The organism is Paenibacillus sp. 2TAB23, assembly GCF_052115165.1.
Taxonomy (GTDB): domain Bacteria; phylum Bacillota; class Bacilli; order Paenibacillales; family Paenibacillaceae; genus Pristimantibacillus.
In genome coordinates, this window is record NZ_JBFRGD010000010.1 from 173,014 (window position 1) to 230,684 (window position 57,671).

Sequence of the window (57,671 nt, forward strand, 5' to 3'; positions counted from 1 at the left end):
GCTTCTCCATCGTGAAGGAGCCTGCCTCTTTGGAGATGTGCATAAATCAGGCAGAAGAGCTGATGGAGCTGGCGGTTCGCCAATTGTTTCGTCTGCTGCGAGGGTCGGAGCGCTAACCAAACGATTATATTTTACGCGCCAACTTTCTTAATAAATGTGGATGAAATCGGAAAACGGCAGCATGTAACGGTTATGACAATGCAATCGCTCGTTTCTAACATATACGGCATCTATAATGTCAACGCGTATAAGACCAACATGAGGTCGATCATGAAACCAGAGGTGCTCGTATCGACGCTGATCAGCATATTTACCGTTACGGCGGTTATGTTCTTTACAATTAAAGCAGAAAATAACCAATAGAAGGGATTAGAATACGAATACATGCAGGCAGTCGATCAAGTGGATCGACTGCCTGCAAATGTAAAGAACGGGACCAGTGAGTTGACGATAACAGACGAGTGGTTTTGAATTGTTTTTTGACCGTTTCGATCAAGATTGTTACACTAGGATATACGATAGGCAATATTTCAATTAGAATAGGTGGATCCAGCATTGGATAATAAAAATGATACCTTAGATGCATGGTTATTTTTGACTGATCTTTATTCTAGTGTCAATGATAAATTAGAAAGAATTTTACAAGAGAAAAACAATTTGTCCTTGAAAGAGTTCTATGTATTATATTTCATATCTAAGTCGGAATATAAAAAACTTAGGTTACAGCAACTGCAGGAAATGGTAGGTTTAAGCCAGAGCGCGATCTCCAGACTTGTGGTGAGAATGGAAGCCAAAAACTTTGGTGCGTTAGAAAGACTGGTTTGTGAAGATGACCGCAGAGGAATTTATACAAGAATTACGGAGCTAGGCGAAAATAAATTCCAGCAGGCACTTAACACTTTTAACGAAGTGTTGCAATTGGATATCCAATATGATGAATTGAAGAAGATGCAGAACAGGATACCCAAATAATCTTGAAAATTACTCGTTTTTTGTTTGTTATATACTCAGAATTATGAGCCGGGAACGAGTAAAGGAAGAGAATAGAAAAGAAGAGAAGAGGCTGTTGAGCATAGCTCATAAGCTATTTCTGAAATTATAGTGTGTAGAAGTTGACAGCTAAAATAATCATGTTAAAATAAATGCTTGCGCATGCATTTTAATGACGCTTATAAAATTTAGAGACGACAAGGAGATTATTCTATGAAAGATATATTAAGTCCCTATACAGTTAAAGGATTGGAATTAAAGAATCGTATTGTTATGCCGCCTATGTGTCAGTATTCGGTGGAGAAAAAGGATGGAATTGCAACAGAGTGGCATTATATGCATTATGTTAGCCGAGCTATTGGCGGTACGGGCCTCATCATCATTGAAATGACAGATGTAGAGCCGGATGGCCGTATTTCGGATCAAGATTTAGGCTTATGGTCTGATGAGCAGATCGCTCCACTGAAGCGAATCGTGGATGCCTGCCACTCTTATGGTGCTAAAGTAGGTATACAAATTGCTCATGCTGGACGGAAAGCGGAAGATGCGGAGGTGCCCGTAGCGCCATCTGCTATTGCATTTGATACGCATTCGAAAGTACCCCGTGCTCTCACAACCGAAGAGGTGAAGGGCTTGCTGGAGAAATTCGGGAACGCAGCAGCTCGCGCGGTTAAGGCGGGGTTTGATACGATTGAAATTCATGGTGCTCATGGTTATCTGATTCATCAATTTCATTCCCCGCTAACGAATAAACGTGAGGATGAATATGGAAACGACCTAACGCTATTTGGGCGTGAAGTTATTAAAGCGGTTAAAGCAGAAATGCCTGCTGACATGCCGCTTCTAATGCGGATTTCGGCGAAGGAATATGTCGAGGGAGGATATGGTATTCAAGAAAGCATTGCTTTTGCTAAACAATATCAAGAAGCAGGAGTCGATGTGTTTCATATTTCCTCAGGTGGAGAAGGACCGATTGCTGCTTTCGGCAGACCAGGCACCCATGCGGCATATCAAGTTCCGTTGGCAAAAGAGATCAAAGAAGCGCTTCGCGTACCAGTAATCGCTGTAGGAAGACTGGATGATCCTGCTTTAGCGAATGCGGTTATTGGTAATGAAGAAGCTGATTTGGTGGCTGTGGGTAGAGGACTCCTCAGAAATCCGTACTGGGCACTAGAAGCTGCATCACAGCTGAAAAAAGAAACGCAGATCCCGAAACAATATTCCGCAGGATTCTAATCCATATCATATAGGAGGTTAACAACATGTCAAATACTGAATCTGTACAAGCTTTATTCCAGCCAATTACTTTAGGGAACCTTTCGCTTACCACCCGTGTAGTGATGGCGCCGATGACTCGCAGCCTGTCTCCTAATGGCGTTCCAGGGAAAGACGTGGCTGCTTATTACCGCCGGAGAGCTGAAAATAACGTTGGGCTAATCGTGACGGAAGGGACCGTTATACAACATGCGGATTCTTCAAATCAAAAGGATGTACCCTTAATTTATGGTGAAGAAGCTTTAAAGGGTTGGGCAAATGTAGTGACTGAGGTTCATGAGGCAGGCGGGAAAATCATCCCACAAATCTGGCACATGGGTGCACGGGGAAATGTGAATGATTACTCCGAAGAAGAGGTTATTGCAATCGTAAATGCTTTCGCACAGGCAGCATTTGAAGCCAAGCGTATCGGATTCGATGGAATCGAAATCCATGGCGCGCACGGGTACCTGATTGACCAGTTTTTCTGGGAGAAGACAAATGAACGCACGGATCGCTACGGCGGCAGTTTGATTGCACGTACTCGTTTTGCTGAAGAAGTAATCAAAGCTTGTCGAGAGGCAGTGGGCCCGGATTTTACAATTGTACTTCGTATATCGCAGTGGAAGGGAACAGATTACTCAGCCAAATTAGCCCGCACACAAGACGAGCTGCAACAATTTTTGAAACCATTAGTTGACGCAGGAGTGGATATTTTCCACTGTTCAACTCGCCGTTTCTGGGAACCTGAATTTGAAGGTTCTGAATTGAATTTAGCAGGTTGGGTAAAAAAAATGACAGGTAAACCAACGATTACAGTCGGCTCTATAGGCCTGGATGATGATTTTATGACACTTTTTACAGCTGGTAAAGGCGCTGGCAACACAGGGATTGAAGGCTTAGTTCAAAAGCTCGAACATAATGAATTCGATTTAGTTGCAATCGGCAGAGCATTGTTAGTGGATCCTGCTTGGGCTAGTAAAATTCGAGAAGGAAAGTCGAACGATTTGGTACCATTCACCCCTGAGGCACTCAAGACACTTAATTGATAAATATATACTGAAAAAGCAAAAGTCTGGTTATTTCCAGTCTTTTGCTTTCTTAATCATGGAATAGGAGATTTATTTGATTATGACTAAAAGCAACAATCTGAAAGTGGTTAAACTAGCTTTGCTGCTTGGCTTGTTCTCGACACTCGGCCCTTTTACGATCGATATGTATTTGCCAGCTTTCCCGGAGATTGTAAAGCAATATGAAACGACGGCTTCGCTCGTACAGCTCAGTCTGACCGCTTGTTTACTCGGACTCGGTATCGGACAGCTGGTCATGGGCTCGATGAGCGACGTCTACGGACGACGTGGTCCGCTGCTTATCTCTATGGCTGTTTATGCAATTGCCTCTTTGGCTTGCGCATTCTCGCCGAATATAGGTCTGTTAATTGTGTTCAGGTTCGTACAGGGTTTTGCGGCTTCTGCAGGTATTGTTATTTCTCGCGCCATTGCACGCGACCTGTACAGTGGCCACGAGCTTACTAAATTTTTCTCGCTGCTCTTGCTAGTTGGTAATTTGGGTCCACTCGTAGCGCCGGTTACCGGCAGCGGGATACTTACCTTCACGAATTGGAAAGGCGTTTTTGTCATGCTGGCTTTGCTCGGCATTTATTTGCTGACAATGACTAAATGGGGGCTGCAAGAGACATTGCCGTCCGATCAGCGGAGACCCAGCAATTTCAAGCAGCAGTTGCAGAACTACGGAATGCTTTTGCGTGATCGCCAGTTTGTTGGATATATGCTGGCACAGGGCATTATGATCGCTGGGGTATTCGCTTATGTTTCTGGGACGCCATTCATTTATCAAAATATTTACGGGGCTTCACCGACTGTATTCGCGCTTTTGTTCGGATCGAATGGTATCAGTCTGATCATCGGCTCCCAGCTAGTGGGGCGTATGGCGCATCGTGTATCCGAACATACCTTTCTGTTGATCGGTCTGTTGCTCGCCTGCGTGGCAAGTATCGCCGTTTTAGTAGTAGCCATGTTTCATGGACCGCTATTCGCATTGGTGATACCGCTCTTTTGCTTCGTAGCGGCAATCGGCATTACTTCAACCGCAGCGTTCCCGCTCGCCATGGAGAGCCAGAGCCATATGGCGGGCAGCGCGGCAGCTTTGCTTGGCGTCATACCTTTCTTGCTGGGAGCGATTGTGTCCCCGCTAGTCGGCATCGCAGGTGAGGACACCGCTGTTCCGTTAGGCGTCATAATATTATTAACGAGTGTTTCAGCGATGCTGGCTTACTTCTTTTTGGGTAAGAAGGCACCTTCAACAAGCAGCTTAAAATAACAGCATACGGTATTAGAAAATCAGTCTGTCATTGAATCTTAATGATGGACTGGTTTTATTTTTGATGATTATGAACTTTTACCTATTCTTGCACAAGCCAGCCATGAAGGTGACTTCCACTGGACGAAGCTCCTCTACAACGTGATAAGCCGGGCACCTCACTTCTCGAGTAGTAGTCTCTGTTGTCCGAAAAAGCATATTTCAGCATGACAACGTTAGAATCAGAGATCAATCAGCAGCTGCTGATTGATCTCTTTTCCAGGTTATCCATGCGAGAATACAAATACACACAACCCCACCAAGCAAACCTAAAGCCATATCTTTATGCGTATCGAAGACATCACCTTGCATACCAACAAATTTGGCTTCTCCACTAGGCCCAGCAACGAAGGCGGCTACCATTTCAAGGATCTCGAATAGAGCGCTAAAACCGAGCACAACATCTACGGGCAGAACATATGTCCAAATCCCTTTTAGTTTGACTTTAGATTTTAATATCTCAAGCAATGGAAAAGTAACAAATAAGCCAAAGGCGAAATGTACGACTCGATCGTAATAGCTTCTTTTTGTATGAAAAGAAATTTTTAGCCAATGGTCAAACGGTGTACCTTCATAAGTATAATGTGATGCATAGAGATGAAGCAGAAAGAAAACAAGCATAAGAAGATACGACAAATTCGAAAAACGAAACCATTTGTATGTGAAGACAAGGGCAAGAATAACGGCGACAAGCGCTGAGCTATTCGCGAGCCATTGAGATCGATTCGTTGGTGATATTGCCATAAGGCCAAAAAATACAATGAATATGATTGCCATGAATTGGAGAGGTTTATTTCGGGAAAATGGAACGGTTGCGTTTGTCCATTTTAGTCGGTTATTAGTCAAAGTAAATTCACTCCTTGTATCGTCAACCATATAGTTCCCTTTTTTAGGGAAGCGAATTCAGAACGCCGATTTAGATCTTGTGAGGAGCATCCATTTCATATCACAAATAAGAGCCACTGGAATGTTCCCGTGGCTCCTCTATTTGTAATTTATCTACGTCCGTAGAGACTGGTCGCTTATCCTTTAAGTAGATTACCTTTTAATAGCATGCTAATTGTTCGAATAAAGAGAACGGTCAATACAATGCTTACCAAAGCTAGAACGATTGCTGAAATCGCGATAAGCAGCCAAGAATGTACAAACATCGCGTATTGTAATGCGGCATTGCTTAGAGCAGCCAGCGGAAATCCTACAGCCCACCAGGAAGCGCCAAACGGTATGGAGTTTTTGAATACTTTGAAGAACAAGACAATGAACAAGAAAAAACCAAAGTAAAACAGGATGGAGGCAAACGGATCTATTCGCTGCACGAATTTCGTATAGCCTAGAAAACCAACCTCAAACGGTGCAATCAAAATCAGTAAGGAAGGCGTTAATCCTGCTGGCAGCGGAGCTTGATGAATCAATCTCGAGAAGATCAAGGAAACGAAAATGAGAGCGACAATTCCTCCGATTGCAAGGGATAACAGATTAATTTCATGAGCCCATGCGAATGGCATTGTCCCACCGGTAACAGCAATATTAAGCGTTCCTACCACAGGAATCAGCATCGCTGGAACCACATGACCCGGCTCATGATTCCCATTCAATAAGCGTGTAACGATAACAAAACTAAGCGCTAAAGTGAGTAAAGTTCCGATTATCCATATGCTTTGCCCCCATATTTGACTATAGTCTCCTATAATGGACGAAAGCAATAGTATGGAAATCGTGATCGTGCCAAAAAAATGACCTAAAATGGGATGCGCAAATTCATTTTTCACGAACTGTGGATAAAGAACCCATTTTGAGATATAACTTATGCTTAACACGATAAACACCAACACAGCAACAATGCCAATCCATTTAGCGATGACAGGGGAAGTGCCGAAGAGCATGCTTGCTTGTTTCCAAGCCAATGACAAACCTGTTATTCCCATAACCGATGCAAAAAGATTAATGGGCAAAAATTGAACTGAACCGATGCTTTTTTGTTTTTGTACGGTTGCCATGGTCTGCATGGATAGTCACCACTTTCTATATCGTTTTTTGTTTATCAAATGCGGGATGCATTCGTTCTATGATGTCGCGGCAACGCCAAAAGAAAATCTTTAAATCATCTGGAAATCTATATTAGTATCCAATGTTCCAATTGATTTTATGCCAACTTTTGCGTCCATGATGAGCTAAAACACCTTTGTTTTCCTCCATATTTCTAACTTGTCTCTTACTACTCATTAACATATCTCTGTCCTGTTGCCTCATTATATGAGATTTAATATGATAGAACAATGTGGTTTTTTCTATGAAAATAATAGATTTCATCTATGATAACTCTTATTCGCAATGTATCTCCAACAAGATTCCCATAAGAAACGGAGCATACCCCGTAATCATATCGCGCTAGAGTGGCTGCACAAAATGAGTCCGTCGCCGCGTGTATATAAGCAGAATGCTTGGACACAATAATTTGAGTTTACTGCGATAATAACAGACAGTAAAAAACAATTATGTTCAAGGATAGAGGTGCTATATTCATGTCGAATAAAAAAAGTTATTACGCATTTGAGGATCCATTTGGCACCACAATTGAATTTAAAGCCACTAGCTTACAACAAGCCATGATGATTAAAAAGAAAAAGGCTCAAGAACTAGGGATTCATAAAGAAGCTTTTGAACTCACTAGCATTCGCAAGAAACCAATTAAGGGATCATAATCATCTGCAGTAATGCTAAATTGAACCACTCCATATAATGATTGAGGGTGACATGCATATAAACCAATTAAGGGAAAAGCTGTCTACCTAAACATTAGGCAGCTAATCGTCATATTGGAATATTGTTAGCTATAGACATTAAAAATGCTGCAAACGAATAATTTCGTTTGCAGCATTTTTTTTTGAAATCAGGGAGTGATTCATTATATGGTTTCCATACCCCCGCTCCCGCTAGCTGGCCTTGCAATCTACCTAGTTGCAACCAACGCGATTTCTAGTCCTTGGTGTCTGTTAATATGTTGAAGAAAAACAGGGTCTTGCCTATCGATTTTTTTATTAAAAGTGTATTCGAATAGATGCTGGTTATGACATATTTAGGCGTAATCCAAAATGCTTCAGCTGAAAAGCTATACGGTAAAAAAATTCTCAAATTAGCATTTGTAACGAGCTGTAATGTTGGTCAAGTACTCTTACATATAATAATCTGAAGAAGATAGTGAGGGGAGACATTATCGTGAATGATCAGGTACGCTTTTATAAGCCTTTTATTAGCCCGCTCGATCCTTGCCCACCGATTTTAGTGAAAAGCTACAGCACGCCTCCACAATTGTTTATTGCCTTTCAACCCCCCAATCTTCCACAATTCTCGCCATTCGAGGCTTTGAAATATGGGACACTTTGGCCTGCATTATACAGCCCATATGAACCGAAGAATGCGAACCGGGAAGAGGAGGATTAATCATGACCATTACATTAAACGAGGAATATTACCAACTCTTGCATGAATTACAGGCTGTAGATTTTGTTTTGGTGGAGTTGAACTTATACTTAGATACGCATCCGGCAGATGTGAATGCCATTCAGCAATACAACCAATATGCACGACTACGGCAGCAAATTGCTCATCGTTATGAATCAAATTATGGACCGTTAAAAAATTTTGGTCAAAGCTTATCCGGTACTCCTTGGTCTTGGAAAGAAGCACCCTGGCCGTGGCAGGTCTAATGAGCGGTACTGATTAATATTTTTTATGAGGAGGAAGCCATGCATGTGGGTGTATGAAAAAAAATTACAGTATCCCGTTCGTGTAAGCAAATGCGATCCTCTAATGGCCAAGTTCCTAATGGAGCAGTATGGCGGTGCCGATGGGGAGCTGGCAGCAGCGCTGCGTTATTTGAACCAGCGGTACACGATCCCGGATAAAGTAGTCGGACTGCTGACAGATATCGGAACGGAAGAGTTCGGGCACTTGGAAATGATTGCAACAATGATATATAAATTAACAAAAGACGCAACGCCTGAGCAATTGAAGAAAGCGGGTCTAGGCGCACATTACGTTGCCCATGACAGTGCGTTGTTCTATGAGAACGCAAACGGGGTTCCGTGGACGGCTTCCTATATTCAAGCAAAAGGCGATCCGATTGCGGATCTGTATGAGGATATTGCAGCAGAGGAGAAAGCGCGCGCTACTTATCAGTGGTTAATCGACCTGACGGATGACGTGGACTTGCAGGATAGCTTGAAGTTTCTGCGGGAACGCGAGATCGTACATTCGATGCGGTTTCGGGAAGCAGTGGAGATTCTTAAAGAAAAGCGGGATGAGAAGATCTTTTATTAGAAGACACCTCTCGTTTTTCTTCCCGAATCGAATCAGCTAGTCGTTGTAATGCTTCAACAGATTAACTTTTAATAGACGTCCAGCTCGTATGTGTTACGAGCTGGGCTTCTTTTTGTCTTAATCAACATTAAGCAAGAACCCGATTGTCCAAAAAACATCACCCATATCTCCATTGAATAGTAGGATTGTTGTCCATTATAATACGGATAGATTAGTTGATAATAATTATCAATATCAAATAGGGGGATGTTTTGAAAATGCACACCATGAGAACCCGAATTGTTTTGACCATCGTTATGTTATGTCTAAGCGCTCTTCTAGGAGCATGTGGCGCAGTAAACACCAATGCACCTTACAGCAAGTGAGATTCCTTCAAACACTAATACGCAGGCGACAGCAGAGAAAACGGAGCCAAAAACCAAAATGGTAAGCCATTTGCTCGGAGAAACTGAAATTCCGACTGAGCCAAAGCGAATTGTAGCAGACCAGTATATCGGCCATTTGCTTGCACTGGGCATTTCCCCTATTGGGGCAAGAGGAGATTTAATGAAAGGGCCTTTTCTAAAGGATTTGACTGCAAATATGGAGGACACGGGCAATCCAATGCTGCCGGAGAAGTTACTGGAACTACAGCCAGACCTCATTATTACGCAAAATGGGGACAACTATGAAGCTTTATCCAAAATCGCACCAACAATTGTGTATGAGTACGGTAAATTAAATACAATTGAGCAGTTAAGGCTATTTGGCGATATTTTCGGCAAACAGCAGGAAGCGGAGAAATGGATCACTGATTTTGAGAACAAAGCAGCTAATTTCCGCGAGCAGCTTGCTACGGTTATTGGTGAAGGTGAAACGATATCCATTATTGAAATTTGGGCTGAAGGTCCGTTCGTATTCGGTAACAATTGGGGCAGAGGCGGTTACAGTCTGTATAATGCATTGCAGTTGAAGGCGCCTGCGGTAATCGAGAAAGAGATTATGAACAAAGAGCAATTCCGGCAGATCTCTATGGAAGTGCTGCCTGAATATGCAGGCGATTATATTTTTCTGACCGTATATGATGCTAATGGCGGCGATAAAGTAGCAGAAGACATGAAGAATAGCCCGGTCTGGAAATCGCTTCCTGCCTTTAAAAATAACCGTATTTTAGAGGTGAATCTCGATGAAATGGCGGCAGGCGATCCGATCTCGCTGGATAAGCAAATGACGATTCAGTTTGAACAATTAATTGCTGCTCATAAATAGAGCTAATCCATATGCCTTCTTCAAAGCGGACCATTGCAGGTCCGCTTCTTTGCGATTACAATGAAATAAATTGTAATTGAAAACATTCTCATTAAAGAAGGTGTTTTGCTGCTCATGTCCCATAATCACCTGCTTACGCACAATTCCATAGGATTTATACTAACCAGTATCCAGAATGAAGATGTTGACGGTAGTCTGTTAGCCATGCAATCATCTGATTCGGATATACTGCTTATCGTTACAGATGGCTATGGCAGCATCAAGCTGCAAGCAGACACCTATTTACTGCGCAAAGGAAGCAGTTTCTTGATTAAACCTTATACCTCATTTGAGGTCCATGGCGATACAGATCATGCACTTTCTTTTTACTTGCTATCATTCATTTCTATCCAGGCAAGATTGCTCTTTGAAAATATACCAATCGTTGCACTGCCAGCGGGCGTGGTGGAAGGATTGCCTTTTTCCAGAGCAGTTATGCTTGTACAGGAGCTCTACGAGCATCGCGGCACAATGGAAGTGGCACGGCAAATGCTGAATCATATGCGCTTCCAGGAACTGATGCTGCTCGTCTGGAATCAACTGCAACTCGTGGAACAAAATTCACGTAAAATGGTCGAGCAGGTTGCCGCTTTTATACAAAATCATTTCTATAAGGCTATGGATATGGAACAGCTCATTCAAAGCAGCGGCCTTAGTAAACGGTATTTCAATCAGCTGTTTCGAGAAGTTACAGGCACCAGCGTAAATGCTTATCTCACTGATTTGAGGATGACCCGCGCCAAGCAGCTGCTGGAGCAATCAGATGACAGTATCCAAGACATTGCACGTACGGTCGGTTATGAGGATGAATTTTATTTTAACCGCCGTTTTAAGCAGTGGACCGGAATGGCACCCAGGCAATATGCACGCAGCAGAACCATAGGAAACAACTGCTTTGCGACGCAATATTTGGGTCATCTACTGGCGCTTGGCATCAAGCCTGTTGGGGCAACAAGCAATATGATGGGAAGCACCTTTCTACATGAGCTTACAGCTGGCATACCAAGCATCGCCCAGCCCGTCAAGGCAGGTGAAGTATCGGCACTGAATCCTGATTTAATTATCGGGTGGGAAGCTTCCGACCACGAGTTGCTCTCGGATATCGCTCCGGTAGTGCTTCTTCCATATGGAGAGCATCATGCCATGGAACAGCTGAATCAGCTTGCTGACCTGCTTAATCGCCGGGTAGAAGCCAAGCAATGGATGAACCGGTACGAAAAGAAAGCGATGCAGTTAAGAAGCAATTTAAGCAGCAGCATGAAGCATCAAGAAACGGTATCTATCTTTGAAGTATGGGAAGAGGGCATCGTCGTTTACGGCAACCGTTGGGGGCGTGGAGGCTACAATCTCTATAATGCGTTGGAGCTGAATGCACCCGCGAAGGTCAGGGAGCATTTAATCGACGGTGAGCCGTACCGCTTTATACCGATTGAGGAGCTGCCAAGCTATGCGGGGGATCACATTTTTCTTTCGGTTTATGATACACAGGGAGGGGGAAGGAGACGGGCTGCCGACCTTAAACATACAAGCATATGGAGCAGCCTTCCTGCTGTTGAACGCAATCGGGTGTACGATGTGGATATCCGACTGTTTGGTGCTGGCGATCCTATTTCCTTGAGCCGGCAGCTTGATATACAAGTCAACTTGCTGCTGTCTGGCAACGGCCGCTGAAAGTTAGATGATACATAGAGCTACTAAGCCTGCTCAGCAGCAGGCCTAGCAGCTCTATTCTATTATGTATTGAAAACTTGCTATTAGACCTGTAGACAATTATCGAAATCCATTGTTTTACATGAGAGGTATGGGCAGCAATTTTAAAAAAATTTACTGGTTGAAGATGACCTCTAGAACGTCGAACCAATGATATTATGTTACAACGGTTACTTACTTTCGATTTGGCTGATCTGCTTTGAAATCTCGTTACAGCAGGATTTAGGGAGTGGATCTCAGTTGAAGTCGCGGATATTATTGTAAGGAGTTGTCTTCACAATTTAAGTGTGCTAAAATACCGATTAACCAAACATCCTATGTTTGATAAATAGATGAAATGAGGACTGACATATGCTTCAGAAAACAAATCGACTGACGCTTGTCGAGCAAGTCGCATTGCAAATGGAAAGACAGATCGAATCTGGTAAGTGGGCAGTCGGGATGCGTGTACCGGCCGAGCCGGAGTTGATGGTCGAGTTAAACGTTAGCCGGAATACATTGAGGGAAGCCATTCGGGCGTTGATTCACGCGGGTCTCTTGAAGACGAAGCAAGGGGACGGAACGTACGTATGCTCTTCGAGTGTGCTTGGAGTCGTACTGCAAAAAAGAATCATGCGTTCCGATACACTGCAGACGTTGGAAGTCCGACATGCACTCGAACGCGAGGGAGCCCATCTGGCCGCGCAGCGCAGAACGGACGACGAGGCGAGCGAGCTTCTCCTACAACTGGAACGTTGGGAGGGGGCGGCTGCACGCGGTGACATGGATGGCATTGTAACGGAGGATCTCCGTCTTCACCAAGCCATCATCGTGGCGTCTCATAATGAAATTTTGATTGAATTATACAACCATATCGCGGATGCTTCACAAGATTTGATTACAAGCTTGACACGGTATGAATCCGATTCGGAATTTTTGGAGATGCACCGACAACTGGTACAAGCAATTGTCGATCAAGATGCAGATCGTGCCGTGGCAACGGTTCACCGTTACATTGCGGCATCGAAAGCTGTTCTTGAGGTCAAAGGAGGCGAGTGGACATGAGCGTACCAAGCGATATGAAGTTAACAATGGCGAAGAAATCGATTATGTTGGGGTGGCCGATCATCCTCGGTATCGTCCTGATCGCAATGACCATGCGGTCGCCGCTAACATCGGTAGGCCCATTGGTCGGTTCGATTCGCGAATCCCTCGGACTATCGAATGCTGCGGCTGGCCTGCTTACTACACTGCCGTTGCTTGCTTTTGCACTGCTCTCACCGTTCGCACCCTTTCTGGCACGCCGCTTCGGGGTTGAGCGGACCCTGCTTTATGCGCTGGTTTTACTCATTGCGGGAATCGCGATCCGTTCGTTTAACGCAACAGCTTCTTTGTTTGTAGGCACTGCTTTGATAGGGCTGTCGATTGCGGCGTGCAACGTGCTCATCCCAAGTCTGGTCAAACGGGATTTTGCTCATCAAGTTGGCCTTATGACCGGCGTATACTCTGTGTCAATGAATTTATGCGGGGCGATCGCATCTGGTGTCAGTATTCCGGTCGCTCGCGACCTCGGTTTCGGCTGGAACGGCGCGCTCGGCATTTGGATCGTGCTCGTTCTGTTGGCTGCGCTGTTCTGGTTGCCTCAAGTTCGGGCGAGTCGGAAGTCTGCCGGGGCAGCGCCGAGCGATGCATCGAAGCGCCGAAGTCTGTGGGGTTCACCACTGGCATGGATGATTACGATTTTTATGGGGATGCAGTCTCTCTTGTTCTATGTGTTGATTGCGTGGCTTCCTGAAATCATGACAAGCCGGGGCTTGAGTGAAGATAATGGCGGTTGGATGCTGTCGCTGTTTCAGATTGCCGCGCTGCCCGTAGCGTTTATTGTACCGATCGTGGCGGGACGCATGAAGAACCAACGTTTGCTGGTCATTTTTATGGCGGTTCTGTTGTTAGTTTCATTGGGAGGTTTATATTTCGGAGGTATTTCATTCATTTCGTTGTGGATCGTGTTGCTCGGAATTGGCGGGGGATGTGCGTTCAGCTTAGCCATGATCTTTTTAAGCTTGCGAACGAAAGATGCCTTCGATTCCGCTTCTCTTTCCGGTATGTCACAATCGGTTGGATATTTGCTGGCGGCTACAGGACCGATCTTGTTCGGTCTACTTCATGACATCACGGCAAGCTGGAACATCCCGCTGTTGCTGATGCTTGTCGTTAGCATTTTGCTGCTCCTGTCCGGAATAGGTGCCTCCAGAAATCGGACGGTTTAAGCTGATTCCCATGAGAGTGAGCTTAACTCTTGGTGTTTGATGCAAACCAAAGGTTTTTGAAAGCTTGCGATCCGAATGCGGATCTGTATGAGAATATTGCAGCGGTGGAAAAAGTGTGCTACTTATCAGTGGTTGATAGATCTGACTGATGATCTTTGCCATAATCCCTTTGTATGATGTCGTCTCGGAGCTTTTGATCGAATATTGAATCGAGATTCGGTTCGATGAGCTTGGAACATCCAACAACGGATTAGAAAAAGAATTAGCGAACAAGTTAAAACGCTACTGACATAATAGTGTCAGTAGCGTTTTTGTATATTTAGATAAAAAGAGAGCTAAAGGAGTTCACACATGATGATTACAACAAAAGAAGCACTACACCGTTTTGAGGAAACTGTGACACATTACATGCATGAGCTGGATCAGCTCAGTTTGAATCAGCTGAAGCAAAAGCCAAGTGGCAATGAGTGGTCAATCGGACAGATGGTGCAGCATCTCATTAACTCGGCGCTTAACATGCATCTGCGTAATATTGATCAGTGCCTGGTTCAAAGCCAAGAATCCCAGGTATCTTTTGCGGGAAAAACGGAGACGGGCACGGCTTTATTTGCTCGAGGAAGTTTCCCGCCCGTTCGTATCAAGGTTCCGCCTTCCGCCCAATATTCGCCGGAGCAGCCGGAAAGCAAAGAGGAGCTAATCCAAGGATTATATACTGTCATCCAGAGAATGAAAGAGATTGGTCCGACTCTTGAAAGGGCGTCCAAACAAATTACAGTGCCTCACCCGTCTTTCGGCGGGCTGTGTGCGGAGGAATGGTATCTCCTTATTGAAATGCATTACCGTCACCATCTTCTACAGTTGGATCGTTTGAAATCATGGATCGTCAATGAATGAAATAAGCGAAGAAAGCCGCTTCTGGATTAGTGACGTGTCCGAATCTCAAGTAAAGCGTAGAGTGCTGGGGGTTCGCCCAGCACATTCATGGCAAGTCAGCCCCTTTACATAAGATGCGGGCAGCAGCTAATTTACGGCTGGATTTATATTTACAGAAGCAGGGAATAAGAAGGTAACTGTTCCGTCTGGAGGAAAGGTGGCCGTAACAATGCCATAGTTATTTATGGTCGCAGCGACAGGCGAAGAAATGGAAGGCGTTATCCCGTTTATGAGAATCGTATTGATCAACCGCAATACACCAGGAGGCTCGGGAATAATCTCAATCACTGATGTATTCGGATCCTGGCATCGGTAGAGCCCTTTGAACGTATAGTCCGCTGAGTTTCCGGCGGATAGGGCAGTGATGGTAATAACCTCAACTCCTGACTCTACTTCATCCGCATACAATTGAATTCTGCCTGTGCTTGAGGTTCTAAGCGCATTGTTTGTTGTGCGTATAAAGTTAATATCTGCAATTAAACTTGCGTCATTGGCAACAAGAATCCCTGTTCCGGTGTTTAGCGCCGTGTCATTCCCGATAATACTGCCGTTTACTCTTAATGTACCGGCGTTCACCACGAGGGCAGCCGCATCGGGCAGAGTTGCTCCACTTACGACTAACAGCCGATCGAAGGACAAATCTGAGACCAAGATAGAGTTGTACAGCATGCAAATCCCGCCAACTCTGATTTCGTTGATGTCCGCCACTAGAATAGCCGTATCCTGTACAACGATTCCCGTATAATCTGCCCCTCCTTGAATAAGATCGCCCACGATTCGGGCATTCGTCGTTCCAGTTAGCAAAACGATTGTCCGTTCAGTACTAGGTTGGAAAATGGCTAGCTCAGTAAAAGTAAGGCTTACATTGCCTGCGCTCGCCTCTAATGCACGTGTGCCCAATTGCATTTTTGCAATATTGCCATTGAAATTTCCACCGGTGACTGCAATGCCTATCGAAGAATCTGCGATAGTGTTGAGTATAAATTCACCTTGAATGTCCAGATTACCATTGGTTAAGGAAATCATCTGCAGAGAAGTGCCAGCATCCATCCGATTAAATATAATATTCGAGTTGCCTGCTTCTTGAAGTATGAGGCTAGCGCCTGGAATTCCGAAAATCGTACTGGAAAAAGAGTCCACATAACAACGGAGATTGGGATTGATTCCTCCCGGTGTCAAATGAATACAGCTGCCAAATGCCGATATTACATTTACATTCGCTTCGACTTGCCCATCATTAACGAGCAGGGCTGTCTTGAACCCAGTACCGTTGTCGAAAGTGGAAATTCGATCTCCACGCATGTTCAGATTGCCTCCGCTTTCCACTGTAATGAGTCCGTTCACAGATCCTGTAATCTCCTGAAAATTCAAAAATAGTAAACCATTATTGGCCACGCGTACTGCTGGAACCGCCGCTCCGTTGGTTGACATCTGCATCACGATCGAATTAAGGGTGCCGCCAGTTACATGAATACAGCCTGCTGCACTAGAAATAAGATCTACCTGTAATCTCATTTGTCCATTTTGAAGATCGATGGCACTGTTTACCGTTTGAGAAGAATTAATTACTTTGGCATGAATAATTACCTCTGCATTCTGCATCAAAATACATTGATTTTGACTAAAAATCTTATCGAACTCACCCGTGAATATCGTATTGCCATTAATTATTAGCGCCGGAGCTGGCGAATTAATAACGATCAATAAATATGAAATCAAACTTACCATACTGCCGCCTTGAACCGATACCCCTTGGGAAATACCAGCTAAAATGACAGTAAAACTAATGAATGTTCCTGTAAAAAGAGGAGCGATATCAATAATTAACCCAGAAGTGGTTTGAATGGTCCGAGCATTTAAGGTGATGATCGTTGCTTGGTTCGGAGCGCTGTTGGTAACATAAACGGCTCTGCCTCCGCTAGTAATTATGGTTGCATCTAGACTCACATTTATTGGTTCTGTCCCTGTACATAGAAAAAGGTCTTCCGTACCATCTGTATCATTCGTCAACTCAAAAGCTTTCATATTAAGTGTTCCACTTGAAATCACAACGGCAGAGCCACCAATAAAACGGTTCGAAACACTTTCTCTAGCGTTAATGGTATAATTTCCACCACCGAGTAGATTAATTGTATTCCCTACCGTATCGCTCATAGATTCACAATCAAAGTGGATCGTACTCGCTCCCGTGCTTTGTAGAATAGAGCTGCCTGCAGCTGTTGCTCCATTGGTTAGGAACTGCCCCTCGCCAAGAACATCAAAAGCGATTGCAGCCCCCAGATCATCAAAAAGATTTTCTACAGCTGTGACTACAGCTCCCTTCTCAAACACCCAGCAAATTCCGTCTTTTGCTAAATTTGTTTCCGTATAAAATCCAGGACGTACAATAATTGAAGTGCCTGAAGGGGCGGCAGCCACGGCTGCAGCGGCAGTCTGCCATGGCTTTGTTTCATCATCAAGAATTGCTGTTGTGTTATTACCGTACATAGAATCAACAAATGCAGTATTATTCACTAATAATTGAGAAGGACCCGGAGGACCGACCACTCCTTGAGGACCGGCTGGACCTTGAATTCCCTGAAGCCCGTCTCGACCTGGAACGCCAGGCATTCCTTGTGGTCCTGCTGGGCCTTGAATTCCCTGAGGTCCATCTAGGCCAGAAGCGCCAGGAGCACCTGGCGGACCAGCTATACCTTTACATTTCTTTCTTCCTCTGGTTCCAGGAATACAACGAGCTTTCCTCAATAACCGTCCATTTTTTCTATTGATAAGGTGCTTTTTATTGGACTTACACTTATTATTCTCAGCCAACACTTGTTCCTCCTCAAAGGCGGATAGCTATTTTTACAAACATTAGCATTTCATCATATGGTGAAGAAGAGAATTATGGAAAGACTAATACCCATATCAATCCGTTTTAAGCATAAATGTTGCTCAAAATAAAAGTAGGGCTGTCCATCAAGGTCATTTGACCTTGACGGACAGCCCTACTTGTCATGCAAGAAGAACTCATTACATAATTTGACCTTTAATCATTGTCCATTGTACTTGGAATTGTTCATCTATCAAGACAAGATCAGCATCAAAACCCGTCGATATCCTGCCTAATGTATCAAGGCCGAGTATGCGTGCAGGAGTTGTTGCTGCCATTTGAACCGCGTCTGTCAATGAAATACCGGTTTCAACGGTTAGACGCAGTGCCTCATTCATCGTAACGGTACTGGAGGCTAAGGTCCCATCCTCTAGGCGTGCTACACCTTCGGTAACAGTGACATGATGTCCACCGAACACATAATTCCCATCACCTAGGCCCATAGCTTGCAAAGCATCTGTGATAAGTACCATGCCATTCGGTCCTTTCAGACGATGCATCATTCGAACAATCGCAGGATGCAAATGAATGCCATCTACAATAGCTTGGAGGCTGACATGTTCTTCTTCAAAGGCGGCTACCACCAGACCGGGGTCCCGATGATGAATCGGACGCATGCCATTGAAGCAATGTGTCACATGACTCGCACCTGCTGCAAAGGCTTGCTTGGCCTCCTCGTATGACGCATCCGAATGCGCGATCGCAATAACTACGCCCATTTCCTTCAGAAAGGAGATGAGTTCCATCCCACCAGGCAATTCAGGGGCTATGGTAATCATTTTAATCAGGCCATCTGCCTCGTTAAAAATGTCTTTCATTTCGGTCAAATTCGGATGTCTTAAAAACCGTTCATTTTGCATCCCTTTACGTTTAGGATTCAGGTAAGGCCCCTCTAGATGAAGTCCGACAATTTTGGCCCCGACTTCATGTCCGATAACACGTTTCACGCTACGAATCATGGCTACTAATTCTTCGATCGTAGAGCTGACAGAGGTGACCAAGAAAGAGGTGCACCCTGTTCTAGCACATGCCTTTGAAACCTCCTGAATGCTTGTCTCACTGCCATCCATCATATTGAAGCCGTTGGCACCGTGAATATGAACATCAATCATGCCGGGTATTAATAAATGTCCTTGACCATCTATGAATTCAAATTCACCCTCAGGAAGAGAAGAGAGGCCGCTTTCTATTTTTTCAATCTTTCCGTCTCGTATCCACAATGTGGCAGATAGATCAGAGGCATCTTGTTGAATCACGTTTATATTGTGTAAAATTTTAAGACTCATCGCTGTTTTCCTCCTCGTAGATGTCGTTCTCCTCACATTGTATAATCGTTATATTTTTATGATGAAGTACTTCTCTTATTTCGATAGGCACCTCTTGGTCGGTAATCAAAATATCTACAAAGTCAAAATCTAAACGATATACCGACTTGCTAGAGAACTTCGTGAAATCCGCCACAGCAATAAGCTGATCCGATCGGCGGGCCATTTCCTTTTTAACAGAAACATCATCTTCGTAAGGAAAATACAAGCCATCGGCTCGTACAGCTGTGGCCCCGATAAATGTTTTATCCGCTCTTAATTCTCTTAGTTTATCAATGACGGAGGGACCATATAATAATCGATTTTTGGCGTGTAAATAACCTCCGAGCACATAAATTTGCAGATCTTCCCGACCTGACAGAATTCCAACAATGTCAATGGAGTGTGTGATGGCCGTAATATATTTGGCGGAAATTTGCTCGGCTACAGACTGTACCGTAGTTGAAACGTCAAAAATGACTGTCTCGTGATCTTGAACCAGGTTAGCTGCTAACAGCCCGATTTTCCTTTTACTGTCTGTTTCGTCAATTAAACGTTCTTGATAGGAAGCTATTTCCTTCTGCAAATGAGGGAGAGCGACACCTCCATGTGTACGCATAACGACCCCTTTTTGTACTAATTTAACAATATCTCTTCGGGCTGTATCTCTAGATACATCTAAAAGAGAGCAGATATCCATCACACTCATCGTGTTGTGTTTATTAACATAGTCGAGTATTTTTAGTAATCGTTCTTCCTGATACATCAATTACACCTCCCGTAAGCAAGTTTATCATATTTTTTAAGTAGTTTAAAGTAATATCTAAGTATATATAAGCATTTTTAGGTTTCGTGCCTGCAGAATAGAATCATATGCTGGCATTCGCTTACACAGATTGATTGGAAAAATTAATGTGTTTTGTTGACATACGCAATAAGCATATTTATAATCAAAGCAAAGAATGACGATTCATTCTATACTTGAGAAGAGGGTGGTAATTGTGTATAAGACTTCAAAAGAGACTCAGGACCGTAAGGATGCCAAACGCCAATATATCTTGGATACAGCAGCAAAAGTCTTTGCTAATAGGGGTTATCATAACACTACAGTAAAAGACATTGTTGAAGAGGCAAGTATTTCTGTGGGAAGCTTCTACTTTTACTTTAAAGGAAAGGAGGAGCTGTTTGCCGAGCTATACCTCACTATTGTAAAGGCTTTTCAAGATACTTCTCAGAAGGTTCTAGATATAGAAAATAATAATCTTGTAAAAAATTTCACACGTGTGATTACAGCTAATCTTTGGATGTATCAAAGCAAACGCGAACTGGCAAGGATTATGTTGATTGAAGCTGTAGGCCTTAATCCTGAATTTGAGAAAAAGAGGTCTGAGAGCATAAAAGAGTCTTGCAAGACAATGGAAGAATGGTTTAAGAGATTTAAAGTTCATAACCCGGTAAACATTCCGGACGAAAGAATAGCAGCACTAGCTTTTGAAAGTTCTTTTTACTATCTGGTCCTTGATTGGTTAGAAGGTGAAGAAGTGGCTAAACTTACAGATTCATCCTATGGGTTAGCGGTATATAATCTGCAAGCATTGAAGGTTCCTTTTGAAGATGAAGAGATCAAATTGTATGTCAAGGAAGTAATGGATGAATTAAACCAGGTTCAACATCTATAGGATGCACAGAAACGAGGAATGGATTTGAATACTCAGTTTGGAAAGGATTTAACTACGGGCAGCATACCGAAACACCTGATTCAATTTGCATTGCCTATACTCATCGGCAATCTGGTATCTACCGGGTACAGCGTCATTAATACCATTTGGGTAGGGAAACTGCTTGGCAAAGACGCTGTAGCTGCAATTGCAGTGAGCTTCCCGATTTTTCTTGCGATGGTTGCACTATGCTCTGGTGCGACCCTTGCAACTTCCATATTGGTTTCCAACGCATATGGAGCGAAAGACAATGCTATGATTCAAAGAATCGCAAATAACTCATGGGCAGTTGCTATTGTAATGATTCTGATCGTTACATTAGGTGGACTGCTGTTATCCGATACCATACTCAGAATGATCGGGACACCAAAAGATATCATGCAGCTTGCAACAGGATACTTAAAAATCAGTTTTTTGAGCTTTGCAGGACTCTATATATCCTATTTAATTTCTTCAGTGTTAAGGGGAATCGGGGATACGGTTATCCCTTTAATATTTATCATCATTTCTACCGTTATAAATGCAGTGCTTGATCCACTTCTTATCATGGGCGTTGGATCCATACCAAAATTGGGGCTTAATGGCGCAGCTTATGCCTCACTCATTTCCTCTGGCGCGGCTACGATTATGGGATTCATCTATGTGAGGCATAAATATAAGAAGGAACCGATAAATCCGACAGGTCTTTTGTTTGAGAGAAAAACCATTATGGAAATACTGAAAATCGGATTGCCTTCATTCATACAGCAAATGCTGGTTTCAATGGGATATGCGTTTATGACTATTTTTGTAATCCGTTTTAGTGCAGATTCTATAGCGGCTTTTGGGATTGCCAGCAGGATAGATTCGATTGTTGCAATGCCTGCGATAGCAATGATGATGGCAGTCTCCACTTTAACTGCTCAAAATATGGGAGCAGGAAAGCCAGAACGAATTAAGGGCATATTTAAGTGGGGGATTGTAATTAATATACCGGTGATTGCTGCCATTTCCGTATTATGTGTCACGTTCCCCGGAACCATCATGCGTATTTTTGTAAATGATGTGGATGTCATTCAATCAGGGATAGATTATTTACGGATTGTAGGAGTAGGATATCTATTCATGATCATATTCTATGTATCCAACGGAATTATTACTGGAGCAGGTAAGGCCGTTTCTATTATGGTGATTACATTTATCTCGCTTTGTGTGGTAAGGATTCCGCTTGCAGGCTTGCTATCGCATACTAGTATGGGGATACACGGTATTTGGTTCGCCATCGTTATCAGTTTTGCAGTAACGACGATAAATAGTCTTTGGTATTACTTTTCAGGAAGATGGAATAAAAGTATTTCTATGAATGACGAATTGTCACGTTAACTGGCAGTTAAGCACAATGGTTTTAGCTGATTGCGGACATTTTATGTGAATTAATTATTGACAATCGATAGTTAAATTAGGAGGTACATGCATGAATATGCATCATCTACTCGACATTGAGTTTGAGTATAACGGACAAAAACAGATCATTACCCCGGTCCTTCTTCAAGATAAGCATGATATGATTCTCGTCGACTGCGGCTATCCCAATTTTATGCCTCTGCTTGAAGAAGCGGCGAACCGGCACAACTGCTCTCTCGAGTCGATTACAAAACTGATCGTGACGCATCACGATATGGACCATATCGGGTCGCTTGCTGCTTTGAAGCGGACGTACCCACACATCGAGATCATCGCACACGAGCTGGAAGCGCCCTACATTGAAGGGACGAAAAAGTTGTTGCGGCTTGAACAGGCTGAATCAACGTTTAACGCATTGTCAGATGATGCAAAGCCGTATGCAGAGCAATTCATTCGTTTCTTGCAGTCGATCGAGCCTGCTGCGGTTGATCGGACGGTATCCAGTGGGGAAAGGCTTCCTTGTTGCGATGGGATTGAGATCATCCACACGCCTGGCCATATGCCTGGGCATATCTCATTGTATTTGACCGCTAGTAAAACATTGATTGCTGGAGACGCCGTTGTCATCGAGGAAGGCAAGCTCGCCATCGCTAATCCCCAATATACACTTGATATGGGTGAGGCAATCCGTTCGGTTCAGCGATTGCTCGACTACGACATGGAGCAGATTATTTGCTATCATGGAGGTTTATTTGATGGTGATGTACAGCAAGCTCTTCATCAACTAATTCATACATACAATTGTTAATTCATCTGAAATCATCAAGCTAAAGTGTAACTTTAGTTTTGTGCATGTTGGAGCAGTGCGTAGTCCGCAGCTGCTCCATTTTTATTGCTCTAACGGGCAGCATGCCGATTATGAAGAAATACGAGGTTCGAGTTGAACGAATAAGTCATAACGCATAAAAGGCTCTAATAATGGAGAAATTAACCTAACCTCATGAGGAAAAAGGAGGGAATGATGTGAACATCTTTCGCCGATTCAAAAAAAACGAAATGCATAGTCAAGATAAGCGAAATGAAAAGGAACGTGGAACCAATAAGAACGATGAGACTCTACTGGGTTTCTCGCTCTCCCATACACTTTCTATTCTACATACAAGAACCGGCTCCAGCGCTGATCTCATCGTTCGAGAATTGAAAGATGCTGATTCAGTTAATAGCCAGCTAGCGATCGTCTATCTCGAAGGGCTGGTTGATCAGAAGCAGCTGAGCGAATTAATGGAAGCGTTAATTGCCGAAAACAGTCGCTTTTCTTCTTTTTCAGATAACCCCGCAAATCATTTAAATGGGATTATTCCTATGGGCGGTATAAACGAAGTGAACACTGTAGGTTCGCTCTTGACAGCTATTTTGTGTGGGGAAGCAGTCGTTATCATTGATGGTTTAACTGGAGCAATTACCGTCTCAATACAAGGCGGGGTAAGACGATCCGTCGAAGAACCCTCCACGCAGACCGTTATACGAGGACCGAAAGAGGCATTTACGGAAGAAATCTCGACTAACATTGCCTTGATAAGACGAAAACTGAGAACTCCGGAATTGCGAATCGAAAATCGTACGATTGGCCGTTATACACAAACAAAAGTAGCAGTCATATATATCGAAGGACTCGCGAACCCCGAAGTGCTTGAAGAATTGTTCACTCGTCTCGATTCGATAGACACCGATAGCGTACTGGAAAGCGGCTATATTGAGGAGTTCATTCAAGATAAAACATTTACACCGTTTCCTACAATGATAAATACGGAACGGCCGGATGCCATCGCAGGCAATCTATTAGAGGGTCAAGTGGCGGTGATGGTGGATGGGACGCCTTTCGTATTAGTTATGCCGGTTACGTTTTTTAAGTTTTTTCAATCTAGTGAGGACTATTACCAGCGTTATGATATTTCTTCCTTTCTCCGAATCATACGTCTATTTTCATTCTTCATTGCGCTGTTTCTACCTGCGATCTATATTGCAGTAACGACCTTTCAGCAGGAAATGCTGCCGACAACTCTATTGATCAGCCTAGCCGCCCAACGTGAAGGAGTTCCGCTTCCCGCCTTGCTTGAAGCATTGCTAATGGAAATAACTTTCGAGGTTATTCGCGAAGCAGGGGTTCGGATGCCGAGAGTAATCGGTCCCGCGATTTCTATCGTAGGTGCTCTTGTATTGGGACAAGCTGCTGTTCAAGCCGGACTCGTCTCAGGGGCAATGGTCATCGTTGTATCCTTTACAGCTATCGCGAGCTTCGTAATGCCCAATTTCAATATGGCTTCGGCAGTACGGCTGATCCGTTTCGCTTTAATGCTGCTTGCCGGCAATTTTGGTTTATTCGGAATTCTGGCTGGGGCAGTCCCGATACTCATTCATGTCGTCTCATTGAGCTCTTTTGGCGTCCCCTATTTCACACCTCTCGCTCCTTTAAGATTCTCGAACCTTAAAGATACGCTGATTAGAGTGCCATGGCGGTCAATGAAGACACGCCCCTCCAACATTAGCGTTCAGAATATAGTTAGGCAGTCTTCATTCAAACAGCAGGATTCGGTAAATAAGGACCGTAAGGAGGGAGACCGTTTAAAATAAAAACAAAAAAGGAGCATGGACTCATGGGACGGTTCCGTTTTTTTATGATAATTATTATGTGCATGGTCTTGACTGGATGTTGGAATCGAACGGAATTAAATGAAATTGGCATTACAAGCGCTACGGGGTATGACCGAGTGGACGGAAATTGGTTAATAACCTTCCAAGTCATCGTTCCTTCAGCAATGGCAGTCGGCACAACTGGAGGCCCAGGGGGCTCGGGTTCAGCAGTACATGTTTTCTCAACTAAAGAAAAAACGATCCAGCAAGCTCTCAATAAGAGCAATCTTGAAAACGCTCGTACTTTATATTTTTCGCATAATAATGTACTTGTTATTGGCAGGGAAGCGGCAGAGGAAGGCATAAGTCAAATTATTGATCTTTATCTCCGGACGGCCGAGGCTCGAGAATCGATATACGTATTGCTTGCCCCAGGAAGGGCTAGCGACGTGATGAAGGATCTTATCCCACCGGAAAGCCTTCCAGGCGTTGCTCTTGCTCAGATTCTGAAGAAAGAAGGGAGTATGTCCGGATTTCTTCCTCCAATCAAAATGTTCGAGCTTGCAAAACAAATAAGCTCAGATTCAAAGTCAGCCGGCGTGCCTGAGATTGTTGTCGTCGGAGATGGGGGGGAATCGCTTGAATCTCTTGATGTTTTCAAAAAAACCTCCACCACGGAAAAGCTTAAACTCTCGCGCTTGGGGGTTTTCCAAGGCGACCGCTTAATTGGATGGATGAGTTGGCAAGAAAGCTATGGTCTTTCCTGGATAACGGACAAGATTAATATGAGCAGCATTTCCTTCAGGTGCCCAAACCCTGAGTCAGGTTCAACCCATAATTATTCTTCATTCAGAATTACGACAGCAAAAACTCGTGTGAATCCGATAAAGGAAGGGAACCACTTTAAGATGCAGCTAAAAGTTAAACTACGCGGGATTTTGATAGAATCGACCTGTCGGGCTGATCTTGCTGACCCGAAAGTCACTGGAGAAATGGAAAAAGCCATAGTGAAGGAAATACATGATTATATCAACTTAGGCTGGAGGGCGGTACAGCGGCTGCATACAGACCTGCCCGGCTTTGCAGGCTATGTTCATCGTAAATATCCAAAAGATTGGAATGAAATGAAATCAAACTGGGACGAAGAGCTGGCTGAGATGAAACTCGACGTTCAGGTAAAAGCAACGATTAATCATCCAGGTTTTCTCAGTAAGGCTTTTGTCGAACCGGGAAGGAAGGGCAGAGAGGAAAATGAATAAGCCAACAATCGAAGTGCCGGAATTAGTTAGCACCATAATCCTATTTGAATTCGGAAGCACAACATTATTCATGATCGGATCTAAGGCAAAACAGGACGCATGGCTGGCTATGAGTATTGCTGCGTCAATCGGGTTGGTGCTTGCACTATTGTATCTGGCGATCAATTACAGGGATCCGGAACGGGATCTGTTTGAACTGTGCCGATTTTATTTTGGAAAATGGGTGGGTATGGTTATTGGCTTATCCTTTGTCATGTATTTTGCCTATGAGGCATCACGCTTGTTGCGGGATATGGGAGAATTAACGGGTTTGGTTTTGTTAAATAGGACACCGCTGATTATTATAATGTTGTTAAGCATAATCGTCGTTGGCAATACAGTGCGATATGGCACGCGTGTGCTTTTTTTGACCTGTCTCGCCCTGTTTCCCATCATGATCATTAGTTATCTTTTTTTAGGCTCGATGACGATTGGGACGAAATTGATTGAATATGAGCAAATACTCCCCATACTTGAAAAAGGTTGGAAACCCATTTTAGAAGTGGTCCCAGGAATTGTTGCCTTCCCATTTGGACAGCTTGTGCTTTTTCTCGTATTTTTCCCTCTCGTCAAGGAAAGAAGAAGGCTGAGAAAGCCTGTACTTCTTTCTTTCATTTTTATATCGATCATTCTCATTGCAATAAACGAAATGAACTTTCTTGTACTTGGACCACATCTTGTGGATAAAAGTACGATTCCGCTCTTGCAGGTTATCCAGCTGATGGAGATAGTCGATGTTTTTGAACGAATGGATGTATTATTCGTATTAATCCTGTTTATGGGTATTGGAATTAAAATGGCGGCTTTTTTTGTTGGTGCTGTGACTGGTTTGCAAAAAATAACGGGTATTGGTTTAAAGAAGTGGGTTGTGCCGTTAGGGGGAGCTATCTTTGCAGCTTCCTTTATATCGCCTAATTATACACATCATATGTGGTTAGGTTTAGAAAAGTTGCCCCGACTGTTTTTAATCTTCCAGATTGCAATACCACTTTTTCTCTATCTAGTCATGCTTGTTCGCCGGAAACCACTATATAAGTCATAAATAGATTTACTGATGTACTTTCCTATAGTTGGAAACGCTTCTGATACATAAACTAGAGATTCTGCCCTCGCTAGTTAGGGACTCCGTTATAAATGATGGCAGCATGAAGGTGGACAGGACTAATGGGGGAGCACAACAACCACAAATGATCCCTTGTATGGCAAGCATTCTCCACGTAGACCTCGGTGATTTTCTCTCCTATGCGATAAGCCAAACTCGTCAAACGAAACGGCAGATTAAAAATAAGCTTCTATATATGGTGAACTAAACATGAGTATGCCGTTAACGCTGCGTGACCAAAGTCATTCTTCCGATCGCGGTTGCAGCCAAATGGTTTTGATTCGTTAACTTCATATATAGTTACCATTTGGTCTGCAAGAGCGAACATTCCATTTCTCCAGAACGACTTTAATCTCTCCGCACGCGCAGCTCATTCTTTATTTCAACTTATATAGTTGATTCCGTACGTTTTCATTAAAATTGGCAATTGAAACAGATCCCCCAAGTGCAGCAATTGCTGGCCATGAAAAGGTTTGGTGCGTTGCAGTGTACCAAACAGGTCGCTCGTTCGGAGTTAACTCCTTGCTCAAACAGCAAATTCTAAGCTGATCCAGAAATTATCCAGCTATTCTCTTGTTATTTGCAAGCCGATGTTTTATATTGACATAATAGCAGGTCAAAAATAAAAAGAGGTGAACGGATGAGATGACTCCACGCACAAAGGAACAAAATGAAGAGATCCGGCTGCGGCGTCTGGCGCAAATCCGTATAGCCGCTGCCGATGTGTTTTTGAATAAAGGGCCCTTATTGGAAATCCGTGATGTGGCTGCGCAGGCGGGACTCGGATATGGCACGGTTTACCATTATTACAGCAATAAAGGCGATTTGCTCAACGATCTGCTATGGGACGCTTTGGTGCGGGCCAGGGGATGGTTGGAGGCTCCGCGTGCTTCGGCTTCGAGGGAGGCTCTGGCGGGTGGGCAATTTGGCTTGGCTGCTGCAGCGGACACGGGGAACTCGGCTGACGCGGATTCCCAAAGAGGAAACCGCGAAACGGCCGCTGCCGCAGAGCTTGGCGCCGTCGCCGTCGCCGGCGTCCGACTGATGCAGCTTTGGGCGGAGGACCACGGCTTGTACCTGCTGCATAAGTTGGCCGGTGAGGGCTTTGCCTCTCTGCCTGAAGCGCGGTCTACCCCGCTCACGGCTGCCTTTCGCAGAGAGGTGCTCGCGCCGTTTGCCGTTCTGCTGGAAACCGGGCGTGCGGTGGACGGAGCTGCCGCTTCTGGCGGGAACGCGGTGGAGCCGCCGTATCAATTACAGCGCGCGGAAATGCTGCTGGCCGCATTGGTTGGCTGCGCTTCAATTTCGTTTCGCTGCGGAAAACTGCACGAGGAGGCCAGGGATATCGCCCGGGTTTTAAAACTATAGAATGGTTGAGGAGAGAATAAACAAAAGATGATCATTTTAAAATCACCAAGGGAAATTGAAGAGATGAAGCCGGCTAGCCAAATCATTGCGGACTGCTACCGCGAGGTGGCCAAACTGATCGAGCCTGGGATCACCACGAGGGAAATCAATGATTTTGTTGCCAGACATATTACCAAGCTGGGCGGCAAGCAGTTTACGAAAGGGTACAACGGTTACCCCGCCGAAACCTGCATTTCGGTTAATGATGTGGTGGCCCATGGCATTCCTTCGAACCTGGCGCTTATGGACGGCGACTTGATGAAGCTCGACATCGTCGTGGAATACGGCGGATGGCTTGGCGATTCGTGCTGGTGCTATGCGGTGGGTAATATCCGGCCGGAGGCGCAAAAATTAATGAAGGTGGCAAAGGAATGCTTGGATCTGGGGATCGCCCAGGCTCTTCCCGGGGGTCGGCTCGGGGACATTACGTCGGCGATTCAACAGCATGCAGAAATGAATGGGTATTCGGTCGTTCGCGACCTGCTGGCGCACGGTATCGGTCGGAGCCTGCACGAGGAGCCGAGCTACGAGCATGTCGGCGCAGCCGGCAAAGGCATTCGGTTAAAGGAAGGCATGGTGTTTACGATTGAACCGATGATCAACGAAGGTACGTTCCGTATCAAGATCGACGACGATCAGTGGACGGCGAGAACGGCCGATGGCAAGTTGTCAGCGCAATATGAGCATACGATCGCAATCACGCTGGACGGACCAGTGATTTTAACTGCTCAGTAAGAATAGAGGGGAACGGACGGGAATGCATCATATTAGGAAATAAGTCTCTCATCCGGCCTGCTTGGTCTGACGCAAACATTGACTACAAGTTATGGGTGAACTAGAAGATCGGGAGATGTACAAAGTCGCTTCCAACGAGGAATGAATGACACTGTTTTTTGGGAAAAACCAATGAAGAATCCTTCATTAATAAGGGTTCTTCATTGGTTTACTATGACAAATATAGATTTGAGAAGAGAGTGACAAACTTTATATGGTGTAGGGGCATTCTCTGAAATGCTGCGTTGCTCATTGGGGCTAGTTTAATCTTTTATTTTAAACACCACGCGTATCAATTTCATCGCTTTCCTCTAAAAATTCCCTCGCTTTGTCAAGCGTTTCTACAATTTGACTAGATTCATGTTCGAGCCAATCTGATGCCATTTCTGAGTCCATGCGGCCATTGACAACACTTCCGATAACGCGATCCATTTCGTTGGATGCTTCATCCAGCTCATTAACCAATGCTTCTTGTTCCGTTTCTTTAATCAGTAAAGACGATTTACCGCAAGTGATGCAAGAGTAATCTAAAAGGTTCTCTACCGGGATCTGATTGACATGTTTGCAGCCTATGCATGTAACCATTAACGTTTCTCGCTTCGGCATCCATTAAACTCCTTCCAGATCGTCAATCTCGTATTCGACAATGTGTTTAAAACTTCCGCTACTCATGATTTTTTCGAAAATCCATTCGACTTCCACATTTCTGTCTTTAATACTGCGGACTTTCCCAACTTTGTTTGCCCCTCGCACACGCACATTATCGCCAACTCTCATTCCTTGCCGCTTCCGAATCCCAATAGCTTTGGCTGCCGAAGTAAGCCAGAGTCGCTAAATTCCAAAGCGGTGACCCTGCATGGGAAGGGAACGCTGAGCCAGCTAACTTCAGATTTCTTCATGCCAGCGGAAAGGGCAGGGAAAGGGCAATCTCCAGGATGCTGCTCCATGAATTGCGCCAGCACTTTTTTAGATGCCGCATCTAATCCCGATACATGGCCGATGTAACGATCCTCGAACCTTAAAACCAGACTTGACACATAACCTGCTTTGAGTTTTATCCCTACGACATCCGCAACGATTCGTACTTCTTTCCGTTTTTTAAACCAGTACCGATGTTTTTTAGCTTCTACATATGGGCTATCAAGCTTTTTGGAGATAATGCCTTCCCACTCCCGGGTATTTACCCAATCCCAAAGTGCTGGACCGTCGAAAACCAGATCAGTAACAAATAGGCGTGGCTGCTTCTCTGGAAGCTTAGCGGTAAGTCGCTCAAATCGCTCTTTGAAGGGGAGAGGCCGAATATCTTGTCCTTCATCGTAGAGCATATCGAATGCAACGAATATAAGGTTATCATCATATTTCTTACGGTTTATGCCGACACGAACGCGATGAAAGTTTGGCCTAGTGCCATCAAAGTATGCGATTTCCCCATCCAGCAAGCAAGCTCCGATTCGCAATGGGCTTAGCAATTCTACGATTTCTGGAAAGCGAGCGTTACGTGGCTCTAGGCGCTTTGAAAAGATTTCGACCCCGCCTTCGCCGTCGAGTCTGATTAAGGTGCGCACACCGTCCCATTTGATTTGATAGACCCAATCAGGACCCGTAGGTATATCAGGAGATGTGATGGGCGCCATCGGAACACCTGGAAGCTCCATTACAGCTGTCATGATACGTTATCCTTTGACTTTGCGGTGCTTTTTCGTTTCCTCTTGGGAGGGGATGTGTCGGGCAAAGGCTTCGTTGCGTCTAAGCTTGCTTGCAAAGCAGCCAGAAGATCAATGACATTCGATTTTCCTTTTGCAGAAGGAGCAGTGACGACATCTATGCTTTCACCTGCAACCTTTTGTTCAATTAATTCAAGCAAGGCTATGCGGTAATCGTCCGTATATTTGTTAGGTTCAAACTTCTCGCTAAGCTGCTCCACGAGAGCTTTGGCCATTCCGAGTTCCTTTTCGTTTACAACCGTTTGCATGGGTAGATTGGGGACTTGAGAGATAGCGCGTATCTCATCCGGATAATACATCGTCTCCAAGCAAATACAGTTATCGACGACTCGGATTGCTACTAGGCTGCTTTTGCTGCGTATGGATATTTTGGCTATGCCAATTTTGCCTGTCTGCTTGATCGCCTCCAGCAGCAAGGTATAGGCTCCAGCGCCTGTCATATCGGGAGTGAGGTAATAAGCTTTTTGAAAATAGAGGGGATCAATGTCGTGAAGATCAACAAAATCCAATATCTTTATTGTTTTCTCGGCTTCGTCCTTGATGCTGTCGAGCTCTTCTTCTTTAATAATCACATATTTATCTTTCTCATACTCAAAGCCTTTAACGATTTCTTCAGGAACAATTTCTTTATTGCAATGCCTGCATGTTTTCGCGTAGGAGACCGGCATGCCACAATCCTTATGCAGGCTCCGGAAATGAACGTCCTTGTCTTCTGTTGCGGTAAACATTTTCACAGGCACATGTACCAGGCCAAAGCTGATCACGCCTTTCCAAACCGTATGCATATCAGTCACATCCATTATTTTTCATTTAGAATGCTCTACATTTAGAAAAGTATTCCGATGACTGATCATTTGTAGCATTCTCCATCAACTCCTTGAACCCGTGAAAGCTGAGGTGCATCGCAAATTGCGTGCCATATAAAGACTAAAAAAGTGCCATTAAAGATTCGCTCGGGGAGTGCGCCATCCAATGAAAGTCCACCTTTCCAAATAAAATGACCTTCTTTTAACCGATCCTCTTCTTTATAATGAGAGTATTTAGGGAATTAAAGGAGGACGGATCAAGATGAAAATACTAATCGTGGACGATGAGCCGAGGCATCGCAGAGGTATGTTGAACCTGATATTGTCCTTCAGACCGGAGGACAAGATTCTAGTCGCCAAAGATGGAGCCATTGCGCTTGAGCTCATTCGATCGGAGAAGCCTGACATGGTGCTTACCGATATTCGCATGCCGAACATGGATGGCCTTGAATTTCTGAAGCTGCTTCAGGGCGAGAGCCATAAGCCAAAGGTTGTCATGGTTACGGCATATAATCTATTCGAATATGCCCAAGCGGCCATTCATCACGGTGCTTATGACTATGTATTGAAGCCAGTGGATAGCGATCAAGTTGAAAAGCTGCTTCGCCGGATCGAAGCCGAGCTGGACATGGAATCGCAGCAGCATTCGGAATCGGAGGCATTGAAACAAAAGTTGAGCTTAACCCTGTCAGCATACCGTAATCGCCTGCTAGTGAAATGGCTGAACGGCGATCTGACGCCAGATGAGCTTGCCGAGATGGATCAGATCGAAGGATTGAACGGTGAAGGCATTATCGTGTTTACGGAAATAGCAGTCGATGCGGACAAAAGAAGAAGCTTTGATTCCGATGCATTTCTAAGCAGCTTGAAGCAGTGCTGGTCGAATGTCGGAGAGGCATTCTCTTTTTCGCCCAATACGCTTGCTGAGAGCTTCGTGCGAGCAATTACGATTATTCTTACACCTGACGGTCTTACAGCTATACAGCGTGCAGACATCCGCTCCCATGCCGAGCGTCTGGAATCGTGCTGGAGCATGTATGGCCAAATATCCCATGGCATAGGAACGAAATGTCAATCGATTCAAGCTGAAGGAGCGATGGCTTATCGATACGCTCAAACCGCGCGTAGCTACAGCTTCTATGAGTGTTGGAACGGCGTAGTCTTCTATGACGAACTGCTAAGCCCAAACGAGATGCTCTCGTTGGATACCGAGAAGCTGTATAAGCATCTGCAATGCGGCGAGCTGACAGCGGCGGAGGAACAATGTCAGGTAGCTTTCTACAGCCTCGCCTCGAATGGTCATACAAACCCGGCTTTAATTAAAGAAAGTGCGGTACTGACCTTGATTAAGCTTAAAAGCAGAACCCGTAACCTGGTAGACCAGCAAATTGGAAGCGTTCTCTCCAACTCGGCGGCAATAGAAGTGCCAGCTTGCCAATCTTTTGAAGAGATCTTGGAGCTGCTGGAGCTTCGTCTGAGAGATGTCTATTCTGCGATCCAGCCTTCCCAATCAGAGAAGGATGTGATTCTTGCAGAGGATTGCTTGAGATGGATCGAGGAGCATGTGCAGGAGGAATTAACGTTAGAGCGAGCAGCGGAGCGCTTCTTCTTTAACCCGTCCTATTTCAGCACATGGATCAAGCAGCAGACAGGCCGAACCTTCTCCGATCATCTAGTCGAAGCGAGAATGCGCAAAGCTCAAAGCCTGCTTAACGCAAACCGGAAAATCTACGAGGTTGCTTCTGCATGCGGTTATTCGGATACCAAATATTTTTGCCGAGTGTTTAAAAAGCATCACGGCATGTCCCCGGCATCATACAAGCATATGACGTCACAGAGGAGCGACATGGGATGAGGCTGACTTTTCGATTCAGACTGCTTGCCAGCTACATTTTGCTGATTGCCATTCCGCTGCTTGTACTCGGCACATTGTTTTATCAGACAAGCCTTCAGGTCGTCACCGATCAGGCGCAGAAGTATGTGTACGAGATTGTGAAAAAAAACAACGAGGTCATGGACACGAAGCTGCGAATTATCGATCAGAACAGCATGGCCTTGTTCATTGATAAAGGGTTGTTTAATGTGTTCAATACGTTAAATCCGGGTGACGAGGCCGAGCTGCTTGCAGCAGACCGTTTGGTATCGGAAGTGCTTCGCAATTATTTCTCGCAAATGGGCGATGTGTATGCGTATCAATTGTGGACATCCTATTTCACCTTTGGTCAGCAGCTCCCGCAGGGAAACCCTGCGGAGTCTGATATTTACCGAGCTGCGCAGAAAGCTGGAGGCAAATTGGTATGGTACCCAACGTATGATTTTGTTGAAATGTACAACCAACCTTATCTGTCCGAAGGGAATCTTGATTTCCGTTATTTATTTTCCGCTACCCGCTTACTGGATTTTTCATATTTGAATAATTCGAACTTGAGGAAGCTGGACGAAAACATCGAGCGGCCGATTCTGACGATCAGCTTCAAATATGAAGCCTTGCAGTCGTTATTTGTTAACAGCATACCGACCAATTCCCGTTATCTCGTACTGGATTCGAATAACCGTGTAGTTGCGAGCGATGATACGCAGCGTATTGCCCAAATATATGACGAGTCGTGGATTCAGGTTCTGCAGCCCGCGGGAAGCGGAACGAAAAGGATAACACTGGACGGAGAGAGCATGATTGTCTGCTTCGACAGATCGCAGGTAACGGGATGGCTGTCCGTCGTCATGACGCCGGAATCTGCTTTGATTGGCGGTCTCGTTCCGATTATCCGGATGTCGACGGTGCTCCTTGCGGTCATCATGGCAATCGTTGCGCTTGCGCTGGCTTACTTTATTTCCGGAAAAATCACTAATCCGATCAAAAAGCTGATGAGCGCCATGCGATCGGTCGGTGAAGGCGACTTTCAGACTCGAGTCAGCGTCAGCTCGAATGACGAGTTCGGGCTGCTCCTTCAGCGTTTCAATCGGATGAACGGGCGCATTGGCTCATTAGTGACGGAAGTGTATGAAATCAAGCTGAAAGAGCAGGAAGCGGAGATTCAGGCTCTGAACAGGCAGATGAATCCTCATTTTCTGTACAATACGTTAAACGTCATGAATTGGACCGCGATTGAAAATAACCAGAAGGAACTAAGCAAAATGCTCGTCTGCTTGTCCAACATGCTGCATTACACCTCCCGCAAGGAGTGGGGGGCAGTCCAGCTATCGGAAGAGATCGAATGGATGAACAACTATTTTTATATTATGCTTGCCCGCTTCGAGGAGAAATTTACGGTTTCCCGAGACTTTGATCCGGTCCTTTATCATTACAAATTGCCGAGACTGATCTTCCAGCCGTTCGTCGAAAACTCGATTCTGCACGGATTCAGCGAGATCGAGACAGGCGGGCTTATCCGCATTGGCGGTTGGATCAAGGACGGAGCGCGCTTTTATGAGGTTTCGGATAACGGAAAAGGGATGAGCGCGGAGATGATTGATACGATTCTGAATAAGGAAACCGCGTCAATCGGCATTAAAAACACGATTGCCCGCATTCGGATGCAATATGGCGAGAAAGCCGAGGTTTCCATTACGTCATCGCTGGGACACGGGACAAGGATTGTGGTCAAAATGCCACTGAGTTCCAACGATAGTCCACCTTTCTAATGACATTCGGGTTATGTAAGCGTTATTTTGCAGCTTATAATGAGTTCATCATAGACTGCAGCTATGAATCATGGGCTAAGCAATGAAAGGGGACGGAAATATAATGGGACAAAAGAAAATAGCAACCGTGTTTATTCTTATGCTTTTTTTAATCATGACTGTATTATCCGCATGCAGCAAGTCTGATTCCAGCAATGGAAGTGAGGCTGCCGGAGGCGCTGCGAGCTCGGCGGACGGCAATGCCGGCAAGGAATCGATTACACTGCGTTTGACTGTATGGGGAGCGCCAGAAGAAGTAGAGCCTTATAAAAACGTCATTCAGAAATTCGAAGCGGAGCATACCAATATCAAGGTGGAACTTCAGCATATTGCTGCGGATTACGATACGAAGCTAACGACGATGGTGGCCGGCAACGACGTTCCGGACATCGCTATGATGGAATCGGGAAGCATTGCTTATCCGCTCGCTGAACAAGGCAAGTTCTATAATCTTCAGGATTTTCTGGCTACGGATTCGGATATGAACGAAAGCAGCCTCGTTCCCAACATTACGTATTCACTCGAACCGGGCAACGTAATCGGTATCGCTCCAGGCCCTGAGACCTTCGCTTTATTTTACAACGAAGATGTGTTCAAGGAGCTCGGAATCGAGCCTCCGCCTAGCAAAGCGTCGGAAGCGTGGAGCTGGGATCAGTTCGTGGAGGTTGCCAAGCAGCTGACGCTTGACTCGAATGGAAAAAACGCCACTGAGGACGGCTTTGATCCCAAAAATATTAAACAGTACGGGCTTAATCTTCCGACCTGGTGGGGCAGCTATAGTAATTTTATTTACTCAAACGGCGGAGATTTTGTTTCGCAGGACGGACAATCCTTTGCGCTCAATCAGCCGGAAGCGGTGGAAGCGTTACAGAAGATGGCTGATCTGATCAATGTGCATCATGTCTCCCCTTCTCCTGTACAAGCCAAAAACATCCCATCGACTAACGTTGCGCTGCAAACGAAAAAGGTAGCCATGGCGATTGACGGTCAATGGGCGAGCTCTGCACTCGCCAAATCGAATTTCAATTTCAACGTTGGCGTGCTGCCGGTAATGAAGGAGCCGATGACGACAGTGGTATGCGCAATGTTCTCCATCTTCAAGTCTTCCGAACACCCTGAAGAGGCTTGGGAATTGGTTAAGGCATTGATTGAACCCGAAGCTTCGATAGATATGATTAAGGCAGGTACATGGATGCCTGCGGCAAGAGACTGGTATACCGATGAGACCTTGCTTGCCAAATGGACGGAAGGACTTGCTTCCCGCCCGTCAGGATATAAGGACGCCGTCATTGACGTGCTGCTGAACCATAGCCATCAAACGCCTACGGGTTATGTGAAAAATTTCAATAAAATTATGGATGTCGTCAATCCTGCACTGGATAAAGTGTGGCTAGGCAAAGAATCGGCACAGGAAGCGATGGATAGCATCGCGGCCAAAGCTCAGGAGCAAGTAAAAGGACGCCGTGACATAGCAAATTAACAGAGGGCTGATACAACAACTAAAGAGCGGCGATTGCATGGAGAAATCGCCGTTCTCTTTAGCTATGGGTATCGGATTGGAGGCAAACATGAGGAAAGGCTTGTTCTATGGGCTGCTGTTCACGTCGCCCGCGATTATCGGGTTTATTATCTTTACTCTCGGTCCCATGATTGCCAGCATGGTACTGAGCTTCACGGATTACTCTGTATTTAAGGATCAAACCTCGTTCATCGGTTTCGATAACTATACAACGCTTTTTTCGGGAGAAGACGAGTTTTTCTACAAGTCCTTAGGCGTTACGTTTTATTTTGTCGCGCTGCGCGTGCCAGCCGTCATTCTGCTCTCTTTTTTCATTGCCTTGCTATTGAATATGAACGTAAAGGGCAGAGCCATCTTCCGGACGATTATTTATTTACCCAGTATCGTGCCGGCCGTCGCGTCAGCCATGATCTGGATGTGGCTGCTCAATCCGGATCTCGGGCTTGTCAATTCGGTGCTTAGATGGTTCCATCTTCCCGAGAGCGATTGGCTGTATTCGGAGCAAAGCGTAATACCATCCGTTGTATTGACAACACTTTGGGGCATCGGGGGAACGGTCATTATTTTCCTCGCTGGCTTATCGGGAATTCCTCGCCAATATTATGAAGCAATCGAAGTGGATGGAGGAGGCTGGTACAGCAAGCTTCGCCATATCACGATCCCGATGGTTTCTCCGACGATATTCTTTAACACAATTATGACCATTATCGGCTCCATCCAGGTATTCAATGAAGCTTATATCCTGACGCAGGGCGGGCCGAACAATAAAAGCTTGTTTTATGTGTTTTACCTATGGAGAACAGGGTTCCGCGATACGGAAATGGGATATGCCTCCGCGCTGGCTTGGGTATTGTTTATTATCATTTTGTTCTTTACTTTTATCGTATTCAGAACGTCCAAATCTTGGGTTTATTATGAAGGGGAGGGGCGCACATGAAACAATCGAGGCTTGCGCTTGCCGCCGGATATACGATGCTGCTGTTCGTATCGGTCTTGTTCTTCGGTCCTTTTTTGTGGCTGATTCGTAGCTCTCTAATGGATTTATCGCAAATATTCTCCATGCCGCCGGAATGGATTCCTTCGCCTTTCCGCTGGGATAACTTCCACAGGGCTCTAACGATTCTTCCGTTCGGGACTTATTTCACGAACACCTTCATCATCGTCATATCCACGATAGCGGGGACGGTACTAACGAGTAGCGTTGCGGCGTTTGGATTCTCGAGAATTGATTGGCGCGGCAGGGATACCGTGTTCGGCATTCTGATGACCAGCATGATGCTTCCTGCGGCAGTCACCCTTATTCCAAGCTTTCTAGGCTGGCAAATGCTCGGATTTTATGACACGTATTATCCGCTAATCGTCCCCGCTTATTTTGGCGGTGGTATTTTCAATATTTTCCTGCTGCGGCAGTTCTATTTGACCATTCCAAGAGACTTTGATGAAGCGGCTTTTGTGGACGGCGCGACATATTTCCAAATATACCGGTCGCTCATCTTCCCATTAAGCCGTTCGGCCATTATCGTCGTTGCCTTGTTCTGCTTCCTGGGTACGTGGAATGACTTCATGGGACCTTTAATATATTTGAAAAGCGACAGCTTGTTCACGCTGGCAATCGGCCTTCAGATGTTTCAGGGCACCTATACGGCGCAATGGGATTTGCTGATGGCCGCTTCGGCGGCAGTCGTGCTGCCCTGCGTCATCGTTTTTCTGGTCGGCCAGAAATATTTTCTCGAAGRCATTACGCTGACCGGATTGAAAGGATAAGCAGTAGAATTTAGATTTAGCGAGGAAAGAGGGCAGAGACAAATGTCAATGACTGAACAGGTACAGAAGCACTGGCAGGGCGTTCCGTTTACGAGCGTGGAGATCCAGGATGCGTTTTGGCGGCCACGCTTGGAGGTATTGAAAAAAACGACGGTCAGAACCTGCTTAGACCAATGCGAAGCGACCGGAAGGATTGCGAATTTCTCCAAAGCGGCTGGATTGATGGAGGGCGAATACGAGGGGATGTATTACAACGATTCTGACGTGTATAAGGTCATAGAAGGCGCTGCTTATACGCTTATGTTGGAGCGTGACTCTAAGCTTGAAGCCGAGCTGGACATGATAATCGAGAAAATTCGAGCTGCGCAGGAGCCGGATGGTTACTTAAGCACGTACTTTACGGTGTGCGCTCCTGAGCTGAAGTGGTCCGATATGGAAAAGCATGAAATGTACAATGGCGGACATCTCATTGAAGCGGCTGTCGCTTATTTCGAAGCGACAGGAAAACGGGCTCTGCTCGACGTCGCTTGTCGGCTGGCCGATCATTATGACAGCATGTTCGGACCAGGCAAACGGCACTGGGCAGAAGGGCATGAGGAAATTGAGCTGGCATTAGTCAAGCTCTATCAGGCGACAAAGCAAGAACGCTACTGGAAGCTTGCGTTATGGTTGCTTGAAGAACGCGGACATGGTCATGGACAAGGAGAGATTTGGAACAAGCCAGAATGGGGGCCGGCATATTGTCAGGACGATGTTCCCGTTCGCGACATTGAGAAGGTAACCGGACATGCCGTTCGGGCGATGTATTTATATGCTGCAATGGCCGATGTTGTACGCGTGTCAGGAGATCCCGCTTATGTAGGGGCGCTTCAGCGGGTATGGTCCCACACGGTGGAGCGCAATATGTACGTTACAGGCGGAGTCGGGCCTTCCGTGCACAACGAAGGGTTTACGCATGATTATGATCTGCCGAACGAATCGGCTTATTGCGAAACCTGTGCCGCGATCGCCATGGCGTTCTGGAACCATCGTATGAACCTGCTGTTCGGGGAGGGGAAATACGCCGATCTCGTGGAGACCGAGCTGTATAACGGCGCATTATCCGGCATATCGTTGTCCGGGGACCGTTTTTTTTATGTGAATCCGTTAGCTTCCCAAGGCGAGCATCACCGTGTAGAATGGTTCCATACCTCCTGCTGCCCTACTAATCTCGTCCGATTCATCCCGTCAATTGGGCAATACGCGTATGCCGCGACCAGTGACGGAATCGCAGTCAATCAATATGTGGGCGGTCATGCGAATCTAGTGACCGGCTGCGGGAAAAAGGTTGAGGTTACACAAAAAACAAATTATCCATGGGACGGGTCTATCGAGCTAACGGTTACTCCAGAGACGGAGAGCGATTTCTCTGTTCGCCTTCGATTGCCAGGTTGGTGCAAAGGTTACCGTATAACTGTCGGTGGCGAGCAGACGATAGTTCTTCCGGAGAACGGCTATTTGGATCTGCGTCGTCATTGGTTACAAGGAGACATAGTCTTAATGGAGCTGGACATGCCGGTAGAGGTGGTTCGGTCCAGGCCGGAAGTCGAAGCAAATCGCGGCCGGGTAGCTTTGCAGCGCGGGCCAATCGTGTATTGCTTAGAGCAGCAGGATAATCCGGATTTGTCATACGATCGTTTCACAATTTCACCGCGCGGAGGTATTTATGTGGAACATTGCCTTGAGCTGCTGGGAGGATTGACGACATTAGCAGTCAGCAGCGCAAAGTCTGGCGAAAAGCCTTATCGGATGATCCCTTATTACGCTTGGGACAATCGGCAGCCAGGATTTATGCAGGTCTGGATGACAGAAGCGGACAACAAACATCTGTATAGCCATTAGCGGGTTAAGGGGGATGGAAATGACAATGAACGAACATTCCGCAGAAGCGGGAGAGCGGGCTGCGATCAATCCGATCGTACCCGGATGGTATGCGGATCCGGAAGGAAGAAATTTTGAAGGACGCTATTGGATTTATCCGACTTATTCAGCGCCATATGACGAACAAACCTTTTTTGACGCTTTTCATTCCGATGATTTGATTACATGGACAAAAGCAGCGAATATTTTGGATATCGGACGAATTGAGTGGGCGAAGCGTGCCTTGTGGGCACCATCGGCTATTGAGAGGAATGGCCGATATTATCTCTACTTCTGCGCGAATGATATCCAAAGCGATCATGAATATGGCGGTATAGGAGTAGCTGTCTCCTCCCGACCGGAAGGTCCTTTCTACGATGCGATAGGAAAACCGCTCATTGATCGATTCCACTACGGGGCCCAGCCCATCGATCCGCATGTCTTCATAGACGATGACGGTACTGCCTATTTGTATTATGGAGGCTGGGGGCATTGCAACGTTGTGAGGCTTAACGAAGATATGGTCTCTCTTGATCAACTTGAGGACGGGTCGACCTATAAAGAAATCACGCCTGAACAATACGTAGAGGGTCCGTGCATGATGAAGCGAGGCGGGCTTTATTACTTCATGTGGGCTGAGGGGGGATGGGGAGGTCCAGATTATTCTGTGGCCTATGCATGTTCGCATTCGCCTCTTGGTCCGTTTGAAAGAGTCGGGAAAATGTTGCAGCAGGACCCCAACGTAGCCACGGGAGCTGGCCATCATGGCGTTTTTCAAGGGACAGGCTCGGACGATTGGTATATCGCATACCATCGCAGGCCGCTCACTGAAACTGACCGAAACCATCGAGTATTATGCGTAGACCGCATGAGATTCGGCGAAGATGGAACCATATTGCCCGTAACGATGACCTGATTTTTAATTGATCCAAACAGCTTCAATAGATGGGACATGGCAATTAAACGGGTACCTCACTCTCGACACTATTTAGAAATGTTGAGAGTGGGGTACCCGTTTTGTAGTATGCCTTCATTCGTATTTGATATGGATAATATGCTCAAGCGTGCTTTTAACCTCAGGCCAGTCGCTATCAGTAATGCTATAAAAAACATTGTCATGAAATCTACCTTCTCTATCCCGTCTATGCTTCCTAAAAACACCTTCTCTAATTGCCCCGATTCGTTCTAATGCTCGCTGAGACCTTGTGTTATTGCCGCTAACGGAAAATTGCACGCGTACCAGAGTCAGTTGCTCGAAGCAATATTGCAACAGTAAAAACTTACATTCCGTATTTGCACCTGTACGCCAATAAGCCGGCGAAAGCCAGGTCCAGCCGATTTCCGCATTTTGGTTGAGCTTATCGATATCACCGATTCTCGTGGTACCAATCATTTTGCCTGATAAGACTTCGACGATAACAAAAGGGAGTTGGGTACCATGAAGCTTGCTTTGAATAGCTTGATCGAGTAAATGCTTAATGTCATCGTAAGTTGCATTCTTTCTCCAGGTAAATTCCCATATTCGTGGATTATTGAGTGTTTCAAGCAGCTCTTCAAGATGTATAGATTCCAAGGCAACGAGTTTTATAGTTTTTCCTATTAAAGTAACATTTGGATTCATGTCCATGCATACCTCCGAACCGTTGTTAATCATATCAGCTATATAATAGAAACAGTATACATGGATTGGTATCGATGTAGAATGCATCTTTCGATGAGTGATTAGCATTTTCATGCGTTTCAAGTTCTGTATTGGCATTCTATTGCATGATAGATGGTCGTATAACCTTTATATTATCGTACCGTCCGATTTCATAGATGGTAACGCCCTTGACACGATACTGTAAGGTGTCCATAATTAAAGTGTCACTAAATGGTGTCCAATAAGCAATTTTTCAATGATTTAGGGAAACGGAGAAACTAATGAACCTCCCTTTGTATCACCAAGGTTGACTACAATAAAAAATGGAGGGATTGCAGTGAGCGGGAACAATGAGAAGCGGGATGTGTTCGACGCCATTGCAGATCCAACTAGGCGCCGACTCATTCGTCTGTTAGCAGAGGCGGAGGAGATACCGCTTTATGAATTAACGACACAGTTTGAAATGGGCCGAACAGCGGTATCCAAGCATTTGAACATTCTTAAAGAGGCTGGTCTGGTCCTTGACCGAAAAGTCGGCAGGGAAACGAGATTTAAGCTAAATACGACTCCACTCAAAGAAATTCAAGATTGGGTAGCATTCTACAGCAAGTTCTGGAGTGCGAATATGCTGCATTTAAAGCAATTATTAGAAGAGGAAGAAGAAGCTTGACCTTCTTTTCGGGCAAACTGGAATATCAAATGCAAAAACACGAAACAGGGCTAAGTTTGGCTGACGCAAATGGTGCGGAAATGTGAAGAGGTAATATCGTTTTTCCAGCAAGTTATAACAATGAAGAAGGTGGTACCTTGACGGCAAAAGGTGAAAAGAATTCTAAAATTGATCCCTATTTTAGGAAGCTTAAGAAGTGGAAGGAAGAATTCGAACTGCTCAGGCAGATCGTTCTTGACTGCGGGGTGACCGAGGAATTTAAATGGATGCATCCTTGTTACACGTTTGACGATAAAAACATCGTTTTGATTCATGGTTTTAAGGATTACTGTGCGCTTCTGTTTCACAAAGGCGCGTTGTTAAAAGATCCCCATGGAATTCTAGTCCAACAAACGGAGAATGTTCAGGCAGCACGTCAAATTCGGTTCACCAATRCTCAAGCCATAGATGAAATGCAGCTTATTTTGAAGTCATATATCGATGAAGCCATTGCAGTGGAGAAAGCCGGCTTACAAGTGGAGTATAAAAAGAATACGGAATACCGCATACCAGAGGAGTTAGAAAACAAATTTGTTGAAATTCCCGACTTAAAAACGGCTTTTGAAGCATTGACGCCGGGACGGCAAAGAGCATACCTTCTTTATTTCACATCTGCCAAGCAATCCAAAACCCGGGAGTCGAGGGTTGAAAAATATTTCGTGCATATTCTCAATGGAAAAGGAATAGATGATTAGTGTTTTTATGGATGATGGAGGATTTAGAGGGCGTCCCAAAAAGTCATTCTAAAATGACGTGGGATGCCCTTCTTTCTTTCAGTCCCTGCCTTAATCATAAACTGCGCAGGGAATATTCTTCCGAGCGCTGTTGTATCCAGATTCCTAGAACAATTTTCATAGGGTGTAATCCGGATACAAAGGCGACCGTTGTCGCTTCTCAAGAACATTCCTTGCTCGTTTTTCAGGCCATGGGATTATCATTTTAAAACACAAAAAGAAGCAGAACAGTCTACCATGAAGGGATTAGCTCTAAATGATAATTCCTCGTTCTGCAAAAAACTCACGGTTATAATTGGGACTGGAATTCTCAAACTTATTGAATTGCGGCTCCCAAGGACTCAACTTAGCTGTAACTGTTTTGTTCATAACAAGGGGATCATTATTCATAACATCATTTGCTTCTGCTTCACTGCTGACTTCAATAAATGAAGTTCCTCCAGAATGATCGTCAAATGGACCAGCAAGAATTATTTTCCCTGCGTCAAACAGATTTTGAATGTAGAGAGCATGTTGAAAAATATATGGCTGTTGATTTGAAGGCCTACCGCTAATCCAAGCATCTCCAGGTGTGTAATAAATTAAAAACTTCWTCAGAACCTCTCCCCAATCTAACAATTTACTATTTACAAAATAAACCTCGATAATAAATTACCATGAAACTTGCATGTCATGCTATCGATTTTTTATACCTTGCTGAAGAGGTTGTTCTTACGTATGGGCTAGAAATAGGTCGATGTGGACATATGAAGAAAGGATATGTACTAGGAGTTTATGATATGTTAGAAGCAAGAGTGCGTGCTAACAGAAAAACAGCTAGGAAACCGTAAAAATAAGAAGAATACGTTGAATCGTTATACATGTAGAAAGATATTCAACCTCGATGAGCGAATTGAATCTAGCTTTCTTTATATTTTCTTTATCTTTACTAAGCTGTTTCTTGGCTTTTGTGTTTTATTCTATGCTCATACTACATGTAAAAGGAGAAAATGTATGAGTGATTTTGTATTGCGGACGAGAGACCTGAGCAAGAAATACGGTAACGCATACGCTGTAAATAACGTGAGCATTGAAATTAAGCGAGGCCAGATTTACGGGCTGATCGGCTTAAACGGAGCGGGGAAAACAAGCTTTATGAGGGTTGTCTGCGGACTTGTTTCTCCCTCCAGCGGCGAGCTGGAATTATTCGGGCAAACGGGAGTAAACGCATTGCAGCGCGGGAGGCGACGAATTGGGCAATCGATTGAAACACCAGCTATTTATCCGAACTTGACCGCCGTGCAAAATCTTGAAATTCAGCGGATCATCTCTGGTGTTCCAGACAAAGGCGCCATTACAAAGACGCTTGATATTGTCGGACTGGCAGATACGGGCAACAAGAAAGCGAAAAACTTTTCCCTCGGCATGAGGCAGAGGCTGGCGTTGGCAATCGCTCTGATCCCCAATCCTGAGTTTTTGATTCTGGACGAACCAGCTAACGGCCTTGACCCCAAAGGCATCATCGAGACAAGGGAACTGCTGCGACGCCTCGCGAGGGAAAGAGGACTTACCCTGCTCGTATCCAGCCATCTGCTGGACGAACTGGCGCAGGTTGCCACCCATTACGGAATTATCGATAAAGGCAGGCTTATCAAGCAGCTTTCCGCGGAGGAATTGGCGCTTGAATCACGTCAGCACATCCGAATAGTAACGAAGGATGCCGCGAAAGCCATCGCATTGTTGAAGGAAAACTTCGGTGTAAACGATTGCCAGGCCGTTTCGACTAACGAGCTTTGGGTCCGCGAGCAGATTGAACGGACCGGCGAAATGAATACGTTGCTAGTCCGTCAGGGGATTGTGGTGGAAAGCATTGCTGTTACGGAACAAAAGCTGGAAGAATATTTCTTGAATCTGACGGGAGGGATGAATGCATGACGTCACTGATTTATGCTGAATGGTACAAATTGCTTCGTGGCAAAGTGCTCGCCATCATCCTTGCATGCGTCACCGCGCAAACTGTGATTCAAGTATTAGGGCAATACACGACTACGGGAGAACCGCCATTTCCAGGTCAACTCGGAGTCTTGGTGGCTGCCAATGGGTCGTTTCTCTTGCAGCTGTGGCTCTCGGCTTTTGTAGGATATTTCGTTGCTTCAGAATTTCAAAACGGCACGATGAGAAATATTGTTTCTCTTGGCAAAAACAGAACGCATGTCTATTTGTCCAAGCTGTTTTCCGCATGTGTGGCCATAACCGCTATTTACGCTATGATCACGATTGTAGCGACAGCTGGGTTTAGCGCGGTATTTGGCTTTGGCGATATGGCAATCAATGAATTTACGAGCTTTTTCACCTGGAATTTTTTCATGCAGGTCCTGTACCATTTAACCTATGCCGCCATAATTACGATGTTCGCTTTCGTTAGCAGGAGCCTCGGAATGACGATTATATTAGGCTTCGGATATATGCTCGTTATGTTGTTTTTCCCAGGTTTTTTAAGCAGAGTGGGATTGGAAGATATGGAAGAGTATTTGCCTGGCTATTATATTTCTGGGTTTGGTCAATTAAGCGGAGACCCTAGTTTTGTCGCCAAAGGTATTATCGTCACTGCTGCCTATTTCGTGATCACATGTATAATAGGCTGTATCATATTTAACAAATCGGACATCAAATAAAGATGGAGCTAATGCCGAATGAACGAACCAATTCTTGTCATTGAAGATGATCCGTCAATCAACAGCCTCTTGCATGAGGCATTGACCGGAGCGGGCTACTGTCCCGAAAGCGCATATTCCGGAAGCGAGGCAATCCTCTTGATTCCAATGAAGCCATGGAAATGTGTAATTCTTGACCTGATGCTTCCGGGCAAAACCGGCGAAGAGGTGCTAGCCGAACTCCGAAAAGGGGAGAATATGCCGGTGATTGTGCTGTCCGCTAAAGTAGAGAAAGAAAGCAAATTGAAGCTGCTCTCCCAAGGAGCGGACGATTACATGACGAAGCCCTTTGACATTGATGAATTGATGGCGAGGGTTGCGGCGCAACTTAGGCGATTTACCGTATATACAGATAACGAATCCGCTACAATGCTAACCTATCTCGATATCCATTTGAATTTGGAGACATATGTGGTAACGGCAGGCGATTGCTCGATTCCACTCACCCAGCGGGAATTTGAAATTTTAGAGCTCTTGCTGCGTCATCCGCACAAGGTTTACAGCCGGATGAACATCTACGAAAGCATATGGAATGAGGAATTTTGCGGAGATGAAAAAACCATTAATGTGCATGTGAGCAATCTTAGGGCAAAACTGAATGCCGCATCGCCTCATAAGCATATTAAGACCATCTGGGGCGTAGGGTTCCGACTTGCGGAATAGGGGGTGCTGGCATGTACTGGCTGATCGGTGTATTGACGTGTGTGTGCCTGATTTTCGCTACGCGTTTCTATCTGTTACGGCGGGAAATAAAACGGTTGGCTAATCAAATGCCGGAACTCGCCGCGAGCGCGCGCTATGGACAAAGGTTATACCTGGAAGAACATGACGCTGCGTTGGCAAAAGCCGTCCTTGAAATCAACCGCATGGTGGACGTTTATGAAAATCAACTCAGGCGCGTAAATGACATTGAGCAGAATATCCGGCTGTCCATTACCGGCTTGTCTCATGATTTGCGAACGCCGCTCACTTCATTAGCAGGCTATTTGCAGCTATTGGAAAAGGCACCGTCGCCGGAAAAACAACAGGAATATCATAGGATCATTTCGGATTCGGTCAAGGTGCTGCAGGGTTTGACCGAACGCTTCTATGAATTGACGCGCCTTGAGCTGAATGAGAATCGTTATGACATTCAGAGCCTGAATTTGGAACATGCCGTTTGTGAATGCTTTCTAGGGTTTTTTGAAGAATTTGATCGGAGAAACTTGGAGCTGGATATCCAGGATGCTGCGAATCCTCCGGGAGTCCGCGCTGATCCAATGGCTTTGCAGCGGGTGCTGTATAACTTGATTCAAAATCTGCTGAGATACGCCCATGGGACGGTAACCATATCCTTTTATGAGGAAGGCGGCTTTCATGCCGTGAAGGTTGGCAATGAAACCGAGATTCCTTTGCCAAATGATATTGACAGAATTTTTGACCGCTTTCATACCGCGGACCCTAGCCGCAGCAGTCAGGGCACTGGTCTCGGACTTTACATTTCCCGAAAGCTTGTACACGGCATGGGTGGCATGATCAGCGCCGAAAAAGATAAGCAAATGCTGTACATTACAGTTAAGCTGCCGTTTTATGATTGATGGGAGGTTTCAAGAACGAGGTTACGGTTATAAAGCAATAATACCAAGAAAGCTCGTCATGCTCATACAGCAGACGAGCTTTTTTGTTGTCAGGCATGGAGATTGGTTAGCCGATATTCGGTTGGCGTGATTCCTTTGTACTCGCGAAATAGTCGGCCGAACACGTTGTATGAGCTGAAACCGACTTCAAGCGCAATGTCGAGAATGCTCATGTCGGTAGCGCTAAGCAAGCTGCAGGCATGGCGAATTCTAATTTTGTGGAGCAGATGGAGGAAGTTAATGCCGGCATGCTTCTTAATCTCGATGCTAAGTCTAGTTGAAGGAATGCGGAAATGATCGGCTAAGCCGGAAAGAGATAGATCGTCGCGGTAGTGATAGTGAATGTATTCGATAACCGGCCAAATCGAGCCGCTGCCCGTGAGGTAAGCCTTCTCCTGCGTGTTCATGCCTTGCCGGGACACCCGAATTCGTTGAAACTGCATCAAGATTTCATGGAGCTTCAAGGTTAACAGCTCGTTGCGGAATGGCGTGGTCTGGTTGTATTCGTTATGCAGACTGTGCATCAGCATTTCAAACTGGACCAACTCTTCGCCTTCCAAATGGAAAAAGGGTCGCTGATTCTCCGTTAACAGTGCTTGCAGGTAAGGAGATCCCGTCTTAACCGATGAGACGAGCAGCTCCATGGCGAACATGCAGTTGAAAAGCCGAATCGGTGTCGTGGAATACGTAACAATATCATGTACTTGATAGGGCAGCAAAAAGGTGAAGGTGCCTCGTCTCATCGGATGGCGGATTCCGTTGATCGTTTCATGTCCTTCGCCCGCGATAACGAGCGAGCATTCCAGAAAGTCGTGCCGATGTGCGGGGAAGGAATGGCGAACCTCGTTAATCGATACATAGAAGGGGAAGTCCGCCGCAATCATTTCATAATCGGATAGATCTTTGTTCATCGGAAAAATCGTCAGGATGGCCCCTCCTAAAATTGTAGTAAAAATTAGTGTGTTGACAATAATTTTTGCACTATTGACTGTGTGATTATACCATAAACTGTGTTTGTAAGCGCTAAACATATTGCAAACATCAAGGAGGATTCACATGATATTACCGTCAATCGGACTGATTGGAGAGCTGGTATCAAGCTCGGTCATTCAGCGTCACCCGAACAATCCCATTCTTACGAGGGAGGATGTTCCTTACAATCCCGCGCTCGTATTCAACGCTGGCGTAACCAAATTCCAAGGCCAATACGTGATGGTGTTCCGCAATGATTATGGTCAACCGGATAATCAGACGCTTTCCCACTCCAGCACGACGAATCTCGGCATTGCTTTCAGCCGCGATGGTATCAAATGGGATGTGAAGCCCGATCCGATCTTCGATCTTAGGAGTGAGGAGATCATACGGACTTATGATCCGAGGCTGACCGTCATTGATGGTCGTTGCTACCTGTGCTTTGCTGTCGATACGCTGCACGGTATCCGCGGCGGAATCGCGGTAACCGACGATTTGGAGCATTTTGAAGTGCTTAGCATGAGCGCGCCGGACAACCGCAATATGGTGCTGTTTCCGGAGAAGATCGGCGGCCGTTATGTCCGTCTGGAAAGACCGTTCACAATCTATAGCCGCGAAGGAAAGGAGCGCTTCGACATTTGGATTTCGGATTCAGCCGATCTGAAGGATTGGGGCAACTCCGATCTGCTGCTCCCCGTCGAACGCGTACCTTTCGCGAATGCGAAGCTTGGTCCGGCAGCGCCGCCGATCAAGACGGAGAAGGGATGGCTGACGACGTTCCATGCGGTTGATATTGACCCGTCACGCGGCAAGAACGGCTGGGAGGATAGCTGGAAAAAGCGTTATTCGGCAGGACTCATGCTTCTTGACTTAGAAAACCCTAAAAAAATGATCGGATTATACGAAGAGCCGCTCATGGCACCGGATGCTCCATATGAGAAGGAAGGCGGATTCCGCAATCACGTCATATTCCCTGGAGGCATGATCTTGGAAGATTCGGGTGAGGTGAAGATCTACTATGGGGCAGGAGACGCATACGAATGCTTGGCAAGCGCGCACGTGGATGATCTGCTCAGCCTGGTCCTGAAATAGACATTTTGTTCAAAGGATGGAGGTGTGCGCCTTGTTCGCGACAAGCACTAAAAGAACGTTTCGTTATCTGAATAAAAAGAAATACCTGTATCTGCTGCTACTGCCCGGCATTATCTATTTCATCATATTCAATTATGTGCCGATTTACGGCGTCATTATCGCATTCAAAGATTTCAACTTCGCCAAGGGCATTTGGAACAGCGCATGGATCGGCTTCGAGAACTTCAGATACATGTTCGGGCTGAGTGATTTCTATACCGTTTTTTGGAACTCGCTTTATTTAAGCTTTCTGAAGCTGGTCATCGGGTTTCCGTTCCCTATTATTCTCGCTTTATTCCTGAATGAGATGAGAAACCGCACCTATCAGAAAATAACGCAAACGATCATCTACTTGCCGCATTTCATATCTTGGGTCGTCATCGGCGGTATTCTGGTCAACTTCCTGTCGCCGTCTTGGGGCGTGCTTAATCTGTTTCTGAAGTCGATCGGCATCGAACCGATCTTCTTCCTCGCAGACAATGATTTTTTCCGCCCGCTTGTCGTGCTCAGCAGCATTTGGAAGGATTCGGGTTGGGAGAGCATCATTTACCTGGCTGCGATTGCTTCCATCAATTCGGAATTGTACGAGGCGGCAAGCATCGACGGCGCCAGCCGTTTACAGAGGCTGTGGTATATTACGATACCTAGCATCAAATCTACGATCATTATTTTGCTCATTCTACGGCTTGGCCACATTATGAACAATGGCTTCGAGCAAATATTCGTGCTCCAAAATCCGATGAATCTCGGCGTCTCCGAAGTGTTCGAAACGTACGCGTACCGGGTAGGGATACTCGGAGGAAGGTTTTCCTTCGGCGCCACCGTCGGCCTGTTCACCTCTGTCATCGGCCTCATCTTCCTGCTAGCAAGCAATCGAATCGCGAAGCTAATGAAGGAAGACGGGATATGGTGATGCGGACAAGCGTTGCCTGCGGCATATCGACAGGAGGTCATTTCTTATGAATATCAGATCCAGAGGGGATAAGCTGTTCGACATCATCAATTACGCTTGCCTAACGTTGTTCGCGCTTGCTTGCCTCTTTCCATTCTTTTATGTAGCCGCTTTCTCGGTTACGCCTTACAACGAATACTTAGCGAATCCGCTTAAGCTGATCCCCAGTAAATTGGAGTTCAGCGCGTACACGCAAATATTCAAGATGGATCAGCTTTGGATCGGTTATCGCAATACGATCATCATTACGGTGCTCGGCGTGTGCATCAACATTTTCCTGATGATTATTACTGCTTACCCGCTCTCGAAGCGTGATTTGAAGGGCAGAAGCTTTGCCCTCGTACTCATTACATTTACGATGTTTTTTAACGGCGGACTCATTCCGAACTTTTATTTGATCAAATCGCTTGATCTGTACAATACGCTTTGGAGCCTTGTGCTTCCTAATGCGCTTGGTGCCTATAACTTGCTGCTGATGAAAAACTTTATCGGCAACATTCCTCCGAGCCTGGAGGAGTCGGCCTCTATCGATGGCGCGAACGAGCTGCGGATTTTGTTCCGGATCATCGTGCCGTTGTCGAAGCCGGCGATTGCCACATTCGTTATTTTCCACGCGGTGACGCAATGGAATACGTTCTTTAATGCGATCATTTATACGTCCAAGAGAGACCTATGGCCGCTCATGCTCATTGTAAGGGACATGGTCGTCGACAGCGGCGGCGTTGCCAAGGACGTAATGGATGCAGGAACTTCCGGCGTGACCGAATTCACGATCAAGATGGCGATCATTATTTTCTCCACGCTGCCGATTATCATGGTCTATCCATTCATGCAGAAGTATTTCATGAAGGGCATACTTGTTGGTTCTATCAAAGGATAGAGGCAAGAGATTGGTTTGTTCAAATATAAGAATTTATATGTTTTCAATCTAAATGAGCTTATATATCTCCGCGAAACGACTGCTTTTGCCATAGAGGACGGCGACAGCTGTTTACGCTTGGATCGGTTAAATCTGCGGTTAGCTGCGGTTTAATATAATTCGATGATCAAAGGGGAGAAGGACATGGTTACAAAAAAGCACCGCACAGCTAAAACGCTCATTTCCTTGTTGATTCTGGCAACGGCGCTGGCAGCCTGCAGCTCGGGCAACAACGACGGCAACACGAAAGAGGGCAGCACGAACGCGCCGCAAACGACGAATAAGGGAACTGACGCGCCAGAGGCCAAAAAACCGGTTACGATCAAAATGTTCAACAGGGTCAACGCGGAGATCGTCCTCAAGGATAACCCGGTCATAGCCGAGGTCGAGAAAATCGCGAACGTGAAGCTGGAAATCGAAGCTCCTCCGATCAACAATTACGTCGACAAGCTGCAAGTGCTGATGGCATCCGGCGATCTGCCCGACGTCATCTACAACTGGGGAACGGCAGGCAACGGCGCCGATGCGAACATGGAGAAGTGGGCCCAGAACGGCTTGCTGGAGCCGCTTGACGACAAAATTGCGAACTATCCGAACTTGATGAAAAACATTACGCCGGACATGTGGAACGCGGTCAAATCGGTTAACGACGGCAAGACGTACATTATTCCAAGAACGAACGCCGTCAATCATTGGGGCTATATGATCAACCAGCAGTGGCTGGATAAAGTGAGCCTGCAAGCACCGACGACGCTGGACGAGCTGACGAACGTGTGCAAGGCGTTCACGGAGCAGGATCCGGATGGCAATGGCCAGAAAGACACGTATTGCCTAAGCTTCTCCGGACCTGACCTTGGTCGCAATACCATTTGGAACGCGTCGAACTTCTTGACAGCTGCCTTCGGCCTTCCAGTCGTAGACGGTGTAAAGGACGCTGACGGAACGTACAAAATCAGAGAGAAAATGTCGGGCTACATCCCTTACTTGACATACTTGAAGAAGTTGAACGATGAGAAGCTAATCGATCCCGAATTTTTGATTAACAAAATTTACGTCGACCAAGAGAAGCTGAATCAGAATCGAGTAGGTGTAATCTACGCGCATCAAAGCACAGTGCTCGGCAATATCAGTAAAGACCCTGAATCGGACAAAAAATATACGTATCACGGTGTATTGAAGGATGCCAATGGCGTAGCCGCTGATTGGGTAACTCCAGCTATGTGGGGCGGCTGGATGATTCCGAAAGACTCGAAAAACGTAGACGACGTACTCGCATTCCTCGATTGGGGCAACACGGCCGAAGCGAACGCACTGTTCCAATTAGGCGTGAAGGGCGTAACTTACGACAGCTACGATCCGGCAACGAAAGCGATTTCGCGTACCGATGAGCAGACGACGAAGCTGTCGACGCTTACGAGCAGCTACATGACGCCAGCCAATGCGATTAATGGTGAAGGCGCATCGATCGTCAATGCTACGACAACAGAACGGATTGATTTGTATAAAACCCAGCTCGACGCGGCGCTTGGCCAGATGACTATCGTGAACGTGCCTGCCGTCAGAGCGCCTAAGATCGCAAGCCTGAACAGTGCGATTCCGGATCTCGTGAAGAAGAAGGACGATAACGAAATCAAATTTATTACGGGCACGATCACGGAGCAGCAGTTCAAGGAGTTTCTGGAGAAGGAATGGTACCCTGGTACCGCTGATGCTGAGGCTGAATACGTGGATTTCATGAATTCGTTAGGCAAGTAATCTCAGGTAAGCAATAACGGGCAAGCAATTTGGATAGCATTAACGGTCAATCAACAAAAATGGCTTCATACCCGCAAATCACAGCGAGAAACTCTCATCTAAGGGAATTTTACTGCGCTGAGGTTTGCGGGTTATTTTAAAATATAGGAAAGTATATAGTTTCACCATACTTTCTCTATATTTCTACGCGAACGTAAGCTTAGCCGCTAGAAGACGGCTTCAGCCTTTTACGCTTTTCCGCCGGGGGACGGCGACAACCGTTTCACCTTGTCCACTCATGAAAGGGGTTTCAATGATGCTGAAGATTGGTTTCCGCAGTTTGTTCTGTTTGATTCTAGCAATTGTATTAAGTATGACGAGTATTCCGTTCGTTCCGAGCGGATCGGTTCAGACGGCAGAAGCAGCAGGTTCAACGATCACGAAAAGCGGCAATGCATGGACGCTGGAAAATGATGTGCTTAGGGTCGTCCTTTCTTTCGCCGGCGGCAGTATTCAGATGACCAGCTTCTATAATAAAGAGGCGGGAAAGGAATATTTAACGGGAAGCGGCAGCAATTATTTGTTCTACTACAATTACGGCGGCAGCAATCTGTATTCCAATGACGGGGGCTGGACGATTGGTGCGGATACCATTAATAACATCTCGTTATTCAGTACGACTTGGGGCAAGAGACTCGAAATTCCGATCACAAGAACGTCGCCTCAAAATGTGACGGTCACGCTCCGATTCGAAATGTATAACGATAGGGCGGGGCTCAAGTATTCGAATCTGATCAAAAACAACAGCTCGTCCAACAAGACGATTACCGCTTCGGATGTCATTGCGCTTAATTTTCCGAACGATGCCCATACGCTGCACTACGTTCCGAATATGACATGGAGCAGCACGACAGGCGCGCTGCCGATGAACACGGGCAAAAACGCGATTACGACATACAATACCGGCGATGGCTGGACGCTTCAGCCGGAGATGAACTGGAAGACGCAAGGCGCGACGGACAACCTCCCATTCGCTGGCATTAACGCATGGAGCGGCATATCAGGCGTCAAGGTTTCGACGAATCCCGGATCACTGCAGCTCGTATTGTTTCCGGACGAGAAGTTCGAATACATTTCCGTCAATATGACAGCTTTCAAGGGTGATATCATGGACGGCAAGATGGCGGTTGAGGAGCATTTCCGCAAAAGATTCAAGTACCATCATACGTCTTCCGTCTTCACGACAAACGACTGGGAATGGTTAGGCAACCGGAATGAGGCTTATTATCGCAATACCGTTATCCCGAAGGCGACGCAGGCTGGCATGGATATGGTCATGGTGGATGATTTCTGGAATACGACCAGGGACACAACGACGGCTGCCAGCTCCTTCACGACGAATCTCGCGGCGCTTACCGATACGATCGTCGCGGCCGGCATGCGCTTTGGCATCTGGTTCAGCATGACCGGTGATAATCATAACGCCGGACGTGATTTGGCTGATCCTGCCAATATCGAATTCAAACGCAGCCAAGTGGAGGATGAGATGATTCCGAATTACCATCTATCCCATCAGATGATCGACCTGACTGAGTTCTGGCCAAACTCGGCGGCGACTTCGACTTCGCATCCGAGCGACAGCGTTTACCGCAAAAATGTGCTCGTTCGCGATTACAACAACGATATCGTCACGCGTCATCCCGATTTCTTGACGAAGCTGACGAGCGAGGTCGATATTTATCCGACGCAAGGCGATCGTAATATCGGGCTGCTCCATATCGGAGATAACGGCTTCGTCTCCTCAAAAGGAAATGTCGATAAGAGCATGCTGATTCAAACGAACAGCTTCGGTTATTTGCCGCTCAACTCGGTTTACTATGGCGGTCTTACGACCGGCAAAGTAGAGGATTATTATTCGTACATGCCCGCACGCGTCATCAAATTCGCGAAGGATCCGGGAACTTGGAGCGCGCCGGGCATCAGCACGCTGAAGAAGTTTAATGATTGGCGAAAAAATCCGCGTATCAAGGCGCTTACCGACGGTATCATCCGGCCGCTCTACGCCGGTCCGAACTATGATACGGCAGGGCCATATGCATGGATGTACGCTCCAGACGATAAAAGCAAGGCGCTCGTCATCACAACGGCCGGCAACGAAGCTGCCGCGCCAGACGAGTTCACGCTCGATCTTCGCTGGCTCGACGATAACAAAACCTATTTGGTGGAAGACGTCACAATGAATGATAGCGGCGTTATCGGCTATAAGTACAAAGGCAGATTCACGGGAGCCGACTTGAAGACGATCGGTCTAAACATTAACTTTAAGGAAAATACGTCCAGAGGCAAAGCATTCTGGATTCAAGAGGACAACGGCTCCGATATGCAGGTTCTGTACGCTGACGAGAATATTACTTCGTTTACGCAGAGCCCAGGCGTATCAAGCCTTGCGATCCATGCGACAGGTCCAGCTAACCAGACTGGGAAAGCGGTTATTTATGATCGCACGGCGAACAAAACGATTGTTGCCGATGTGATTATAGGCGCAGGCGGCAGCGGCAGCGTAACGGTAGAATCCGGCTTCAAGCACGAGGCGGAGAGCCTGTCGCTGACAATGTCGAGCGGCGGCACTTCCTCGAACGGCAGCGACTCGGCTGCAAGCGGTGGATCGCTCAGTTATGCGAATGGGAATACGGTAGGCGGTTATGCAGATTATATGGTAAATGTCCCAAGCTCCGGCACATACAACATAAAGGTAAGAGTGAAGAAGCATCCGGATCGGGGTATTGCGCAGCTGTATATCGACAGCGTTCCGGTAGGTGCACCGATCGATCAATATGCGGGTACACAAGGTTTTGTCGAAGTGAATCTCGGGAGTTATGCATTTGCCTCGGCAGGCGATAAAACGTTCCGCTTTCAGATTACGGGCAAGAATTCGGCCAGCTCGCAATATACGCTTGCTACGGATACGATCCGCTTGACCTACCGATCGCCTGACAAGTATTTGCAGCCGAAGATCTACGAGCCTGTGAAGTACGAGGCGGAAAGCGCCACGACAACGGTATCTGCCGGTGGCACGAATACGGACGGAACAGATACGTCTGCAAGCGGCGGGGCATTGAATTACGCCAATCCGGGCAGTGTCGGAGGCTGGGTTCAATATGCGCTTAATGTTCCAGCAGCCGGAACGTATAACGTGAAGGTGCAGGTCAAGAAGCATCCGGATCGCGGAACGGCTCAGCTTTACATTGATGGGGTTTCCCAAGGAGCGCCAGTTGATCAATATCAAAGCGCGCAAGGCTATGCATCGGTCGATCTGGGAGACGTGACGTTTAGCTCCGCAGGTACGAAGGCATTCCGATTCCAAATTACCGGCAAGAACGCAAGCAGCGGCGTTTATACGCTAGCAACGGATTATATCGCTTTGACGAAGAAGCCGCTGACCTTTGAAAGCGAAAGCTTGGCGACTAACCTATCGGCAGGAGCAACGGTGACGACCGGCTCCGATTCGGCTGCGAGTGGCGGATCGCTTAGCTTTAGCGGCTTCGGCGGCGTAGGCCAATGGATT

Annotated in this window: 52 protein-coding genes (2 of these 52 only partly in view); 41 read left to right on the plus strand and 11 right to left on the minus strand. The window is 45.9% G+C overall.

The features are described 5' to 3' along the window. The 6 genes from AB4Z29_RS16220 to AB4Z29_RS16245 all read left to right on the plus strand — a co-directional run. Positions 1 to 116 carry the 3' end of a glycerate kinase gene (locus AB4Z29_RS16220; protein ID WP_441944073.1) on the plus strand. It extends 1,027 nt beyond the left edge of the window, so the window shows 116 of its 1,143 coding nt (coding positions 1,028-1,143); its start codon lies off the left edge, out of view; it ends in the stop codon at positions 114 to 116. A 76-nt stretch (positions 117 to 192) separates the two neighbouring features. Beyond that, positions 193 to 363 (plus strand): hypothetical protein, encoded by a 171-nt coding sequence (locus AB4Z29_RS16225; RefSeq protein WP_441944074.1) that lies wholly within the window; start codon positions 193 to 195, stop codon positions 361 to 363. 192 nt (positions 364 to 555) lie between these two features. Next, on the plus strand, positions 556 to 972 hold the full coding sequence (locus AB4Z29_RS16230) for a MarR family winged helix-turn-helix transcriptional regulator (protein WP_441944075.1): 417 nt from the start codon (positions 556 to 558) through the stop codon (positions 970 to 972). Between the two features lie 231 nt (positions 973 to 1,203). Then, positions 1,204 to 2,226 carry an NADH:flavin oxidoreductase/NADH oxidase gene (locus AB4Z29_RS16235; protein WP_441944076.1) on the plus strand — a complete coding sequence of 341 codons (1,023 nt, stop codon included), beginning with the start codon at positions 1,204 to 1,206 and terminating at the stop codon, positions 2,224 to 2,226. A gap of 26 nt (positions 2,227 to 2,252) precedes the next feature. Continuing rightward, complete coding sequence (locus AB4Z29_RS16240; RefSeq protein WP_441944077.1) at positions 2,253 to 3,293, plus strand: NADH:flavin oxidoreductase; 1,041 nt, start codon at positions 2,253 to 2,255, stop codon at positions 3,291 to 3,293. 82 nt (positions 3,294 to 3,375) lie between these two features. Further along, on the plus strand, positions 3,376 to 4,584 hold the full coding sequence (locus AB4Z29_RS16245; RefSeq protein WP_441944078.1) for a Bcr/CflA family multidrug efflux MFS transporter: 1,209 nt from the start codon (positions 3,376 to 3,378) through the stop codon (positions 4,582 to 4,584). A 228-nt stretch (positions 4,585 to 4,812) separates the two neighbouring features. Here the strand turns inward: AB4Z29_RS16245 and AB4Z29_RS16250 are convergent, their stop codons facing one another. Next, entirely contained in the window at positions 4,813 to 5,469 is a 657-nt protein-coding gene (locus AB4Z29_RS16250) for a DUF2238 domain-containing protein (RefSeq protein WP_441944079.1), read from the minus strand. 176 nt (positions 5,470 to 5,645) lie between these two features. Then, positions 5,646 to 6,629 (minus strand): SLAC1 anion channel family protein, encoded by a 984-nt coding sequence (locus AB4Z29_RS16255; protein ID WP_441944080.1) that lies wholly within the window; start codon positions 6,627 to 6,629, stop codon positions 5,646 to 5,648. A gap of 516 nt (positions 6,630 to 7,145) precedes the next feature. Between AB4Z29_RS16255 and AB4Z29_RS16260 the strand changes: the two genes are divergently transcribed. From AB4Z29_RS16260 to AB4Z29_RS16300, 9 genes are all read left to right on the plus strand, one after another. Next, positions 7,146 to 7,325: a hypothetical protein gene (locus AB4Z29_RS16260; protein ID WP_441944081.1), complete on the plus strand. Its 180-nt coding sequence runs from the start codon at positions 7,146 to 7,148 to the stop codon at positions 7,323 to 7,325. A 514-nt stretch (positions 7,326 to 7,839) separates the two neighbouring features. Next, positions 7,840 to 8,064 (plus strand): spore coat associated protein CotJA, encoded by a 225-nt coding sequence (locus AB4Z29_RS16265; RefSeq protein ID WP_441944082.1) that lies wholly within the window; start codon positions 7,840 to 7,842, stop codon positions 8,062 to 8,064. A gap of 2 nt (positions 8,065 to 8,066) precedes the next feature. Next, positions 8,067 to 8,330, plus strand: coding sequence for a spore coat protein CotJB (locus AB4Z29_RS16270; protein ID WP_441944083.1), 264 nt, complete (start codon positions 8,067 to 8,069; stop codon positions 8,328 to 8,330). A 43-nt stretch (positions 8,331 to 8,373) separates the two neighbouring features. Further along, positions 8,374 to 8,943: a manganese catalase family protein gene (locus tag AB4Z29_RS16275; RefSeq protein WP_441944084.1), complete on the plus strand. Its 570-nt coding sequence runs from the start codon at positions 8,374 to 8,376 to the stop codon at positions 8,941 to 8,943. Positions 8,944 to 9,366: 423 nt separating this feature from the next. Then, positions 9,367 to 10,191: an ABC transporter substrate-binding protein gene (locus AB4Z29_RS16280; protein WP_441944085.1), complete on the plus strand. Its 825-nt coding sequence runs from the start codon at positions 9,367 to 9,369 to the stop codon at positions 10,189 to 10,191. 114 nt (positions 10,192 to 10,305) lie between these two features. Then, positions 10,306 to 11,901: an AraC family transcriptional regulator gene (locus AB4Z29_RS16285; protein ID WP_441944086.1), complete on the plus strand. Its 1,596-nt coding sequence runs from the start codon at positions 10,306 to 10,308 to the stop codon at positions 11,899 to 11,901. A gap of 390 nt (positions 11,902 to 12,291) precedes the next feature. Beyond that, positions 12,292 to 12,984: a FadR/GntR family transcriptional regulator gene (locus AB4Z29_RS16290; RefSeq protein WP_441944087.1), complete on the plus strand. Its 693-nt coding sequence runs from the start codon at positions 12,292 to 12,294 to the stop codon at positions 12,982 to 12,984. Next, positions 12,981 to 14,189 carry a CynX/NimT family MFS transporter gene (locus tag AB4Z29_RS16295; protein WP_441944088.1) on the plus strand — a complete coding sequence of 403 codons (1,209 nt, stop codon included), beginning with the start codon at positions 12,981 to 12,983 and terminating at the stop codon, positions 14,187 to 14,189. The genes AB4Z29_RS16290 and AB4Z29_RS16295 overlap by 4 nt, the downstream gene beginning before the upstream one ends. A gap of 357 nt (positions 14,190 to 14,546) precedes the next feature. Further along, positions 14,547 to 15,083 carry a DinB family protein gene (locus tag AB4Z29_RS16300; RefSeq protein ID WP_441944159.1) on the plus strand — a complete coding sequence of 179 codons (537 nt, stop codon included), beginning with the start codon at positions 14,547 to 14,549 and terminating at the stop codon, positions 15,081 to 15,083. Positions 15,084 to 15,209: 126 nt separating this feature from the next. On the opposite strand, the gene AB4Z29_RS16305 is transcribed toward AB4Z29_RS16300, so the two are convergent. The 3 genes from AB4Z29_RS16305 to AB4Z29_RS16315 all read right to left on the minus strand — a co-directional run bounded on the left by AB4Z29_RS16305 (position 15,210) and on the right by AB4Z29_RS16315 (position 20,064). After that, positions 15,210 to 17,933, minus strand: a complete 2,724-nt coding sequence (locus AB4Z29_RS16305) for a hypothetical protein (protein ID WP_441944089.1) — start codon at positions 17,931 to 17,933, stop codon at positions 15,210 to 15,212. A 201-nt stretch (positions 17,934 to 18,134) separates the two neighbouring features. Then, positions 18,135 to 19,280: an N-acetylglucosamine-6-phosphate deacetylase gene (gene nagA, locus AB4Z29_RS16310; protein WP_441944090.1), complete on the minus strand. Its 1,146-nt coding sequence runs from the start codon at positions 19,278 to 19,280 to the stop codon at positions 18,135 to 18,137. Beyond that, positions 19,270 to 20,064 carry a DeoR/GlpR family DNA-binding transcription regulator gene (locus tag AB4Z29_RS16315; RefSeq protein WP_441944091.1) on the minus strand — a complete coding sequence of 265 codons (795 nt, stop codon included), beginning with the start codon at positions 20,062 to 20,064 and terminating at the stop codon, positions 19,270 to 19,272. Before AB4Z29_RS16315 ends, nagA begins: the two co-directional genes overlap by 11 nt. Positions 20,065 to 20,299: 235 nt before the next feature. Here AB4Z29_RS16315 and AB4Z29_RS16320 point away from each other — a divergent pair, with 235 nt between their 5' ends. The 8 genes from AB4Z29_RS16320 to map all read left to right on the plus strand — a co-directional run bounded on the left by AB4Z29_RS16320 (position 20,300) and on the right by map (position 29,572). Continuing rightward, entirely contained in the window at positions 20,300 to 20,977 is a 678-nt protein-coding gene (locus AB4Z29_RS16320) for a TetR/AcrR family transcriptional regulator (protein ID WP_441944092.1), read from the plus strand. A gap of 24 nt (positions 20,978 to 21,001) precedes the next feature. Continuing rightward, positions 21,002 to 22,378, plus strand: a complete 1,377-nt coding sequence (locus AB4Z29_RS16325; protein WP_441944093.1) for an MATE family efflux transporter — start codon at positions 21,002 to 21,004, stop codon at positions 22,376 to 22,378. A gap of 91 nt (positions 22,379 to 22,469) precedes the next feature. Further along, positions 22,470 to 23,207 (plus strand): MBL fold metallo-hydrolase, encoded by a 738-nt coding sequence (locus AB4Z29_RS16330; protein WP_441944094.1) that lies wholly within the window; start codon positions 22,470 to 22,472, stop codon positions 23,205 to 23,207. A gap of 248 nt (positions 23,208 to 23,455) precedes the next feature. Then, positions 23,456 to 25,030, plus strand: coding sequence for a spore germination protein (locus tag AB4Z29_RS16335; protein ID WP_441944160.1), 1,575 nt, complete (start codon positions 23,456 to 23,458; stop codon positions 25,028 to 25,030). Positions 25,031 to 25,074: 44 nt separating this feature from the next. Beyond that, a complete protein-coding gene (locus tag AB4Z29_RS16340; protein ID WP_441944161.1) occupies positions 25,075 to 26,289 on the plus strand; it encodes a Ger(x)C family spore germination protein in 1,215 nt (404 codons plus the stop codon). Next, on the plus strand, positions 26,282 to 27,370 hold the full coding sequence (locus AB4Z29_RS16345; protein ID WP_441944095.1) for a GerAB/ArcD/ProY family transporter: 1,089 nt from the start codon (positions 26,282 to 26,284) through the stop codon (positions 27,368 to 27,370). The genes AB4Z29_RS16340 and AB4Z29_RS16345 overlap by 8 nt, the downstream gene beginning before the upstream one ends. A 705-nt stretch (positions 27,371 to 28,075) precedes the next feature. Further along, a complete protein-coding gene (locus AB4Z29_RS16350) occupies positions 28,076 to 28,798 on the plus strand; it encodes a TetR/AcrR family transcriptional regulator (protein WP_441944096.1) in 723 nt (240 codons plus the stop codon). A 27-nt stretch (positions 28,799 to 28,825) separates the two neighbouring features. Then, positions 28,826 to 29,572 carry a type I methionyl aminopeptidase gene (gene map, locus AB4Z29_RS16355; RefSeq protein ID WP_441944097.1) on the plus strand — a complete coding sequence of 249 codons (747 nt, stop codon included), beginning with the start codon at positions 28,826 to 28,828 and terminating at the stop codon, positions 29,570 to 29,572. Positions 29,573 to 29,887: 315 nt separating this feature from the next. Here map and AB4Z29_RS16360 read toward each other — a convergent pair whose 3' ends face one another. The 3 genes from AB4Z29_RS16360 to ku all read right to left on the minus strand — a co-directional run bounded on the left by AB4Z29_RS16360 (position 29,888) and on the right by ku (position 32,120). After that, positions 29,888 to 30,217 (minus strand): hypothetical protein, encoded by a 330-nt coding sequence (locus AB4Z29_RS16360; protein ID WP_441944098.1) that lies wholly within the window; start codon positions 30,215 to 30,217, stop codon positions 29,888 to 29,890. A 167-nt stretch (positions 30,218 to 30,384) separates the two neighbouring features. Further along, complete coding sequence (locus AB4Z29_RS16365; RefSeq protein ID WP_441944099.1) at positions 30,385 to 31,278, minus strand: ATP-dependent DNA ligase; 894 nt, start codon at positions 31,276 to 31,278, stop codon at positions 30,385 to 30,387. After that, on the minus strand, positions 31,275 to 32,120 hold the full coding sequence (gene ku, locus AB4Z29_RS16370) for a non-homologous end joining protein Ku (RefSeq protein ID WP_441944100.1): 846 nt from the start codon (positions 32,118 to 32,120) through the stop codon (positions 31,275 to 31,277). Before ku ends, AB4Z29_RS16365 begins: the two co-directional genes overlap by 4 nt. A gap of 283 nt (positions 32,121 to 32,403) precedes the next feature. Between ku and AB4Z29_RS16375 the strand changes: the two genes are divergently transcribed. The 7 genes from AB4Z29_RS16375 to AB4Z29_RS16405 all read left to right on the plus strand — a co-directional run bounded on the left by AB4Z29_RS16375 (position 32,404) and on the right by AB4Z29_RS16405 (position 41,920). Next, positions 32,404 to 33,996 carry a response regulator transcription factor gene (locus AB4Z29_RS16375; protein WP_441944101.1) on the plus strand — a complete coding sequence of 531 codons (1,593 nt, stop codon included), beginning with the start codon at positions 32,404 to 32,406 and terminating at the stop codon, positions 33,994 to 33,996. Next, positions 33,993 to 35,783, plus strand: a complete 1,791-nt coding sequence (locus AB4Z29_RS16380) for a sensor histidine kinase (RefSeq protein WP_441944102.1) — start codon at positions 33,993 to 33,995, stop codon at positions 35,781 to 35,783. The genes AB4Z29_RS16375 and AB4Z29_RS16380 overlap by 4 nt, the downstream gene beginning before the upstream one ends. A 103-nt stretch (positions 35,784 to 35,886) precedes the next feature. Continuing rightward, the gene (locus AB4Z29_RS16385) at positions 35,887 to 37,302 is read left to right on the plus strand and encodes an ABC transporter substrate-binding protein (RefSeq protein WP_441944103.1); all 1,416 of its coding nucleotides are present in this window, start codon (positions 35,887 to 35,889) and stop codon (positions 37,300 to 37,302) included. 88 nt (positions 37,303 to 37,390) lie between these two features. Next, a complete protein-coding gene (locus tag AB4Z29_RS16390; RefSeq protein ID WP_441944162.1) occupies positions 37,391 to 38,278 on the plus strand; it encodes a carbohydrate ABC transporter permease in 888 nt (295 codons plus the stop codon). Then, positions 38,275 to 39,105 (plus strand): carbohydrate ABC transporter permease, encoded by an 831-nt coding sequence (locus AB4Z29_RS16395; protein ID WP_441944104.1) that lies wholly within the window; start codon positions 38,275 to 38,277, stop codon positions 39,103 to 39,105. Before AB4Z29_RS16390 ends, AB4Z29_RS16395 begins: the two co-directional genes overlap by 4 nt. A 42-nt stretch (positions 39,106 to 39,147) precedes the next feature. Then, a complete protein-coding gene (locus tag AB4Z29_RS16400) occupies positions 39,148 to 40,986 on the plus strand; it encodes a glycoside hydrolase family 127 protein (RefSeq protein WP_441944105.1) in 1,839 nt (612 codons plus the stop codon). A 19-nt stretch (positions 40,987 to 41,005) separates the two neighbouring features. After that, a complete protein-coding gene (locus AB4Z29_RS16405) occupies positions 41,006 to 41,920 on the plus strand; it encodes a glycoside hydrolase family 43 protein (protein WP_441944106.1) in 915 nt (304 codons plus the stop codon). A gap of 114 nt (positions 41,921 to 42,034) precedes the next feature. Here AB4Z29_RS16405 and AB4Z29_RS16410 read toward each other — a convergent pair whose 3' ends face one another. Then, the gene (locus AB4Z29_RS16410; protein ID WP_441944107.1) at positions 42,035 to 42,625 is read right to left on the minus strand and encodes a GNAT family N-acetyltransferase; all 591 of its coding nucleotides are present in this window, start codon (positions 42,623 to 42,625) and stop codon (positions 42,035 to 42,037) included. A gap of 358 nt (positions 42,626 to 42,983) precedes the next feature. Here AB4Z29_RS16410 and AB4Z29_RS16415 point away from each other — a divergent pair, with 358 nt between their 5' ends. Together AB4Z29_RS16415 and AB4Z29_RS16420 are read left to right on the plus strand one after the other, a co-directional pair. Continuing rightward, positions 42,984 to 43,316, plus strand: coding sequence for an ArsR/SmtB family transcription factor (locus tag AB4Z29_RS16415; protein ID WP_441944108.1), 333 nt, complete (start codon positions 42,984 to 42,986; stop codon positions 43,314 to 43,316). A 137-nt stretch (positions 43,317 to 43,453) separates the two neighbouring features. Next, positions 43,454 to 44,050, plus strand: a complete 597-nt coding sequence (locus AB4Z29_RS16420) for a YdeI/OmpD-associated family protein (protein ID WP_441944109.1) — start codon at positions 43,454 to 43,456, stop codon at positions 44,048 to 44,050. Between the two features lie 291 nt (positions 44,051 to 44,341). On the opposite strand, the gene AB4Z29_RS16425 is transcribed toward AB4Z29_RS16420, so the two are convergent. Then, complete coding sequence (locus tag AB4Z29_RS16425; RefSeq protein ID WP_441944110.1) at positions 44,342 to 44,707, minus strand: YciI family protein; 366 nt, start codon at positions 44,705 to 44,707, stop codon at positions 44,342 to 44,344. Positions 44,708 to 45,082: 375 nt separating this feature from the next. Here AB4Z29_RS16425 and AB4Z29_RS16430 point away from each other — a divergent pair, with 375 nt between their 5' ends. From AB4Z29_RS16430 to AB4Z29_RS16445, 4 genes are read left to right on the plus strand one after another with little or no spacing between them, the layout of a single operon-like run. After that, a complete protein-coding gene (locus AB4Z29_RS16430; protein WP_441944111.1) occupies positions 45,083 to 46,003 on the plus strand; it encodes an ATP-binding cassette domain-containing protein in 921 nt (306 codons plus the stop codon). Continuing rightward, positions 46,000 to 46,743 carry an ABC transporter permease gene (locus tag AB4Z29_RS16435; protein WP_441944112.1) on the plus strand — a complete coding sequence of 248 codons (744 nt, stop codon included), beginning with the start codon at positions 46,000 to 46,002 and terminating at the stop codon, positions 46,741 to 46,743. The genes AB4Z29_RS16430 and AB4Z29_RS16435 overlap by 4 nt, the downstream gene beginning before the upstream one ends. Positions 46,744 to 46,761: 18 nt before the next feature. Next, complete coding sequence (locus AB4Z29_RS16440; protein ID WP_441944113.1) at positions 46,762 to 47,445, plus strand: response regulator transcription factor; 684 nt, start codon at positions 46,762 to 46,764, stop codon at positions 47,443 to 47,445. Positions 47,446 to 47,456: 11 nt separating this feature from the next. Further along, positions 47,457 to 48,359: a sensor histidine kinase gene (locus AB4Z29_RS16445; RefSeq protein WP_441944114.1), complete on the plus strand. Its 903-nt coding sequence runs from the start codon at positions 47,457 to 47,459 to the stop codon at positions 48,357 to 48,359. Between the two features lie 89 nt (positions 48,360 to 48,448). Here the strand turns inward: AB4Z29_RS16445 and AB4Z29_RS16450 are convergent, their stop codons facing one another. Then, a complete protein-coding gene (locus AB4Z29_RS16450) occupies positions 48,449 to 49,309 on the minus strand; it encodes an AraC family transcriptional regulator (RefSeq protein WP_441944115.1) in 861 nt (286 codons plus the stop codon). A gap of 145 nt (positions 49,310 to 49,454) precedes the next feature. On the opposite strand from AB4Z29_RS16450, the gene AB4Z29_RS16455 reads away from it, so the two are divergent. The 5 genes from AB4Z29_RS16455 to AB4Z29_RS16475 form a co-directional block, all read left to right on the plus strand. After that, positions 49,455 to 50,462 carry a glycoside hydrolase family 130 protein gene (locus tag AB4Z29_RS16455; RefSeq protein WP_441944116.1) on the plus strand — a complete coding sequence of 336 codons (1,008 nt, stop codon included), beginning with the start codon at positions 49,455 to 49,457 and terminating at the stop codon, positions 50,460 to 50,462. Positions 50,463 to 50,493: 31 nt separating this feature from the next. After that, positions 50,494 to 51,414 carry an ABC transporter permease gene (locus tag AB4Z29_RS16460; protein WP_441944117.1) on the plus strand — a complete coding sequence of 307 codons (921 nt, stop codon included), beginning with the start codon at positions 50,494 to 50,496 and terminating at the stop codon, positions 51,412 to 51,414. Between the two features lie 46 nt (positions 51,415 to 51,460). After that, complete coding sequence (locus AB4Z29_RS16465; protein WP_441944118.1) at positions 51,461 to 52,333, plus strand: carbohydrate ABC transporter permease; 873 nt, start codon at positions 51,461 to 51,463, stop codon at positions 52,331 to 52,333. 183 nt (positions 52,334 to 52,516) lie between these two features. Then, a complete protein-coding gene (locus tag AB4Z29_RS16470) occupies positions 52,517 to 54,127 on the plus strand; it encodes an extracellular solute-binding protein (protein ID WP_441944119.1) in 1,611 nt (536 codons plus the stop codon). A 292-nt stretch (positions 54,128 to 54,419) separates the two neighbouring features. Next, positions 54,420 to 57,671 carry the 5' portion of a carbohydrate-binding protein gene (locus tag AB4Z29_RS16475; RefSeq protein ID WP_441944120.1) on the plus strand. Its footprint extends 285 nt past the window's final position, so only the first 3,252 of its 3,537 coding nucleotides appear in the window; its start codon is at positions 54,420 to 54,422; its stop codon lies beyond the right edge, outside the window.

What these genes read in the sequence shown, in the direction of transcription:
- AB4Z29_RS16455 (WP_441944116.1), top strand. Translation starts at nt 49,455, where the DNA reads ATGATATTACCGTCAATCGGACTGATTGGAGAGCTGGTATCAAGCTCG.
- AB4Z29_RS16315 (WP_441944091.1), bottom strand. Translation starts at nt 20,064, where the DNA reads ATGTATCAGGAAGAACGATTACTAAAAATACTCGACTATGTTAATAAA.
- AB4Z29_RS16450 (WP_441944115.1), bottom strand. Translation starts at nt 49,309, where the DNA reads ATGAACAAAGATCTATCCGATTATGAAATGATTGCGGCGGACTTCCCC.
- AB4Z29_RS16470 (WP_441944119.1), top strand. Translation starts at nt 52,517, where the DNA reads ATGGTTACAAAAAAGCACCGCACAGCTAAAACGCTCATTTCCTTGTTG.
- AB4Z29_RS16275 (WP_441944084.1), top strand. Translation starts at nt 8,374, where the DNA reads ATGTGGGTGTATGAAAAAAAATTACAGTATCCCGTTCGTGTAAGCAAA.
- AB4Z29_RS16465 (WP_441944118.1), top strand. Translation starts at nt 51,461, where the DNA reads ATGAATATCAGATCCAGAGGGGATAAGCTGTTCGACATCATCAATTAC.
- AB4Z29_RS16255 (WP_441944080.1), bottom strand. Translation starts at nt 6,629, where the DNA reads ATGCAGACCATGGCAACCGTACAAAAACAAAAAAGCATCGGTTCAGTT.
- AB4Z29_RS16285 (WP_441944086.1), top strand. Translation starts at nt 10,306, where the DNA reads ATGTCCCATAATCACCTGCTTACGCACAATTCCATAGGATTTATACTA.
- AB4Z29_RS16365 (WP_441944099.1), bottom strand. Translation starts at nt 31,278, where the DNA reads ATGACAGCTGTAATGGAGCTTCCAGGTGTTCCGATGGCGCCCATCACA.
- AB4Z29_RS16360 (WP_441944098.1), bottom strand. Translation starts at nt 30,217, where the DNA reads ATGCCGAAGCGAGAAACGTTAATGGTTACATGCATAGGCTGCAAACAT.
- nagA (WP_441944090.1), bottom strand. Translation starts at nt 19,280, where the DNA reads ATGAGTCTTAAAATTTTACACAATATAAACGTGATTCAACAAGATGCC.
- AB4Z29_RS16430 (WP_441944111.1), top strand. Translation starts at nt 45,083, where the DNA reads ATGAGTGATTTTGTATTGCGGACGAGAGACCTGAGCAAGAAATACGGT.
- AB4Z29_RS16385 (WP_441944103.1), top strand. Translation starts at nt 35,887, where the DNA reads ATGGGACAAAAGAAAATAGCAACCGTGTTTATTCTTATGCTTTTTTTA.
- AB4Z29_RS16375 (WP_441944101.1), top strand. Translation starts at nt 32,404, where the DNA reads ATGAAAATACTAATCGTGGACGATGAGCCGAGGCATCGCAGAGGTATG.
- AB4Z29_RS16405 (WP_441944106.1), top strand. Translation starts at nt 41,006, where the DNA reads ATGACAATGAACGAACATTCCGCAGAAGCGGGAGAGCGGGCTGCGATC.
- AB4Z29_RS16380 (WP_441944102.1), top strand. Translation starts at nt 33,993, where the DNA reads ATGAGGCTGACTTTTCGATTCAGACTGCTTGCCAGCTACATTTTGCTG.
- AB4Z29_RS16440 (WP_441944113.1), top strand. Translation starts at nt 46,762, where the DNA reads ATGAACGAACCAATTCTTGTCATTGAAGATGATCCGTCAATCAACAGC.
- map (WP_441944097.1), top strand. Translation starts at nt 28,826, where the DNA reads ATGATCATTTTAAAATCACCAAGGGAAATTGAAGAGATGAAGCCGGCT.
- AB4Z29_RS16345 (WP_441944095.1), top strand. Translation starts at nt 26,282, where the DNA reads ATGAATAAGCCAACAATCGAAGTGCCGGAATTAGTTAGCACCATAATC.
- AB4Z29_RS16400 (WP_441944105.1), top strand. Translation starts at nt 39,148, where the DNA reads ATGTCAATGACTGAACAGGTACAGAAGCACTGGCAGGGCGTTCCGTTT.
- AB4Z29_RS16270 (WP_441944083.1), top strand. Translation starts at nt 8,067, where the DNA reads ATGACCATTACATTAAACGAGGAATATTACCAACTCTTGCATGAATTA.
- AB4Z29_RS16235 (WP_441944076.1), top strand. Translation starts at nt 1,204, where the DNA reads ATGAAAGATATATTAAGTCCCTATACAGTTAAAGGATTGGAATTAAAG.
- AB4Z29_RS16350 (WP_441944096.1), top strand. Translation starts at nt 28,076, where the DNA reads ATGACTCCACGCACAAAGGAACAAAATGAAGAGATCCGGCTGCGGCGT.
- AB4Z29_RS16410 (WP_441944107.1), bottom strand. Translation starts at nt 42,625, where the DNA reads ATGAATCCAAATGTTACTTTAATAGGAAAAACTATAAAACTCGTTGCC.
- AB4Z29_RS16295 (WP_441944088.1), top strand. Translation starts at nt 12,981, where the DNA reads ATGAGCGTACCAAGCGATATGAAGTTAACAATGGCGAAGAAATCGATT.
- ku (WP_441944100.1), bottom strand. Translation starts at nt 32,120, where the DNA reads ATGCATACGGTTTGGAAAGGCGTGATCAGCTTTGGCCTGGTACATGTG.
- AB4Z29_RS16390 (WP_441944162.1), top strand. Translation starts at nt 37,391, where the DNA reads ATGAGGAAAGGCTTGTTCTATGGGCTGCTGTTCACGTCGCCCGCGATT.
- AB4Z29_RS16335 (WP_441944160.1), top strand. Translation starts at nt 23,456, where the DNA reads ATGCATAGTCAAGATAAGCGAAATGAAAAGGAACGTGGAACCAATAAG.
- AB4Z29_RS16435 (WP_441944112.1), top strand. Translation starts at nt 46,000, where the DNA reads ATGACGTCACTGATTTATGCTGAATGGTACAAATTGCTTCGTGGCAAA.
- AB4Z29_RS16280 (WP_441944085.1), top strand. Translation starts at nt 9,367, where the DNA reads ATGGTAAGCCATTTGCTCGGAGAAACTGAAATTCCGACTGAGCCAAAG.
- AB4Z29_RS16260 (WP_441944081.1), top strand. Translation starts at nt 7,146, where the DNA reads ATGTCGAATAAAAAAAGTTATTACGCATTTGAGGATCCATTTGGCACC.
- AB4Z29_RS16445 (WP_441944114.1), top strand. Translation starts at nt 47,457, where the DNA reads ATGTACTGGCTGATCGGTGTATTGACGTGTGTGTGCCTGATTTTCGCT.
- AB4Z29_RS16240 (WP_441944077.1), top strand. Translation starts at nt 2,253, where the DNA reads ATGTCAAATACTGAATCTGTACAAGCTTTATTCCAGCCAATTACTTTA.
- AB4Z29_RS16290 (WP_441944087.1), top strand. Translation starts at nt 12,292, where the DNA reads ATGCTTCAGAAAACAAATCGACTGACGCTTGTCGAGCAAGTCGCATTG.
- AB4Z29_RS16245 (WP_441944078.1), top strand. Translation starts at nt 3,376, where the DNA reads ATGACTAAAAGCAACAATCTGAAAGTGGTTAAACTAGCTTTGCTGCTT.
- AB4Z29_RS16340 (WP_441944161.1), top strand. Translation starts at nt 25,075, where the DNA reads ATGATAATTATTATGTGCATGGTCTTGACTGGATGTTGGAATCGAACG.
- AB4Z29_RS16225 (WP_441944074.1), top strand. Translation starts at nt 193, where the DNA reads ATGACAATGCAATCGCTCGTTTCTAACATATACGGCATCTATAATGTC.
- AB4Z29_RS16330 (WP_441944094.1), top strand. Translation starts at nt 22,470, where the DNA reads ATGAATATGCATCATCTACTCGACATTGAGTTTGAGTATAACGGACAA.